Origin of the sequence: Mesorhizobium abyssinicae, assembly GCF_049887195.1 — a bacterium.
GTDB classification, from domain to species: Bacteria; Pseudomonadota; Alphaproteobacteria; order Rhizobiales; family Rhizobiaceae; genus Mesorhizobium; species Mesorhizobium abyssinicae.
Genome location: NZ_JARAKC010000033.1, coordinates 1 through 42,944, shown reverse-complemented (window position 1 = coordinate 42,944; position 42,944 = coordinate 1). Strand labels below are relative to the sequence as shown.

Here is a 42,944-nt window from a genome sequence, read left to right as displayed (position 1 = left end):
CGCATCGCCAGAAACGTCCTCCAGGCAGCCGATGCCGACAAAGTCCCCATCAGCCACCGCATCAAGAAATGCGCGTGGAACGACGACTATCTCATCCAGGCGCTAACCCATATGCGATAGCCCTGCCGTGAACGGGGAGAAGGCAGATGAGCGCGACGTCGGCGCGCGATTGGCGACACCGTCGAGGAGAGCGCTTCCTCTCCCCGTCACTATACGGGGAGAGGATGCCGGCAGGCAGGTGAGGGGCAGCGCCGACCTACGCTTTGCTGCCGCCGCCGCAATCGTCATCATCCCGGGGGATTTCGTGATAGCCTCACCGCTCACCTGGTGGCAGAGAGAGCGGAGCGGGCGCTTCGGCGTCCTGGCAACGGAGGCACGGCGATGTTTGCGGCAAAAGCGATCGAGAGCACGGACAAGCCGGCCTTCTACAGCGAACTCGCCACGCAGCTGAAGGCGCTGCTCGAAGGCGAGCGCGACTCGATCGCCAACGCCGCCAACACCGCGGCGTTGATCTACCAGATGGTGCCCGACCTCAACTGGGCCGGTTTTTACTTCCTGCAATCGGACGAAGAGCTGGTGCTCGGCCCCTTCCAGGGCAAGCCGGCCTGCGTGCGCATCGCCGTCGGCAAGGGCGTCTGCGGCACTGCCGTCGATCTGGGCATGTCGATGCTGGTCAAGGACGTCCACGAGTTCGAGGGCCACATCGCTTGCGACGCGGATTCGCGTTCGGAGCTGGTGGTGCTGCTCAGGGACAATGACGGCATCTTCGGCGTTCTCGACCTCGACAGCCCGCTGCCCGGCCGCTTCGACAAGGAGGACCAGGCCGGTATCGAGAAGCTGGCCGCGATCTATGTCGCGGCGAGTGCGTTCGAGCCCGACTGATGGCGGTGCAGCGCGTCTGGCGAGTGCCATTGTCGATGTCGGCGCCGCCCCTCATCGCCCTGCCGGGCACTTCTCCCCGTAAACGGGGCGAAGGACGCTGTGCGGACGGCTTCGCCAATCGCCAGCGTTGCAGGACAAAGCGCCGAGGCTGCGGCCAGCCACTTTCTCCCCGTTCACGGGGGCCGGCAGGACAATGAGGGGCAGCGCCAGCGCTGAAAGCCAGGCTGTATGGCGCGATGCCTCAGGGTGAAAGCGGTCAACCTCTGGCTCAACGACCCGGTCTTGCGTTTGACCTAATTGCATCGTTATCACTGGCGGAATACGACGCCCCACAATCGAGAACCACGGCCGACCGAGGAGGAACCCATGTCCCATAATCTGCAGTTCTACATCGACGGCGCCTGGGTCGATCCGGTCGTGCCGAACAATTTCGACGTCATCGATCCGTCCACCGAGGACGCCTTCGCGCAGATCTCGCTCGGCACCAAGCCCGATGTCGACAAGGCGGTGGCGGCGGCCAAGCGCGCCTTCAACAGCTTCGGCTTCACCTCGGTTGAAGAGCGCCTCGACATCCTCAACCGCGTCGTCGAAATCTACAAGAAGCGCAGCAAGGACCTGGCGCTGGCCGTCTCGCGCGAGATGGGCGCGCCGCGCCAGATGGCGCTGGACAGCCAGGTCGGCGTCGGCCAGGCGCATCTGGAGAAGATGGCCGAGGTGCTGAAAAGTTTTCAGTTCCGCCATGTCAAAGGTTCGTCGCTGATCGTCAAGGAACCGATCGGCGTCGTCGGCCTGATCACGCCGTGGAACTGGCCGCTGAACCAGATCACCTGCAAGGTCGGCCCGGCGCTCGCCGCCGGCTGCACCATGGTGCTGAAGCCGTCGGAGATCGCGCCGCTCGACGCCATCGTCTTCGCCGAGATCATCGACGAGGCCGGCGTGCCGAAGGGCGTCTTCAACCTCGTCAACGGCGACGGCCCGACCGTCGGCCAGGCGCTGGCCAGCCATCCCGATGTCGATATGATGTCCTTCACCGGCTCGACCCGCGCCGGCATTCTCGTCGCCAAGGCCGCCGCCGACACGGTCAAGCGCGTGCACCAGGAACTCGGCGGCAAGTCGGCCAACATCCTGTTCCCCGATGTCGACCTCGAAAGGGCTGTCACCAAGGGCGTCGCCGGCTGCTTCGGCAACAGCGGCCAGTCCTGCAACGCGCCGACCCGGATGTTCGTGCCACGCGACCGTCATGACGAGGCGGCCGGTTATGCCAAGGCTGCAGCCGAAAAATTCACCGTGGGTCCGGCCGACGCGCCGGGCTCGAAGCTCGGCCCGGTGGTCAGCCAGCTCCAGTTCGACAAGATCCAGAGCCTGATCCAGAGCGGCATCGACGAAGGCGCCACGCTGGTCGCCGGCGGCCCCGGCCGCCCGGCCGAGCTCAACCGCGGCTACTTTGTCCGCCCGACCGTCTTCGCCGACGTCACCCACGACATGCGCATCGCGCGCGAAGAAATCTTCGGGCCGGTGCTGGCGATCATGCCTTACGACACCGTCGAGCAGGCGGTCGAGCAGGCCAACGACACCGTCTTCGGCCTTGCCTCCTACATCCAGGCCAAGGACATCGAGAAGGCGCGCCAGGCGGCCGCCCGGATGCGCTCCGGCAACGTCTACATCAACTACCCGACCTGGGACGCCGGCCTGCCCTTCGGCGGCTACAAGCAATCCGGCAACGGCCGCGAGTATGCCGAGTACGGTCTGGAGGATTTTCTGGAGATCAAGGGCATCGCGGGGTACGAGGCGGCGGAGTAGGGCAATAGCGCCAAGCATGGACCGGCTTGCCGGAGGTCGGTCCCTGATCAAAGTGCGGGGTGGCCGACGCGCGGCCTGCTTGATAACTGGCGCTTGTCTACTCCTCCATCGTCAATTGCCACCACATTTCATTTACCTGGGTAATTGCCGGTCCGAAATCTGTTAGCTGCCCGTCGCGGTGGCGGATCACAATTCTGGATCCGGTTTCGTCGGACCACTCGGTGTCGAATATCTCACCTGATGCCGTAACTCTATGAACCGATCCACCTGAGGCCACATCGCATGAAGCCTTTGTATAGAGATGCTTATAGGCATTCGCCATGTCACGAATGACCTTGAAGGGTGGGCAAGCGGTTTTTAGATGCTCAAGGAAGTGATTGAATGTTGGAAAAGATGCAACCTTGTGCGGGTTCATTCTGGCGTGAAATCGGTAATAGTGGTCCGCAAGGTGCGAAGCTGAAATAGCTGCGTGAAATGCAGCGCGCAATGAACCCTTGGACTGCTCCCATTCCCAATAGTCCTCTTGGGCGAAGCCTTCGAGAAATTCGGAAGGCGTCATGCCAGCCATCGTTTCACATCCTCAGAGACTTGGTTTGAAGGTAGAAATAGTTGAGCCAAGCTGAGATCACAACTATCTACTTCCAAAGCTCGCCATCGTGGGGCCGGGCAAGGCATTGCGAGCAAAGCACCCCCCATCCCGCATTGCACAATTCCCCCGCTTCGACATATTGGAGCGCATGGTCCGTTCCTCGCTCGCCGTCCTTGTGATCGACGAAAACCGCATCCGTGCCTCGATCATTGAGGCGGGATTGCGGGAGGCCGGGCATGAGCGGGTGACGGTCATCCATGATGTCGCCGGCATCGCGCGCCGCATTGCCGAGATCGAGCCGGACGTCATCGTCATCGATCTCGAAAACCCCAACCGCGACATGCTCGAAAACATGTTCCAGCTGTCGCGCGCGGTGAAGCGGCCGATCGCCATGTTCGTCGACCGCTCCGACCAGGCCTCGATCGAGGCGGCGGTCGATGCCGGGGTGTCGGCCTACGTCGTTGACGGGCTGAGGCAAGAGCGGGTCAAGCCGATCCTCGACATGGCGGTGAGCCGCTTCAACGCCTTCTCGCGCATGGCGCGCGAACTGGAGGAGGCGCGCAGCGAGCTGGAGAGCCGCAAGGTCATCGACCGCGCCAAGGGCATTTTGATGAAGTCGCGCGGCTTGAGCGAGGAAGCGGCCTACACGCTGCTGCGCAAGACGGCGATGAACCAGAACCGCAAGATCAGCGACATCGCCCAGAGCCTGGTGACCGCCGCCGGACTGCTCGGGCCGCTGGAGGACGAATAGCATGACGGCAGCGCACCAGATCACCGCCGGCTTCATGCCGCTGTTCGACAGCGCCGTGCTGGTGGCGGCCGGCGAACTGGGCTTTGCCGCACGCGAAGGCATCGAGCTCACGCTGCATCGCGAGACCTCCTGGGCCAACATCCGCGACCGCATCGCCATCGGCCATTTCCATCTGGCGCACATGCTGGGGCCGATGCCGCTGGCCTGCAGCCTCGGCCTCACGCCGATCGCCTCCGAGACCATTGTTCCGTTCTCGCTCAGCCTCGGCGGTAATTGCGTCACAGTCTCCAATGTCGTCTGGGACGGCATGGCGGCGCATGGCGCGGAACCCGATCTCGATCCCGCGCGGGCAGGGGCCGCTCTTGGCGCGCTGATCCGCGGGCGGGCCACCACGGGGAGCGAGCCGCTGCGCTTCGCCGTCGTGCATCCGCATTCCGGGCACAATTACGAGCTGCGCTACTGGCTCGCTGCTTGCGGCATCGATCCCGAGCGCGACATCGAGATCGTCATCGTGCCGCCGCCCTTCATGGCCGATGCTCTGGCCGCCGGCCGCATCGATGGCTACTGCGTCGGCGAGCCCTGGAACAGTGCAGCGGTTGCCGCCGGCATCGGCCATATCGTCACCGTCAAGGCGCTGCTCTGGCGCAACAGCCCGGAGAAGGTGGTCGGCGTGCGCAAGGCCTGGGCGGAAGAGAATCCGGAGGCGCTGGCGGCGCTGCTCAGAGCGCTGCATCATTCGGCGCGCTGGTGCCAGGACCCGGCGAACCATGCCGAACTGGCGGCGCTGATGGCCGGGCCGGGCTTCCTCGGTCTGCCGGCTGCGGTGCAGATGCCGATCCTGACCGGACGGCTGAAGCTCGGTGGCGGCGCCGAGCGGGCGATCCCGGATTTCTTCGTGCCCTTCGACAAGGCGGCGAATTTTCCCTGGAAGAGCCATGCGCTGTGGTTCTACACGCAGATGGTGCGCTGGGGGCAGTTGGCGCACACGCCGGCAAATCTCGCCATTGCCTGGAACTGCTACCGGCCCGACCTCTACCGCTCGGCGCTGAAGCCGCTCGGTGTGGCGCTGCCCGGCGCCAATGCCAAGGTCGAAGGCGCCCTGAAGGCCGGGACCCCTGTCGGTTCGGCAGGCGCAAGCCTGGTGCTCGGACCCGACGGTTTCTTCGACGGCCAGATCTTCGATCCCGATGAGATCGAAGCCTATATCGCCGGGCAGAAACACGCTGATTCCCTGGCGCAGTAGTAGGTGCCGGGGTTGGCGGGTCGTCTACCGCGCAAGTAGATAAGTCAAAGGCCGCCTTGGTGTGTTATATACGCTGCGTTCTCGGGCGGATACGAGATCGATGGATCAGGAAAGACTTCTGGCCGCCGTCCTTTTGGCTGATGTCGTGGGCAGCACGCCCCTCTATGAGCGCATCGGCGACGATGCCGCTCTGCAGCAGGTTTCGGATTGCCTGGACGCGATGCGCGAGATCGTCGCCCAGCACGGCGGTGATTTCATTTACTCGAAAGGCGATGACGTACTCAGCCTGTTCGAGAGCCCGGAGATGGCGCTCAGGGCCGTCTGCCAAATCAGCCGCCAATTGACTAAAGGGCCGTTGAGCGCCCGTATAGGATTGCATTTCGGGGCGGTCATTCGCGCGCGGGGCGCGATATTCGGCGATGTTGTCAATGTCACCGCCAGGTTGTCCAGCACGGCCAACCCCGGCGAGGTGCTGATCAGCCAGAGCTTCTTCGAAGGCCTTACAGCGGGCAGCCGCAGTGCCTTGCGGCTCCTCGACAAAATGGCTTTCAAGGGCAAGCAGGAACTCTTCGATGTCTATACTCTGAGGAGCGACGATGGGACCCTCAGTCCGCAGATCGCCAGCCGGGGCACCATTATCGAACGGCGCTCCGTCCCGCCGCCGCAGATCAATCTTCTCATCGGCTATGGAGATCAGTCGCGATCCTGCCGAAACAACGAATTCGTGACGTTCGGCCGATCTCCGGAATGCAATATCGTCATCCAGTGGCCCTGGGTCTCAAGGCACCACGCCACCTTCACCATTTCGAATGGCAAGGCCCGCCTTATCGAGCGAAGCTCGTCGGGCACATTTGTGTCGATGGGGCCCGACCATGAAGTATTCGTGCGCCGCGAAGATATTCTTCTCTTCGGCTCCGGCGTCATCTCGCCTGGACGGAGATCGTCGCCCGGCGACACCGAGGTTCTTCACTTCGAGATTGTCTCAGCCTGACCCGGACGGATTTGTTAGCCGCGAGGGGCTCGGGCGGCGGCGCCGAGATCAGCCAAACGCCCGTGCTGTCGATCCATCTGCACGAAGGCTGAAACCTTGGCCGGCAACAGGTCCCCAACCGGTCAAGACCACCGTCTCGAGAGCTGATTTTACGGGCCTGATTATTTTCGCGCCACTCTTGTGCATTGCACAATAATTATGCGTGCGCTTGCGCTAATGAACAATCTTTGGCCTGCGCGCCTCGTGACCAAGCCCGTGCGTTGCCGGCGTGGATCATTGATTTAATTGAAGTTTTTCTCCTCGTTCAAAACTGGCACGGTTTCTGCATTGCAATAACCAAGCTCCTCGCGGAGCCACGGAACAGGCGTCCAATGGCGGGCGCCACAGGCAAAGCTGCCGCTCAGGTCGACACGCGATCCCGGATGTACGGACGCGAGCGATCTGGCCGGCAGCTTTTTGTTTTGACTGAACACGAGAATCGACGGCGCCGGTCCCAAGCGGCGTCCAACCGGGAGATGACGATGACGAAACGGATCGGAACTGCAACGACCCTCAAGGGCATGTCGCGTCGCGACTTCCTTGCCAGAAGCGCGCTGACGGCGGGGCTGCTCGTGGCGGCGCGCAACCTTCTGCCTTCGGGCGCCTATGCGGCGACCGCAGCACCCGAAGTGACCGGCGCCAAGCTCGGCTTTATCGCGCTCACCGACGCGGCACCGCTGATGATCGCCAAGGAGAAGGGACTGTTCGCCAAATATGGCATGCCCGATGTCGAGGTGCTGAAGCAGGCCTCCTGGGGCGCGACGCGCGACAATCTGGTGCTGGGCAGCGAGGCCAATGGCATCGACGGCGCCCACATCCTGACGCCGATGCCCTACCTCATGCACACCGGCAAGGTTACGCAGAACAAGCAGCCGCTGCCGATGGCGATCGTGGCGCGGCTGAACTACGACTGCCAGGGCATTTCCGTCGCCCAGGAATACGCCGCCACCGGCGTCGGCCTCGACGCTTCCAAGCTGAAGGAGGCCTTCGCCGCCAAGAAGGCCGCCGGCAAGGAGGTCAAGGCCGCCATGACCTTCCCGGGCGGCACGCATGACCTGTGGATACGCTACTGGTTGGCCGCCGGCGGCATCGACCCCGACAAGGACGTCTCGACCATCGTCGTGCCGCCGCCGCAGATGGTGGCCAACATGAAGGTCGGCAACATGGACGTCTTCTGCGTCGGCGAGCCGTGGAACGAGCAACTCGTCCACCAGGGTATCGGCTTCACCGCCGCCACCACGGGTGAATTGTGGAAGGGCCATCCGGAAAAGGCGCTCGGCCTGCGCGCCGCCTTCATCGAGAAATATCCCAACGCCACCAAGGCGATCCTGATGGCCGTCATGGAAGCCCAGCAATGGTGCGAGGCGATGGAGAACAAGGACGAGATGGCCTCCATCATCGGCAAGCGGCAATGGATGAACGTTCCGAGCGCCGACATCATCGGCCGCCTCAAGGGCGACATCAACTATGGCAACGACCGCGTCGCCAAGGGCACCGACCTCTACATGAAGTTCTGGAAGGGTGGCGTCTCCTATCCCTTCAAGAGCCATGATGCCTGGTTCCTGGCCGAGAACATCCGCTGGGGCAAGTTCGCGCCGACCACCGACATCAAGGCGCTGGTCGACCAGGTCAACCGCGAGGATCTCTGGCGCGAGGCGGCGAAGGAGTTGGGCGTCGCGGCAAGCGACATCCCTGCATCGTCGTCGCGCGGCGTCGAGACCTTCTTCGACGGCAAGACCTTCGATCCGGCCAATCCGTCGGCCTATCTCGACAGCCTGAAGATCAAGGCATCAGCCTAGGCGCAAACGGCGCCAAAGGCGCCGTTGTCGCAGCGCGACCAAGGCGCAACGGCGCTCGCGCCGTTGTCGCCCAACGACCAGGAGCTTCGCGAACACATGTCCATCCAAACCGTCGAGGACACCAAGGTGAAGGCGTTTCCCGTAAAGCCCGCCGAGGTGATCGCCTTCACCGCCAAGGCGAGGCGCCGCATCGATCCGCTCGCCATTGCCGGCAAGCTGGCGACGGCGCTGGTGCCGCCGGCCGTCGTCATCCTCGTCCTGCTCGTCGTCTGGCAGGTCGCCTGCTCGTCGCCGACGGCCAGCCTGCCGCCGCCGAGCCAGGTGTGGAACGAGGCCTATGACCTGATCGCGCATCCGTTCTTCGACAACGGCCCGCAGGATATCGGCCTTGCCTGGCGAGTGCTGATCTCGCTGCAGCGCGTCGCCATCGGCTTCGGCATGGCTGCGGTGGTCGGCGTGGCGCTGGGCGCGCTGGTCGGCCAGTCGGTGTGGGCGATGCGCGGCCTCGACCCGGTGTTCCAGATCCTGCGGACCGTGCCGCCGCTCGCCTGGCTGCCGCTGTCGCTCGCCGCCTTCCGCGATTCCAATCCGTCGGCGCTGTTCGTGATCTTCATCACCTCGATCTGGCCGGTGATCATCAATACAGCCGTCGGCGTCCGCAACATCCCCGAGGACTACCGCAACGTCGCCCGCATCCTGCGGCTCAACCAGCTCGAGTTCTTCGTCAAGATCATGGTGCCGGCGGCCGCCCCCTACATCTTCACCGGCCTGAGGATCGGCATCGGGCTCTCCTGGCTTGCCATCGTCGCCGCCGAGATGCTGACCGGCGGCGTCGGCATCGGCTTCTTCATCTGGGACGCGTGGAACTCCTCGCGGCTGCCCGACATCATCGTCGCGCTGGCCTATATCGGCGTCACCGGCTTCTGCCTCGATCGGCTGGTCGCGGCGGTCGGCGCCTTCGTCACCCGCGGCACAACGGCAAAGTGAGGAGGGCGCCATGACCGCCTATCTGAAGCTCGACCATATCGACAAATCCTTCGCCCGCGGCGGCCAGGTCAGCGAGGTGCTGAAGGATATCAGGCTCACCATCGACAGGGGCGAGTTCGTCTCCATCATCGGCCATTCCGGCTGCGGCAAGTCGACCTTGCTCAACCTCATTGCCGGGCTGACCAGGGTCTCCTCGGGTGCCGTGCTGCTCGAGGACAAGGAGGTCGACAGCCCGGGACCTGAGCGCGCCGTGGTGTTCCAGAACCATTCGCTGCTGCCGTGGCTCACCGTCTACGAGAACATCAACCTTGCCGTCTCCAAGGTCTTCGGCCGCACCAAAAGCCGGGCCGAGCGGCATGAGTGGATCATGCGCAACCTCGATCTCGTGCAGATGGCGCATGCCAGGGACAAGCGCCCGGCCGAGATATCCGGTGGCATGAAGCAGCGCGTCGGCATTGCCCGCGCGCTCGCCATGCAGCCGAAGATCCTGCTGCTCGACGAGCCGTTCGGCGCGCTCGACGCGCTGACCCGCGCCCACCTCCAGGAGGCGGTGATGGACATCCACGCCCGGCTCGGCACGACCATGATCATGATTACCCACGATGTCGACGAGGCGGTGCTTCTGTCGGACCGCATCGTGATGATGACCAACGGCCCGGCGGCAACCATCGGCGAGGTGCTTTCGGTGCCGCTGGCCCGGCCGCGCCGACGCATCGAGCTTGCCTCGGACCGCACCTTCCTGCGCTGCCGCGAGGCGGTGCTGAAGTTCCTCTATGAACGCCACCGCTTCGTTGAAGCCGCGGAGTAGCGTCATGACCCGAAGAAACGCCTCTTCAACGCCAAAGGTCGATCTGCATCGGCAATGGGCAACCTGCCGCACTGCACAAATATTATGCTGCCGTGCAAGGCGATCTGACTAATCTTTGATCCGCCGCCGGGCTCGTCAAAAGTCGCGCGGCTGCGGTTTCGCATTGATATTATTTGAAAATTCAGCGCGCTGTCGAACTGGCACGCTTCCTGCTTTTAGAAATGTAGGTCCCTCGGGGCCAAGAGACACGGCGTCCAATGGCGGGCGCCACAGGCAAAGCTGCCGATCAGGTCAACACGCGATCCCGGATGGACGGACGCGAGCGACCTGGCCGGCAGCTTTTTTGTTTTGACCGAACACGCAATCGACGGCGCCGATCCCAGGCGGTGCCCAACCGGAGACGACGATGACGAAACGGATCGGAACTGGCGCGGCCCTCGAGGACTTCACCCGCCGCGATGTCCTGGCCAGCAGCGCATTGACCGCCGCGCTGTTCACCGCCGCACTGCTGCTCTTTCCCGTCGGCGCCAAGACGGACGGCAAGGGGCCGGCAGTGACCGCGCACAGCGAGGTTTCGACCGGCACGCCGATGGCGCGTCGCTGACAATCGCCAACGAACAGACAAGAGCGGCGCCTCCCACGCCGCAAACCGGAGCCGACATGACTGCAATTCTCCCAGCCGCGCCCAGCCAGGAACCCAGGCAGGCGCTCGTGATGTCCACCATCGCCTTCACCGTCTGCTTCGCGGTGTGGACGATCTTCTCCATCATCGGCGTGCGCATAAAGCAGGAGCTTGGGCTGAGCGAGACGGAGTTCGGCCTGCTCATCGGCACGCCGATCCTCACCGGTTCGCTCGTGCGCATGCTGCTCGGCGTCTGGACCGATCGCTATGGCGGGCGGCTGGTCTACACCGCCGTCATGCTTTCGGCGGCGGTCGCGACCCTACTGCTCTCTTTTGCGCATACTTATGAGCAGATGCTGATCGCCGCCCTTGGCGTCGGTCTCGCCGGCGGCTCCTTCGCCGTCGGCGTCGCCTACGTCTCGCGCTTCTTTCCCGCCGGCAGGCAGGGCACGGCGCTCGGCATCTTCGGTGTCGGCAATGTCGGCGCCGCGGTCACCAAATTCCTGGCCCCGCTGGTGCTGCTCGCCTGGGGCTGGCAGACGGTGGCGCAGATCTGGGCGGCGGCGCTCGTCGTCATGGCCGTCGTCTTCTGGTTCACCACCGGCGACGACCCCGTCATCCGCGAGCGCCGCGCCGGCAAAGCGGCAGCGCCGAGAAGCTTCTGGCAGGAATTCGCGCCGCTGAAGAACCTGCAGGTCTGGCGCTTCGCCTTCTACTACTTCTTCGCCTTCGGCGCGTTCGTGGCGCTGTCGCTGTGGCTGCCGCGCTACCTGATCGGCGTCTACGGCTTCAACATCGCCACCGCCGGCATGATCGGCGCCGCCTATTCAATTCCGGCAAGCGTCTTCCGCGCCTATGGCGGCGTGCTGTCCGACCGTATCGGCGCCCGCACCGTACTCTACTGGACCTTCACGGTCTGTGCCGTCGCGACCCTGGTTCTGTCTCTCCCCTCGGCAGACTACGTCGTGCGCGGCATCAGCGGGCCGATCGCCTTCCACTTCGAGATCGGCCCGCTCGCCTTCATCGCCGTCGCCTGCGTGCTCGGCTTCTTCATGAGCCTCGGCAAGGCCGCCGTCTACAAACACATCCCCGTCTACTATCCGAAGAACGTCGGCGCCGTCGGCGGTGTGGTCGGCATGATCGGCGGGCTCGGCGGTTTCGTCCTGCCGATCGCCTTCGGCGCCCTCAACGACCTCACCGGCGTCTGGTCGAGCTGCTTCATGCTGCTCTTCGTCATCGTCGTCGGCTGCCTTGCCTGGATGCACTTCTCCATCCGCCGCATGGAACGTGCCGCCGCCGAAACGCCAGCGCTCTACGCGGCCGAGTGAAACCGGAACGGATCAGCAATATGACCGAGAAACTCGTCATCATCGGCAACGGCATGGCCCCCGGGCGCATGCTGGAGCATCTCCTGGATAAGGCGCCGGATCGCTACCAGGTCACCATCTTCAATGCCGAGCCGCGCGTGAACTACGACCGCATCATGCTGTCGCCGGTTTTGTCGGGCGAGAAGGCATACGAAGAGATCATCATTCACGGCGACGGCTGGTACATCAAGCACGGCATCACCCTCTACAAGGGCCATAAGATCGTCGCCATCGACCGCGCGGCCAAGACCGTCACCTCTGACCATGGCGTGACGGAACCCTATGACAAGCTGGTGATTGCCACCGGCTCGGTGCCGTTCATCATCCCGGTGCCCGGCAACAACCTGCCGGGCGTGCTGACCTATCGCGATCTCGACGACGTCCGCGCCATGATGCTTGCAGCCCAGTCGCGGGCCAAGGCCGTGGTCATCGGCGGCGGCCTGCTCGGGCTGGAGGCCGCGGCCGGCCTGCAGGCGCAAGGCATGGACGTCACCGTGCTGCATGTCATGCCGACGCTGATGGAGCGCCAGCTCGATCCCGCCGCCGGCTACCTCTTGCAGCGCGCCGTGGAGGAACGCGGCATCAAGGTCATCACCAAGGCCAACACGCAAGCCATCACCGGCAGCGGCAAGGTCGAGCAGGTCGAGCTTGCCGACGGCACGATCATCCCGGCGACCCTGGTGGTGATGGCGGTCGGCATCCGGCCGAACGCGGCGCTGGCCAAGGACGCGGGCGTCGCCGTCAACCGAGGCATCGTCGTCGATGCCGGCATGCGCAGCAACGACCCCGACATCTTCGCGCTCGGCGAATGCGCCGAGGTCAACGGCATGGTCTACGGCCTGGTGGCGCCGCTCTACGAGATGGCGCGCGTCGCCGCCAGCCAGCTTGCCGGCGACGAGGCTGCCGCCTTCGTCCATTCCGACACGCCGACCAAGCTCAAGGTCACCGGCATCGAACTGTTCTCGCTCGGCGACTTCGCCGATGGCGACGACCGCCAGGAGATCGTGCTGCGCGATGCCTCGGCTGGCGTCTACAAGCGCCTGGTGCTGAAGGACGACCGCATCATCGGCACCGTGCTCTATGGCGAAACGGCCGACGGCGCCTGGTTCAACGACCTCAAGAAGAAGCAGACCGATATTTCGGAGATGCGCGACACGCTTATCTTCGGCCAGTCATACCAGGGGGGTGCCCCCCTGGACCCTATGGCGGCCGTTGCAGCCTTGCCGGATGATGCGGAAATCTGCGGCTGCAACGGCGTCTGCAAGGGCAAGATCACCGGTGCGATCACCGGCAAGGGCCTGACCTCGCTCGACGATGTCAGGGCGCACACCAAGGCGTCTGCCTCCTGCGGCTCGTGCACTGGGCTGGTCGAGAAGCTGATGGTGCTGACCCTCGGCGATACCTACAACCCGGCAGCCGTGCAGCCGATGTGCTCCTGCACCACGCTCGGCCATGACGAGGTGCGCCGGCTGATCAAGGCCAAGGGGCTGAAGACCATTCCGGCAGTGATGCAGGAGCTGGAGTGGAAGACCTCCTGCGGCTGCGCCAAATGCCGGCCGGCGCTCAATTACTACCTCGTCTGCGATTGGCCGGACGAATATGCCGACGATTACCAGTCGCGTTTCATCAACGAGCGGGTGCACGCCAACATCCAGAAGGACGGCACCTATTCGGTGGTGCCGCGCATGTGGGGCGGGGTGACCAGCGCCTCCGAACTGCGCGCCATCGCCGACGTCGTCGACAAGTTCGAGATCCCGATGGTCAAGGTCACCGGTGGCCAGCGCATCGATATGCTGGGCATCCGCAAGGAGGACCTGCCGGCGGTGTGGGCCGATCTCGGCCAGGCCGGCTTCGTCTCCGGCCATGCCTATGCCAAGGGCCTGCGCACCGTGAAGACCTGCGTCGGCTCCGACTGGTGCCGCTTCGGCACGCAGGATTCGACCGGCTTGGGCATCCGCATCGAGAAGTTCATGTGGGGCTCGTGGACCCCGGCCAAGGTCAAGATGGCGGTGTCGGGCTGTCCGCGAAACTGCGCCGAGGCCACCTGCAAGGATGTCGGCGTCATCTGCGTCGACAGTGGCTACGAGATCCATTTCGCGGGTGCGGCCGGCCTCGACATCAAGGGCACCGAGGTGCTCGGCCTGGTCAAGACCGAAGACGAGGCGCTGGAGCACATCGTGGCGCTGACGCAGATGTACCGCGAGCAGGCCCGCTATCTCGAGCGCATCTACAAATGGGCCAAGCGCGTCGGCATCGCCGAGATCAAGCGCCAGATCATGGACGATGGCGAGAAGCGCAAGGCCTATTACGAGCGCTTCGTATTTTCCCAAAAGTTCGCCCAGGTCGACCCTTGGTCCGAGCGCGTCTCCGGCAAGGACAAGCACGAGTTCCGGGCGATGGCCTCGGTCGGGTTTGCCGAGGCGGCGGAGTGACAATCATGACCTGGATCGCTATCGGCACCATCGCCGACATCCCTCGCCGTGGCGCGCGCTGCGTCGCCACCCCGCAAGGCAAGATCGCCGTCTTCCGCACCGCGGACGACGAGGTCTTCGCCATCGAGGACCATTGCCCGCACAAGGGCGGACCGCTGAGCCAGGGCATCGTCCATGGCGCCGCGGTGACGTGCCCGCTGCACAATTGGGTGATTTCGCTCGAGACCGGCAAGGCGCTCGGCGCCGACGAGGGCGCGGTGCGCACCATCCCGGTCAAGCGGGAAGGCGAGCGCCTGTTCCTGGCGCTGGAAGCGCTGGCGAGCCGCGCGGCCTGACCCCATGGAGATCGACGAAGCACGCGAGGTGAGGACCACCTGCCCCTATTGCGGGGTGGGCTGCGGCGTGCTGGCGAAGGTCGCCGCGGACGGTGAAGTCACCGTCCGCGGCGATCCTGATCATCCGGCGAATTTCGGCCGGCTGTGCTCGAAAGGCTCGGCGCTGGCGGAGACCATCGACCTCGATGGCCGGCTGCTTCATCCCGAAATCGGCGGCCGCCTTGCCGGCTGGGACGAGGCGCTCGACCTCGTCGCCTCGACCTTCTCGCGCACCATCGCCGAGCATGGGCCGGACGCGGTCGCCTTCTATGTCTCCGGCCAACTGCTGACGGAGGACTATTACGTCGCCAACAAGCTGATGAAAGGGTTTGTCGGCTCGGCCAATATCGACACCAATTCGCGGCTCTGCATGGCCTCCTCGGTCGCCGGGCATCGCCGCGCCTTCGGCGCCGACACGGTGCCGGGTTGCTATGAGGATCTGGAGCTTGCCGATCTCATCGTGCTCGTCGGCTCAAATCTCGCCTGGTGTCATCCCGTGCTCTACCAGCGCATCGCCGCGGCCCGCGAGAAGCGGCCCGGGATGAAGATCGTCCTGGTCGATCCGCGCCGCACCATGACATCAGATATCGCCGACCTGCATCTGGCGATCGCGCCGGACGGCGACACCGCGCTGTTTTCCGGCCTGCTTGCGCATTTGGCGAAGAACCAGGCGCTGGATCGCGATTATATCGCCGCGCATACGACAGGCTTCGAGGAGACACTGGCAGCCGCCGCATCGCTCGATCTCGCCGGCATTGCCGCCGCCACGGGTTTGGGCGAGGACGAGCTTTCACGCTTCTACGCGCTGTTCGCGGCGACCGAGAAAACAGTCACCGTCTACAGCCAGGGCGTCAACCAGTCTTCGCAAGGCAGCGACAAGGTCAATGCCATCATCAACTGCCATCTGGCGACCGGCCGCATCGGCAAGCCGGGGGCAGGGCCGTTCTCGGTGACAGGCCAGCCCAATGCCATGGGCGGCCGCGAGGTCGGCGGCCTGGCCAACATGCTGGCCGCGCATATGGAGATCGAGAACCCAGCGCATCGCGCCCGCGTGCGCCGCTTCTGGAACGCGCCGACCCTGGCTGAAAAGCCGGGCCTGAAGGCGGTCGACATGTTCAACGCGGTGGCCGACGGGCGCATCAAGGCGCTGTGGATCATGGCCACCAACCCGGTCGATTCGATGCCGGACGCCGATGCGGTGGAAGCCGCGATCAAGGCCTGCCCGTTTGTCGTGGTGTCCGACGTTCTGGCCGGCACCGACACCGTGCGCCACGCCCATGTGTCACTGCCCGCCACTGCCTGGGGCGAGAAGGACGGCACCGTCACCAATTCCGAACGCCGCATCTCGCGCCAGCGGCCGTTTCTGGCGGCGCCCGGCGAGGCGAGGCCGGACTGGTGGATCGTTGCCGAGGTGGCGAAGCGGATGGGATTTGCCGAGGCGTTTGCGCATGCCGCGCCGGCCGAGATCTTCGCCGAGCACGCCGCGCTGTCGGGTTATGAAAATGATGGCGCGCGGGATTTCGACATCGGCGCTCATGCCGGGATCAATGCTGAGGGCTATGAGGATTTGGCGCCATTCCAATGGCCAGCACCGGCCTTATCCTCTCCCTTGAGGGAAGGGTCGGAGAGCGCGTTGAGCGGAGCGAGACAAGCGAGCCGGAGAGGGGTCGGAGGTGAAGTCTCAGTCTCTGCCAACGAGGCCGAGACTGTCGCAGGCGACCCCCTCTGGCCTGCCGGCCATCTCCCCCTCAAGGAGGGAGATCAGTCCGCACCTCGACCTTCGCCAATCTCCAAAGTCGGAGAGTGGGCGCAGTCCGCAGTGCCGCTAGTCTCCCCCCTTGAGGGGGAGATGGCCGGCAGGCCAGAGGGGGTCGGTACGACCGGGCGCCAGCCCATTCGCTTCTTCGCCAACGGCAATTTCTACACCCCCGACCGCAAGGCGCGCTTCATCCCCGTCCGACCTGTGACGGAAACTCGCACGGGCGAAAATTTCCCGCTGATTCTGAACACCGGCCGCATCCGCGACCACTGGCACACGATGACGCGCACCGGCAAAAGCCCGCGCCTGTCCCAGCACATCGCCGAGCCCTTCGTCGAAATCCATCCGGCCGATGCACAGCACCACGGCATCGGCGACGCCGATATCGTGCGCATATCCAGCCCGCGCGGCGCGGTGCTGGTGCGCGCGTTGATCACGACCCGCCAGCGCCCGGGCAGCGTCTTCGCCCCGATGCACTGGACCGACCAGTTCGCGGCCAGGGGACGGCTCGACGCGCTGACCGCGCCGCTCACCGACCCGATCTCCGGCCAGCCGGCGCTGAAGCATGTCGCGGTGCAGATCGAGAAATTCGCCGCGGCGGCCTTTGGTTTCGCCGTGATGCGGGATCGCCCCGAGGCGATCGCCGCCGACTATTGGGCGGTGGCGCGCTGCAAGGGCGGCTGGCGGGTGGAGCTTGCCTTCGCCGACGAGAACATCGACTGGGCCGGCTTTGCCCAGTCGCTGTTCGGCGCGTCACCCGAGGCCGAGATGCTCGCCTATCACGACCGCGAGGCCGGCCAGCATCGCATCGCCGCCTTCGCCGGCGAACGCCTTGCCGGCGCACTGTTCGTCGCGCCGGGACCGGTCGCCGTATCGCGCGGCTGGGCCGCCGAGCAGCTCGACGCAACCCACGCCGGCCAGCGCCAGCGCTTCCGCATCGTCGCCGGTCGTGCCGGCGCCGATCGGCCCGATATCGGCGCCATCGTCTGCTCCTGCCTCGGCATCGGCGCCAACCAGATCGCGGCGGCGGTGGGGGCCGGCTGCGGAACCGTCGAGGCCATCGGCGAGGCGACTAGGGCCGGCACCAACTGCGGCTCCTGTCGCGCCGAAATCCGCGCCATCATCGCAACCGGCAGGGTGCAGGCGGCGGAGTAGCGTGCAAGGTTGCTTGCCCGCCGATCGGTCTCGAAAAGCTATCGATATGTGATGGTTAGCCCGTATCGATGGCCAGCAACGACGGGCATCTGAAACCAAAAGCTAACTGAAAAATAAACATTCGATGGAAGGATGGCAGCTCCGCCGACAGTATCGGCGAGCCGGCAACGGTTGGTACTGGCCATGGAAATGGAAGGACTGCGTTGTGTCGATCCTCAAGAGGCGTTTGTCTGCACTTCATCGGGCCTTGATCATTCTGTTCGTTTCGGCAATCGGCGTGCTGCCGGCATTCGCCATGGAGCCCGCCAAATATCCGGAACCGCCCGACACCGTCGCATTCAAGGTCGAGAAGAACGGCGAGTCGATCCCGGTCACGCTGCGCCAGTTGGAAAAGCTCGGCCTCTACAGCGTTTCCACGCCAAGTCCCTTCGAAAAGGGGCAACTGGCGTTTCAGGGTGTGCTGTTTAGGGATGTGGTCAAGCTGGTCGGACTGGAGGGTGAATCGTCGGTCGTCCTGCGGGCGGCGGACGACTATGTGCAGGTAATCCCGAAGGAGGACTGGACGGACGGTCCGCTGCTTCTTGCCACGCGCCAGGACGGCGAGCTGCTGACCCGGCGGACGCAGGGTCCGACGCGGCTGATCTATCCTCTCGACGACTATCCGGCCTTCGATACGCCAGTTCGCAAACCGCGATGGATCTGGTTGATCAAGACGATCGCGCCGGGCAATTGAACCCCTTCGTGACTTTCGGCCATGTGGTCTAGAAGCAAAGCCTGGCGGGTTCCCATAACCTACGTCGCCGCTGCGGCGTCGGCGGCCATCTGCTCGGCGATCTTGATCGCGGTGCTCTTCACGAGCGTCAGCAAGGTGGAGAGCGCGATGCCGCGTTTCGGCTTCTTCGCCATTCGCGAGTTCCACATTGCCATACGCGACGTGACGCATCTGCGAGATATGGTTTCGCTTGCGCAACTGGCCGACGGTTCGCCGGAAAGCCTGGAACAGCTGTCGGCCGCAAACGATCTGGTCTACATCCGCTTCGAGCGGATCGACGGCGGCGACACCATCAGCGAAATCCCCGCCTACGCGGGTATCGTGCCGCAGGTCAAGGACGCTGTGAAGCGGATCGATGTCATCATCCAGGCAGGTCTGCCTCTGGATGAAAAGGGCCTCAGGCAACTGGGAATTGAGCTCGACCAGATCGTCGCGCGGATGAACGACGAGTACTACAAATATGGCGAGGAGGTTAACGTCGATCTTTATGCCGCGGAGACGAACCTGAACAGGTTCAACTACCAGATCGCCTTTGCCTTGACGGTGTTGTCGGCGCTGGCGATCGGAACCGCCGTGCTTCTCATCGGCCGTCGGGAAACCATCAGCAAGCTCGAATTTCTCGCCTGGCGGGACGCGACGACCGAGTTGAAGAACCGGGCCTGGATGTCGGCCAACAGGGACGGGCTGCTGGAGCGGGCAAGGCTGTCCGGCCAGCAGCTCCGGCTGTTCCTGATCGACCTCGACCACTTCAAGAGCGTCAATGACACCTTCGGTCATCACATCGGCGACATGCTCTTGAAGACCGTTGCCGAAACCCTGCAGTCGGTCGAGCGGCCGGACGAAGTGGCCGCCGTCCGCCTGGGCGGAGACGAGTTCGCCATCATGGCGATCGGGCCTTCGGACGATCTGGGACACCGGCTGCGCGAGCAATTGAACCGGTTTGCCGATCTGGACGGGCATCAGGTGCGCATCGGCGCAAGCATCGGCATGGCCTCCTTCCCGGATCATGGCGCGGACATCTCCACACTGTTGCGCAATGCCGACAGCGCGCTTTATGCCGCGAAAGCAGAAGGGCGGTCCGGCTTTGTGACCTTCTCGCCCGCGATCCTCAGCCAGATCGACCTGCAACTCGGCGAGGAGGCGGCGATCAAGCAAGCGCTCGACGATGATGAGTTGTTCCTGGTCTGGCAGCCGCAGTTCGAACTGGCGAGCGGGCGCATGATCGGCGCCGAAGCCCTGGTCCGCTGGCGCGACCGCGTTTCGGGAACGGTCCGTTTGCCGGACTCGTTCATTCCGACCGCCGAGCGCAGCGATCTGATCCTGGAAATCGACAAGGTCGTGCTGAGCAAGGCCTGCGCGCAGGCCGTTCGGTGGGTGCCGGTTTCGGCCGGCGATTTCATCTGCGCCGTCAATGTTTCGGGCAAAACCCTGCAGGCCGACGCATTCTTCGTGCACCTCGTCGAAGTGCTGCAGCAAACGCGGTTGCCGCCGGCGCGCCTGCAACTGGAAATAACCGAAGGGGTCTTCATCCAAAGCAAGGATGCGCTGAACACGCTCGCGAAAATTCGCAAACTAGGGGTCAGCCTGGCACTCGACGATTTCGGATCGGGATATTCGAGCTTCGGCTATCTTGCCGATCTCGACCTCAATCAGCTGAAGATCGATCGATCCTTCCTCAATGATCTGGAATCGTCCAGGAAGAAGCAGGACGTTGTCGGCGGCATCATCGCGCTGGCCAACTCTCTCGGCATGACGGTCATGGCCGAAGGCGTGGAAACCGAAGGACAGCTGGCCTTCCTGATCGCCGAACAATGCCACGGCGCCCAGGGGTTTTTCATGTCGGAACCAATCGAAGAGAAACTGCTGACAAATCACCTGATTGCGCGGCGGGGCAACCTCAAGGCCAGGGCCGGATCAAAGCTGAACCTCTCGGCCTGATCATCTGGCGGCTTTTCGTCGTCAGGAAATGAGTTGGCTGGGGTTCTTGGAAGCTTTTAGAACTTTCTGGATCGCGCCTCAGCCCCAATTGCGGGTGCTTTTGGATGGTGCTCGCCCCGACATCCTGTTCGGTGTCAGCTGACGTGAGCGGCCCAGCACTGGGCGTTTCACCTCGACGAGACGGCGGGCTCTCTGCTTAAAGGCAGGTAAGGCCAAGGACCTCCAACGAGTGCAGTCTGGGCGCAGAAGCTCGGCAAAACTCAATTCACTGGACCATTTCCCGAACGCTACGTCGCGACCGACCCTGTTCCGACGAAGCGTGTCGGTAGGTCGACTCTGAGGCATGTCCGGCTACTTGAAGCCGGCATCGAAGCAGCCGCTCACATTGGTGAGCCACGCCCTACGTGAGTTTCGCCAAAAGGGGCGGATGAACCGCCCCGTTCTTGCCAGACAGCCACCAGGGCTCGCTACCAATCTTCAGGCGCGCTTCCGGGCGGGTTCCAAGCCTACGGCGGCGGCTAGTCCGCCGATATCTTTGATCTCGGTGTATTCATAGAAAGGATTGGCGGGTTCGTGACCGCGGTTGACCCAGACCTTGTTTTTGATCCCCAGATCATAGGCTGGCATCAGGTCGTAGCGGAAGGAGGAGGAAACATGAGTGATGTCTTCGGGACCGCAGCCGAGCTTATCGAGCATGTATTCAAAGCCCTTCATCAGCGGCTTGTAGGCGCCAACCTCTTCAGCGGTGATGACAGTGTGAATTGGCGCGCCGAGCTTTTCCACATTCGACATGATCAGGTCGTTCATCGAGTTCGACAGGATCACCAGTGGGATTTCCTTGGCCACCTTAGTGAGTCCTGCCGGGACGTCGGGGTGCGGACCCCACGTTGGCACTTCGTCATAGATGCGTTGCGCGTCTTCGGGTTTGAACTGGATACCGATGCGCTTGCAAGTGCGTTCAACGGCATTGTGCACCACCTCGCGGAAAGGCTTCCATGCCCCCAGCACCTCGTCCAGGCGGTAGCCTCTGAAAGCCTCGACGAAGCTGGGCATAGCCTCAACGGTGAGACGCTCGGCGTACACACGCCGCGCTGCACCAGCCATATCGAAATTAGTCAGCGTACCGTAGCAGTCGAAGGTTACATATTTCGGTATAAAGGTGGTCATAGTGTGTGTTCCCTTTAGTCGACAACGCAAAATTACTGTTCAAGGCGCGCCAGAGTCGTATGAATTACAGAATATCATCTGCCAATTTTTCGCCACTTGAAGCGGATTGTTTTGAATTTGGTGATTATTCGGCAGATTATCTTCTGAATCTACATCTCTAGTGAGTAGCGATCGTGTCAATCGGCAGGTGCGTTTTAACGATCGGCGATTTCAGCACCACGAAGCTGAAATATTTGTCGATCCCGATATTGAGCTCGAGCAAGCGCTCCATGATCGCCTGATACTCGCTGATCCCCCGCGTGACGAACTTCGCCAGATAATCGTAGCCGCCAGACACAAGGTGACACTCGATCGCGCTATCGATCTTCTCGACCGTCGCGAGGAACCGCGAATAATCTGTGGGGCGATGGTTCTTGAGCGTGATCTCGGTAAAGACCGTCACTGTCTGACCCAGCTTGGCCAGGTCGACCCGGGCGGAATAGCCTACGATGAAGCCCTCCTCCTGCAGCTTCTTCACCCGCATCAAGCACGGGCTTGCCGAGAGGCTGACTAGGTCCGCAAGCTCGACATTCGAGATTCGCCCGCTCTTCTGCAGCTCAGACAGGATCTTGATGTCGATTTTGTCGAGCTTCATGTGGAAACTCCGTCCCATACTGGTGCCGCGGGTGGCCTGGCTCCTCGCATTGGTGACGCTGCCTGGTTGTGGGCGGACCGTCTTGCTTGAACTCGCCCAGCTAGGCCCCTGATCAACGCTGTTTGCTTAAGAAGGTCGAGCGTGCCGACGGACCGCGATGCCGTAGCGGCGCGGGTACCTTCAAGACATCTGACCAGTTTCATTTCATTCCCCATTTTCACATCGGCCACCCCACCCAGGCCGAGCGCCGCGCCGGCTGCCGCATTCCGGCTCCACCGGACCATAAAAGCATAGCGAAGCAGTTATTGCAATAGATTGTCCAACAATCAATAGGGGCATCAAACGTCCAGCCGGTTTTCGTCAGCGTTGGTATATCGCGAACCATGCCCGGGCAACGGCTTGCTATGTCGGTGATAATCCTCAACATTATTGCTCCTTCCGGTCATAGTGCATCCAAGCTGCCCGCATGATCCAGTCGAAAATTTGGTCGAAATTGGGCTGCGACCTTCGATCCCAAAACGGCGATCATGTCGATTGACAAACAAATTGTTGTACAAAAATGGAAATGTGAGGTAGTCAAGCCTGCGGCGCTGCGCGCTCTTGAGGCAGGATATGAATTGAGTGGAAGATGGGTCACAATCATCAGGTTCAGCCGGCCCGCGCCTCGGAGCTTTCCGAGGCGTGCCATCCTGTGGGTGCGGCGGAAGCAGAAGAAATCGCCAAACTTCTATATGGCGTGCGTGGCTCGGCCAGACGCTTTGAAACCGAGAAGGACGACACGTTCCTCCTCGACTGCGCCGGCCGAGGGAAGTTCGTCCTGAAGATCGCTCATCCTTCCGAGCGGGTGGAGGAACTCGATTTCCAGGTCGCGCTGTTGCGCCATCTCGAGCAGCGGGCTCCTGACCTACCCATCCCCCGTGCACATCGCGGCGTCGACGGCGCGGATTTGCCCATCGTCACGACCAGTGCCGGCGAGCGGAGAGTGGTGCGGCTCATCACCTTCCTCTGCGGTGCGCCGCTCGACCGGACGACTTCCACCGCTCCACAGCGCGAACGGATTGGCGAGGTCTTGGCGAAGCTACGTCATTCAATGGCCGATTTTTCCCATCCCGCGGACGATCGGACGCTGGCATGGGACGTCACCCATCTGCTCGATCTCTCCGATCTGTTGGGCTTCATTCCAGAGGGCTGCAAGCGGGAGTGGACGGTCCGCGCGCTTGAGCGGTTTGCCGAGATCAAGCCGCGGCTCGACCTGTGCCGGCGGCAAGTGCTCCACAACGACTTCAATACGTCGAACCTGGTCGTTGACCACGCCAGCCCGCAGTTCCTGACTGGGGTCATCGATTTTGGCGATGCCGTCCGCACCGCCATCGCGGTCGACGTGTCCACTGCGTTGATGAATCAGATGCCAAAGACCATCGACCATGCGAACCGGCGTGACCTGTTCGATGAACCGCGCGATGTTCTGCGCGGCTATCTTCGCTACGCCGAACTGACGGACGAAGAACTCCGCCTTATCCCTTTCCTGGCGATGGGCCGACTTGCGGTCCGCGCGCTTCTGACCTGCTGGCGCGCCGAGATATTCCCTGAGAACAGCCGCTACATCATGCGCCACACCGAAGCCGGGTGGGCTCATCTCGAGTGGTTCAACTCGGTGTCGACCGCACAAATATCCGATCTTCTGACCCGAGAGGAACCGTAATGCCCAAACAAGCGACTACCCTGCCCAAGGGCTACCGTGGCGACATGGCCAATGGCTTCAACCCTCAGGACGCGTCTCATCTCCCAGGTGAAGACATTCTGCATGTGGCCAGGCGGCAAAGGCTGCTTGGCCCCGCGTATCGACTATTCTACAGATCGCCGGTGGAGATTTCTCGCGCCAAGGGCGTCTTCCTCTATGACAAGCACGGCAACGAATATCTCGACGCCTATAATAACGTCGTATCGCTAGGTCACTCTCATTCACGCGTCGTCGAGGCTATCCAGAAGCAGCTCGAAGTCCTCTGCACCCACACGCGCTACATGCAGGAACCTCTGCTGGACTATGCCGAAGCCCTGATCAATACATTCGGTGGCGAACTCGGCCGCACCGGATGTGCGATGTTCACCTGCACTGGCTCCGAGGCCAACGATCTCGCCTTGCGCATCGCGCGGTACCACACGGGCAAGACTGGCGTCATTGTCACGGCCGAGGCCTATCATGGCAACAGCGGTGCGGTGGCGGCAATCTCGCCGTCCCTTGGGAAGAAGTCGGCCCTCGATCCCCTTCTCCGCACGGTCGCTGCGCCCGACTCCTATCGCCTGCCCGTCGAGGAAATCGGGCGGCGGATGGCGGAAGATGTTGCGCGACAGATTGCCGACCTCGAAGGGCATGGCGGGGGCCTCGCTGCCTTCGTCGCCGACTCCGTCTTCTCCTCCGATGGTCTCTATGTCGACCCCACGGACGCGTTGGGGCCGGTGGCGGAAGTAGTACGCAAGGCTGGAGGCCTGTTTATAGCCGACGAAGTACAATCCGGCTTCGGGCGGACCGGTACCCACCTTTGGGGGCACGCCCGTCACGAGGTCGATCCGGATATCGTCACGCTTGGAAAACCTATGGGCAACGGTTATCCCGTTGCGGGCTTGGTGGTGCGGTCCAAACTCGTGGCCGAATTCGGGTCCAGCATGCGCTACTTCAACACGTTCGGTGGCAACTCCGTCGCCATCGCCGCTGCGCAGGCCGTGCTCGACACGATCGTCGAAGAGGGTTTGATGGACAACGCTACCAAGGTCGGCGGCGAAATCCTCGACGGCCTCCGCGACCTGCAAAACAAGTACGAATTCGTCGGCGATGTTCGGGGGACGGGCCTCTATTTCGCCGTCGAACTCGTCAAGGATCGCGACCGGAAGATTCCGGACATGGACCGTGCGCTAGCGGCCGTCAACGCCTTGCGCGATCGGCGCATCCTCATTTCCGCGACGGGAGCAGATGCCAATATCCTCAAGATTAGGCCTCCGCTTGTCTTCACATCGTCCAACGCAGGACGTCTGCTCGAGGGCCTCGACGAGGCGCTTCGGTCCGTGCAGAAGTAGGGTGCGATACAGCATGATCTTCCTTGCCCTACATCGCCGCATATGGCGTAGCTGCACGCGCAACATCGACGACCAAGGCCATGAAGCAAGTCCAAGACATAGAAACCAACGCTGAGCCTTTCCCCGTTAGCGCGGTAGAAGCCCTGACGCACGACTTGCGAGGGCGCATCTTGTCGGGAGATTTCCAGCCTGGCGAATTTCTCCGCGACGCCAGAATGTGCGAGGAGCATTCGACCTCACGGCACACATTCCGTACCGCGGCCCAGGTACTCGTCACCCAGGGCTTGCTGCGTCAAATACCGAACCGAGGGTTCGTGCTGCCCGAATTCGGACCTGACGACATTGTCGACATCACACGTGTGCGGGGCGCCATAGAGGGCGAAGCCATTCGTTTGATCGTGCTGACCGGGGTCATTCCGCCCTTGGCGCTCAAGGCGGTCGCGGTCATGCACGCCTCGACCCTGTCCTCTGACAGGTCCGCGCTGGTTACCGCGGACCGCGACTTCCATCGCGCCATTGTCGCGGCGAGTGGGAGCGCCCGACTGGAGCGAACCTATTCGGGCCTGGAAGGCGAGATTGAGCTTCTCCTCGTCCAGCGGCAGGATTTCTATGGGACGGCTGAGGAAATGGCGTTAGAGCACGAGCGGCTCATCAACGGCCTGAGAAGCCGCCACTACGACACCGCCCGAGAAGCTTTCAAGGAGCACTGGGAAGATCTCCAGATCAAATTGCTTGATCAACGCTGAGGCAGCCCGCTCTGCGGATTTGACAGCTAGAAACGAAAGCTACCAGGCGGCTCTAAGCCGCCGGTTCGACGCCGAGCAAGCGCAAACGCGAGTTTTTCAACGCCACCTGCCGAAAGCGGAGCAGGCCCACAAGTGCGATAACGAGCACGCGCGCATGTTGTGCCGCTCGACGCCGAACTGGAACTCGGTCGGCGCTTGAGCAGCTCTTGTCGATCAAGCGGTCAAAAACCCAAACATCTTGCGAAGTCCTCGATGATTTCGGCAAATTCTATCGAGCGCACGATGCGATGAAGGGCTGATCGGAACTTTGCTTCCGCATTCTTGGCAGCCGAGGTTGGTTTGAACATGTCGCCCCGCGTAGAACGCATTCACAGCGATGAGCGTCTCCCGGCCGAGGCCGACGTCGTCATCGTCGGCGGGGGCATCCTTGGGTCTACGGCCGCCTATTACCTGGCGAAGCGTGGCCTCTCTGTGGCGCTCCTCGATAAGGGCCACGTCGCCTGTGAACAATCGAGCCGAAACTGGGGTTGGTGCCGCCAGCAGAACCGCGACCGGCGCGAACTGCCGCTCTCGGTGATGTCCATGCGACTGTGGGACGAACTCACACGCGATATCAATCGGGACCTCGGATTCCGACGCTGCGGTCTCGTCTATGCGACCCACGACGAGGCTGTGCTCGCCGGCTGGGAAAGGTGGCGCGAGGTCGCCAGGGAGTACGAGGTCGACACCCGAGTACTGAGCCGGGCGGAGGTGGCCGAGCGTGTCCCCGAAGCGCGCGATAAATGGGCCGGCGGAACCTATTCGGAGCGGGACGGCAAGGCCGAACCTGCGCTCGCGGCGCCGGCTATCGCCGAAGGGGCCAGAGCTCTGGGCGCCACGATCCACCAGGGATGCGCCGCGCGGGCGCTCGACTTGACCAATGGCAAGATTGCGGGCGTGCACACCGAGAAGGGCTACATCAGAACCAGCGCGGTGCTGTGCGCCGCCGGCGCCTGGTCCTCGCGCTTTCTTCGGCCGCTCGGGATCAGTTTCCCCCAAGCGAGCATTCGGCAGACCGCACTGCGTTCCACCCCGACAATCAACATAGGCGAGGCGGTCTCGACCCCCTACTGCACGATCACACGCCGACTGGACGGCAGCTATACGCTTGCCATCAGCGGCAAGGCAAACCTCGAGATTACGCCCCAGGCTATCCGATACGGCCGGGAATTCATGCCGCAGTTCTTGCGCCGCCTGAAGAACGTCAGGCTCGGCGTCGGTCATTCGTTCGTTTCGGGTCCGGATTCAATGCAGGCGCTGCTGACCAACGATGATCGGATATTCGAACAGAATCGCGTGCTGGATCCACCGCCCTTGAAATGGCTGGTGGGCCAAGTGGTGGAGAGTGTCCGGAAAACGTTTCCCCAACTTCGCGAAATAGAGATCGATAGCGCCTGGGGTGGCTTCGTCGATTGCACGCCGGACGCGGTGCCTGTGGTCTCGCAGATCGACGGGGTGGAAGGTCTCGTCCTCGCGGCGGGCTGCTCGGGTCACGGCTTCGGTTTGGGCCCGGGGCTCGGCTATCTGGCTGCAGAGCTTGTCGTGAACGACACACCTTCCGTCGATCCCACACCGTTCCGGCTGTCGCGTCTGGTCGACGGTTCGAAGCTGGACATCGCTGCCATCTGAAGAGCCGGAAATCAGGCACGCCAAGCAAGGTCAATGTGTCGGCAGACAAGTGAGCGGGCCCCCCACGTTCCCAAGCCTGTCGGGAATGAAGCAAACCGGTACGAGTCGCATCAGAATGCGCTTGGGAGGGGCACCTCGCTCGGTCAGCCTTACCGGTGCTCATCGGGACCGGTGTCCAGGGATACTGCCATCGCCACTCGCGGCCACGCCGAAGGCAGGGGCTGGATCGGTCATTTCTATTGATGGGGCAGGATATGCCGGCCTGACAATGTCTTCGGAAATATTCACGATCATTAGGATCGCGGTAGTGGAGGCGGAAGTCGTATTCAGCTGAATGCGTGGCTGGCCAGCCCGTAAACCCAGGGTTCGTTGTGTTCTCGGTTGAGGAAACGGCGCCCTTTGGACATGGTCGTAACAGACTCCGCAATATAAAGGCCGCTCTGCTGGAGGAACTCGGCAAACGCGCCGTCCTTCTCGCGCGTGTCGACGCGGACGAACCGCCCGATCAGATTTTTCAGATGCACAGCGGTAAGATGGATTGCGTCAAGTTCGTCGCGCGCGACGATCGGGCCGATGACAAAACCACCCCCGAATTCGCGACACATGGAATACCCGACGATCTCGCCGCTACGGCTCAAAGTGCAAATTGAGGCATCCGCGGCGAGCAACGCGAGCAGCCTCTCGCGGTTTGTCCCAAACGCGCGGGTATCCAGCGCCGCGATCTCCTGTAGCCTATCGCTCGACAAGGCCTTCAATTCGCCGTCCAAGTTCGGAACTGGGAGCGTCTGTAAGACCTCGCCTTGGCGCATGTATACCGTCGCCTCGGCGGTGAAGCCGAGTGAGACATAGAGAGGATAAGCAGCGTGGGTGGCGTTGAGCGTCAAGCTGCGATCGCCACACTCTCCCAGAACTAAGTCCATGAGCCATCGACCGCCTCCTTGCGCTTGCGTGCGGGGGGTTGTGATGACCAAACCGATGGTGGCGAAATCGTCCCCATGGGGAAACCACATCGCACTGCCGAAAACCCGTCCGATCCCGTCCACAGCAACGATGCCGCGGCCGGCACGGCGCAGCAGTTCCCAATCCTTTGGCCGATGCGGCCACCGGACCGAAATCGAGAGCGCATGCAGCAGCTTTACGTCGACATCATCAATGTCGCGCGCAACCAGTTCGAAAGATTTCAGGCGCACTGATCTTTGCATTTAGGTCGACCCGCTCCTTTATCGAATTGCCAAGCTCGCGAGCACGTCTTGATCGGGTGCCTGTTGCACGGTTTTGCAGCCCTCTTTTGCCCCAAAGTTGCACTCGAAGGCCAGCAAGTTTCGCTGGTTCTGACCTAATATTCAAAATCTTCAGCCAAAGCGCAGCGCCGTTCGGCAGGGAATGCTCCCGCGGGCTGCGACATTATCTGCATCCGATGAATAGCGCTGGCGAGCGGTACTCGTGAATGTCGAAGAAGTTTTCGCGAAGCTGATCGCATTTTCCGCAGTCCCAGCATGCATACGGCTGCGCGATCGCTGGTGGAGATACCCGGCGTCACCGCGCCTGGGAGAACTGATCGGCATCGCCGATCGGAAACTTGGCTACTAACAGGAACCTCACATGTCACTTCTGATCTCGATCGACACGAATCCCGCCTTCACGCCGAAGCAGTCATTGCCGTTGCCGGAGCGACTCATCTCCGGCGCTCCATCATTCAAGACTTGGGCGCAGGACGCTTCGAAAAGTGAGAAGGTTCTGGCTGGCGTCTGGGAGGCGACACCCGGCGTTACGCATTCGGTGAAAGGCAGCACCTACGAGTTCTGTCACATCATTTCGGGTGTGATTGAAATCGAGGAGAAGGACGGCGAGACCAAGACTTATCGCGCCGGCGACAGTTTCGTGATGAAACCTGGCTTTGTCGGCGTGTGGCGCACGATCGAGACCGTGCGCAAGATCTACGTAGTGGTGAATGACTGATTTCAATGCACAAGATCCCGCCGAATAGAACGCGCCGCGATTGCAGCACGATCGGCTTTCGAAGTCCTGGCTGACGCAATGTGATCACGGTCAGAGGGCGCAATCTCAATGAAAAATGCGGTGTGCTCTCCACTATCATCAGATACCGCGACGTAGAGCTTCGATCCGTCAAAGGAACCTGCGTTCATCGGCAATAAACGGGCGTGGAGGTACGCAGCGCTGGAAATGCACGATCCGTCCGTTAGCAGCTGGGCGCGCTTGGGCGACCCTTCCCAGCGGCGGCTACAACGGGTCCAGCAGCAGCAGGATATCGGGCGGGAAACCTGTTTCGCCCGGCAATTTCAAGAGCATGCCCATCGATCTAGGATTCGCGAAAGATACGGTTGCGGCGACACGCGGACGAATTTCCATCGTGCAAGCCGCGCCGGCGACATCGGCTGAAAGGACAATGACGACCATGAATGCAATCACGAAGATCAGTTTCCTGAAGGATGCGGACCTGTTTCGCCAACGGGCGCTCATCGGAGATGTTTGGCAGCATGCGCACAGCAATGAGACGGTCGATGTGACCGATCCAGCGAGTCTGGAAGTGCTTGGAACGGTGCCCGATATGGGCATTGATGAAACAAGGGCAGCAATAGACGCGGCGCAGGCGGCGCTTTACGACTGGAAGGCCAGGACTCACGCCGAACGCGCAGCATTTCTGGAAAGCTGGCATAGTCTGATACTGGAAAATGAGGCTGACCTGGCATTGCTGCTGACGCTGGAACAGGGCAAGCCTTTGGCGGAGGCGCGCGCCGAAATCCGCTATGGCGCCTCCTTCGTCAAATGGTTCGCCGAAGAAGCACGCCGGATCGGTGGCTCGACAATTCCGTCGCCCACGCCCGATCGCCGCATTCTGGTGCTGAAGGAGGCCGTCGGCGTCTGCGCCATCATCACGCCGTGGAATTTCCCCAACGCGATGGTCACGCGCAAGGTGGCGCCGGCGCTGGCTGCGGGTTGTACGGTTGTCATCAAGCCGTCGGAATTCACACCATTCTCGGCGCTGGCGCTCGGCGTTCTGGCGGAACGGGCAGGTATTCCGCCCGGGGTGATCAACATTGTCACCGGCATGCCCACCGAAATCGGCAACGAACTGATGGCGAACGGGACGGTGCGCAAGATCTCGTTCACCGGCTCGACGCGCGTCGGTGCGCTGCTCATGCGTGGCGCTGCCGATAGCATCAAGCGGCTGAGCCTCGAGCTCGGCGGCAACGCGCCCTTTATCGTGTTCGATGACGCCGATTTGGACAAGGCAGTTGAAGGGTTGATCGCATCCAAGTTCCGCAATGGCGGTCAAACCTGCGTCTGCGCGAACCGGATTCTCGTGCAGGAAGGCGTTTACGACGCTTTCGCCGAAAAGCTGAGCCAGCGCGTCGCGCGGATGAAGGTTGGCGCAGGGACCGACGAGGGTACTGAGATCGGCCCAATGATCAACGCGGCCGCGCTCGACAAGATCGAGCGTCACATCGCGGATGCGAAAGAGAAAGGCGCGCGGATCATCGCCCAAAGCGAGGCAGTGCCCGACGGCAAGCAATATACACGGCCCGTCGTGCTGGGAGAGGCCACTACGGAGATGCTCCTTGCGTCGGAAGAGACGTTCGGTCCGGTGGCGCCCCTTTTTCGCTTCGAGACGGAGGACGAGGCCATCGCCATTGCGAACAATACGCCGTTCGGCCTTGCTGCTTACTTCTATACAGACAATCTCAAACGGTCATGGCGTATTGCCGAGGCGTTGGAGTTCGGTATGATCGGGCTCAACACAGGCATGATCTCGACCGAGGTTGCGCCTTTCGGCGGTGTCAAGCAGTCAGGAGTTGGCCGCGAAGGATCGCAGCTCGGCATCGAGGAATATCTTGAGATCAAGACCTTTCATGTTGGCGGCCTTGGTTAGCTTCTGCAGAGACTGAAACGCGTATGGGCGCGCTGGAACAACAGAAAGGGGTGGTGGAGACCGCCCCTTTCTCTATTTCGACCAGGTGTCACTCACGTCGCTCGAGAGGACTTCGGTTTGAAGGGAGCGGCGGCATGCTGCTCTCTGGGCCGAAGACCGGGAGCTGCCTTCTCATCTGTCGAAAATGGTATCGAGTGGCAAATGGGACTTCGCGATCGGTGACTTCAGCACGACGAAGCTGAAATATTTGTCGATTCCAATATCCAATTCGATCAAACGCTCCATGATCGTCTGATATTCAGTTATCCCAGCTGTGACAAACTTCACAAGATAGTCGTAACCCCCTGAAACTAGATGGCATTCTATGACCGAATCTACCTTCTGAATAGCGATGAGAAATCTCGCGAAGTCGTTATGCTGATGATGCTTGAGTGTCACTTCAGTGAAAACCGTCAAAGTCTGCCCCAGCTTCGCGACGTCGATCTGGGCAGAATAACCGGTGATGAAACCTTCTGCCTGAAGTTTTTTCACCCGCATCAGGCAAGGGCTCTGTGAAAGGTTGACCAAGTCGGCAAGCTCGACATTCGTGAGCCGACCGTTCTTTTGCAGTTGTGCTAAGATTTTGATGTCGATTCTGTCGAGCTTCATCGTAAACCTGTCACGCGTTCGAACCGCGGGTCGTCCGGCAGACGTCATCGATCGCTTCGTGCGGGGTCGCTGTCCTTCGCACATCCGGCGTCAGCACGCCTTCGCTCGAGACCGTTTCCACGGCCCTCATCAGCCGTATGGCCGCTGGGCTCTCACCCCGATGTTCACGCATCCGGGCGGCGGTACAGAAGGTGGCGATGGAGTTGGCGATACCTTTGCCAGCAACGTCGAAAGCCGAGTCGTGAATTGGCTCGAACATCAAGAGACCGATCGGGCTCAACGTTTGCGGTGGCGTCCCCCCCAGGCCCCCCGCCAGCGCCCCTGCAATGTCGGACAATATATCGCCATGAAGGGCGGTGGCGACAATCGTGTCGAGGCTGCGAGGTTTGAGCGTCATACGCACCGTCATAGCATTACCAGTATCTTGTCCCACCCGGCGTCACTCCCGCGACACCTCGGCCGCGATCTCATCCCACATTACCACGCCGTGGCGCTATGCGTTGGATTCCGTGACCACCGTCAGAAACTTTCAGGAAGGCGACTGCAACAGCCGAATGTAGACGTCCACCGAACCCGCTCGCGTGGCTCGATTGCCGGAATAGGCGCAGAGTGAAATACCAATTTGGGCTCCCTCTGCGGAAGTTCCTGCTGCCTGCCTGCTAAGTTTCGGCGATTTTATCGGCCAGGAAGAGTCACACTCATCGGTGACTAAGGTCCGTTACTCCCCGGACAGTCGCCAAGAGCCACGTAGGCGGCAGGCTTCAGAAGGGGAGGCTTGGAAAGTGAGCCTGAGAGTTCACGATAGGGAACGGTTTGGCCGATTGATCGCCTCGAGGCGGAGATCGAAAACGCAATCCGCAGCGGGCTGAAGAGAGCGGCTGAAAAGGGAGAGGTCTTGATGATCGCCAGCATCCAAGCTGTAGCTCCTCATGAAGTGGCGCTTTCGGTGCGCGATCTGACCGTAAGCCTGCCGGCCGGCATGGAGCGGGTCCATGCGGTCGAGAATATCTCGTTTGATCTGAAAGGCGGCCAGATCCTCTGCATCATAGGGGAGTCCGGATCGGGCAAGTCGGTCACTGCGAACGCGATCATGGGCCTTCTGCCAAAGGTGATCCGCCTGTCGTCGGGTTTCATCCAGCTGGAGGGAATGAACATCATCGGCATGTCGCCCGACAAGCTGCGCAACCTGCGAGGCCGGGTCGTGTCGATGATCTTTCAGGACCCGCTCTCGGCGCTCAACCCCCTGATGACCGTAGGCGCGCAGATTGACGAGGTTATGGCAGCGCATGGCTACGGCACGCCAGAAACCTGCCGCGACCGCGCCATTGAGCTGCTCACTGAAGTGGGGCTGCCCGACCCCGAACTCATGTATCACCAGTATCCGTTCCGGCTTTCTGGCGGGCAGCGGCAGCGCGTCATGATCGCCATGGCCCTGGCGCTCGAGCCAACGGTGCTGATCGCCGATGAGCCGACCACCGCGCTCGATGTCACCACCCAGGCACAGATCCTGGAACTGATCCGCGACATTCAGCGCCGCAAGGGCATGAGCGTCATGTTCATCACCCACGATTTCGGCGTGGTGGCCGAAATCGCCGACAGCGTCGTGGTGATGGAGAAGGGCCAGATAGTTGAACAGGGCAGCGCCAAGCAGGTGTTGGGCTCTCCGAAGCACCCTTATACCCAGCGCCTGATTGCCGCCGTACCACATCTGACTGGCGAAGATCGCCCCCGTGCCGAGCCCGCCAGCAAGGAGCCGATCCTGAAGGTCGAGGGGCTGGTGAAGACCTATCGTGACGGCAGCGCGCTGTTCGGAGCGCAGCGGATTGTGAAAGCGGTGGACGAGGTTTCGTTCGAACTGGCGCCCGGCCGCACGCTGGGGGTCGTAGGCGAGAGCGGTTCGGGAAAATCGTCACTGGGCCGGCTGCTGATCAAGCTCCTGGACAGCGACGGCGGCGGGATTTTGTTCGAAGGATCCGACATAGCCAAGCTTTCCGAAGCGGAGTTCCGCCCGCTTAGACCGCGGATCCAGATGATCTTCCAGGATCCCTTCGCGTCTCTCAACCCGCGCTCGACCGTCGGCCACATCTTGACCGTGGGTCCGGTGGCCCACGGGACGCCTTATGCCCAGGCGCGCGAGGAAGCACGTGCGCTTCTGGCCCATGTCGGTCTCGATGCCGGCGCTTTTGGCCGCTATCCGCACGAATTCTCGGGTGGGCAACGCCAGCGCATCGGCATCGCTCGCGCGCTGATGTTCAAGCCGAAGCTGTTGATTGCAGACGAGGCGGTTTCCGCGCTCGACGTGTCAATCCAGGCGCAGATCCTGCAACTTCTCGACCAGATACAGCGCGAGACCGGCGTGTCGATGGTCTTCATCACCCACGACCTGCGCGTCGCCAGCCAGATCTGCGATGAAATCGCGGTGATGCAGAAGGGCCGGATCGTCGAGCACGGACCGCCCTCGCAGATATTCCTAAACCCGCAAGCCGCCTACACGCGCCAACTCGTGGCGGCAATTCCAGGGGAGAGGTCGGGCAATGCCCGTCCCATTGCAGCGAACGCATGAAAAATAACAAGAGAGGAACTACCATGACCAAAAATTCACAGACTACGTCCAACTACTCCAGGCGCGAAGCGCTGCGACTGATGGCGCTTGGCGGGGCTGCAGGCCTCATCGCGCCCAATCTGCTGGGCAAGCCCGCCTTCGCCAAGACCCCTTCTGGGGGTCCGACCGGTCGCGTTGTCGTCGGCCTTTCGCAGGAGCCGACCGTGTTCAATCCGTTGATGGCGCATATCGAAGTCGATGACGCGGTCCATTTTTCTGTTTTCGACGCGCTGGTCCGGATGGATCCACAAGGTGTGCTTCAGCCGAATCTTGCAGCCGAGGTGCCAAGCCAGAAGAACGGCGGCATTTCGGAGGACGGTCTCAACTGGCGGGTCAGGTTGCGCGACAATGCCCGCTGGCACGACGGCCAACCCTTCACGGCCGAGGACGTGAAATTCACCCTTGAGCTCATCACGAACCCGAAGTTTCGGGCCTGGCGTACGAGCGGCCATTCGCTCGTGCAGGACATCACAGTGGTTTCGCCTACTGAGATCACATGGCGGATGAAGGAGGCTTTCGCGCCCTATCTTTCGTTCCTGGCCGAAACCTTCATGGTCCCCAAGCACATTCTGGAGAAAGAGGCCGATCCCAATACAGCTGCGTTCAACCAGGCGCCGATCGGCACCGGCGCATTCAAATGGAGCCAGCGCGTCGCAGGCGACCATATCGAGCTCGTCGCCAATCCCGACTATGCCGGCGAAGGCCCTTATGTGGAGCAGCTCGTCTTCAAATATATTCCCGATATGACCGTGCTCTACACGCAGTTCAAGAGCGGCGACGTAGACCTGGTCGATCAGTCGTACATCACTGCCGACCATTACTCTGAAGCCCGCGAACTGCCAGACCGCGTGGTGACACTGGAGACCGGGGCATCCTTGGAGTCGATCTATCTCAATTTGGGCCGTCCGCAGTTCAAGGACTTGGCCGTGCGCCAGGCGCTCTACGCGGCGATGGACAGGAAAGCCATCGTCGACACGATCTACTACGGCGTGGGCACGCTCACTGAGACCTTCATGCCGAAGGAGTCCTATTACTACAATCCGAACCTTCCCGTGCAGGAGTTCAATCTGGACCGCGCGCGTCAGATTCTGGATGAGGCCGGCTGGACTCCGGGACCGGATGGAATCCGAGCCAAAGACGGAGTGCGACTGTCGTTCTCCAACTCAACAACGTCTGGCAACAACCTCCGCGAGCAGACGCAGCAGTTCCTGCAGCAGACGTTTGCCGAGATCGGCGTAGAGATGAAGATCTCAAATCTGCCGGCCGCGGTCATGTGGGGCGAATTCTGGCTGAAGTCACAATTCGACACAGCCATGGTTGGCGTTACCTATCTGATTGCCGCGGACCCCGATGCCACAAATCGCCTTCATACGAAGGCAATCGCCGCTCAGGGGGGACACGGCTCGAACACCGGGCAATATTCCAATCCTGAGGTCGATGCCCTTCTCGAAAAGGGTGCTCGCATCTTCGATCCTGAGGAGCGGCGCGGAGTCTATAACCGCGTGCAGGAAATAGTGCGTCATGATCTGCCCTTCCTGCCGCTGTCGGCGCTTACTAACGTGCTCGGACGCAAGAAAGGACTGGACGGTTTCGAGCCCAACGCCAACACGCGCACTGCCTCGTGGCATGCCGCAGGCTGGCAGTGGAAGGCTTGATTACGCCGTTGCCGCCGCCCGGTCTCACCGCGGCGGCGGCAATAGAATAGAACCGTCAACCCGAACGGAGGACTCAGAATGCGTGGCTTCCTGCTCAATCGCCTCTCGCAGAGCCTGGTATTGCTTGTGATCGTTTCGATCATCGGCTTCGGCATTCTGAATCTTCTGCCCGGCGGCCCGATGGCCCAATTCGGGCTCGATCCCGGGATGACCCAGCAGGACATCGAGCGCCTCAAGGGGCTGCTGGGCCTCGATCGCCCCATATGGATCCAATATCTGGACTGGGCGTGGCGGCTGGTGCGGGGCGACTGGGGACACTCCTTCCGCGACGGAGCGCCGGTATTGCAGATCATTGGCAGCCATCTCTTTGCCACGCTACTGCTGATGGGATCTTCAACGGTGATTGCTATCTCCATTGGCGCCTGGATCGGAATTCGGGGTGCCACGCGCCGCTACTCGCTATTCGACTATCTAGCGACTGTCGGTGCCATGATCGCATTGTCGGTCCCTACTTTCTGGTTCGGACTCATCGGCATTTACATCTTTTCCCTGAAGCTGGGCTGGCTGCCGGCGGGCAATATATCCGAGATCGGCGATAGCTCGATCCTCGGCTATCTCCACCATCTGATCCTGCCAAGCATCGTGCTGTCCCTGGTCCATGTCGCGATCTGGAGCCGCTACATGCGAACGGCGACCCTCGACGCCATCAGCCAGGATTTCGTCAAGACGGCTCGGGCCAAGGGATTGAGTGAACGCCGGATTCTGATGAAGCATGTCGTCGGTAACGCGCTTTTGCCGATGATTACCTTGGCCGGAATGCAGCTTCCCAGTGTGCTCACCGGCGCGCTGGTGACCGAAACTGTCTTTACCTGGCCAGGAATGGGACGTTTGTTTCTCGATAGCCTTGGTTACAGCGACTATCCCGTTGTGATGGGGCTTTTGATGTTCTCGGCTATCCTCGTTCTGCTTGGAAACCTGATCGCCGATGTCGTCGTCGCTATTGTCGATCCGCGCATTCGTCTGGCTTGAACGCGCAACTTTCCCGACAGGAGACAGCCGATATGACCGCTCTCACCGCAAATGCAGCTCCAGGCCGATGGAGCAACAACCGCGCGGCACGTCGCTTCATGCGGCATCGCTTGGCGCTGCTCGGCTTGACGATGATCGTCTTCCTGTGCCTCGCTTGCGTCCTTGGCCCGCATCTCCTGCCTTATGACTCGCTGTATATCGACCTGCGGGCTCGCTTTGCTCCGCCGCTCACGGGCCACCACTTCCTAGGCACTGATCCGCTCGGCCGCGACCTGGCGGCAAGACTTTTGATGGCGGGACGTATCTCGCTGCTGGTGGGTTTCTTCGCCATGGTGTTGTCGACACTCGTCGGCACTATGGTCGGCGTGATCGCGGGCTATCGCGGTGGCTGGATTGGGGCCACGCTGATGCGCACGGTCGATGGCTTCCTATCGTTCCCATCGATCTTTCTGCTGCTTGCGCTGGCTGCGGCACTCAAGCCCAGTCCCGTGATGATCACCGTCATCATCGCGCTCACAAGTTGGATGGAGGTTGCCCGTATCGTTGAAGCGGAAGTGCGCTCGTTGCGCGAACGCGAGTTCGTCCTGGCCGGACGCATGCTGGGATTGAGCGGCACCCATATTATGTTCCGCGAGATACTGCCAAACGCCATGGGACCGATCATCGTTGCCTCCACCTTGACGGTCGCGCGAGCCATTCTCATGGAAGCCTACATCAGCTTTCTCGGCTACGGCATCCAGCCGCCAATGCCAAGCTGGGGCAACATGCTCAACGGCGCCCAGCAATATCTGGGCAGCGCACCTTGGCTTGCCATCATTCCCGGAGCTGCGATCACCGTCGCGGTGACCAGTTTCAACTTCATTGGTGACGGACTGCGCGACGCGCTGGACGTTCGGGATGACCACATTTGAACGTTGGGCAAATAGCCCGCTCTCTCATCAGCAAACGCAACGAGAAGTCAGTCACGTGGACGAGCTAAAAGTCGCCGACAAGAATACGCCCTACTGGTGGGAAGCGGCGCCGGTGAGGCCGCTGCCGCCACAGCCTTTCGCCAGGAGGCTGGACGTGGCGATCGTGGGCGCCGGCTATGCCGGTCTCTCGGCCGGGCTCGTGCTGGCTCGAGAAGGGCGTTCGGTTGCAGCTTTCGATGCCATTAACCCTGGCGAAGGAGCCTCGTCGCGCAACGGAGGGATCACCAGTGGATCAATCCGACCGGACTATGCCACGATCACCAGGCGTTTTGGCGAGGATAAAGCCAAGGCGGTTGAGGTTGAAGGCAAGCTCGCGCGCGAGTTCCTCTATGACTTGATTAAGACCGAGGGACTCGACTGCGATTTCAAGCTGGTCGGTCGGTTCATGGGTGCTATCGGATACGACCAGTACGAGAAGATGGCCCGCGGCGCCGAGGCGCTGGCGAAGAGGCTAGGGATCGAATCGTACGCTGTTCCGCATGCCGAGCAGGGCAACTACATCGGCACCGACTTCTACCGAGGCGGCACGGTTCGGATGGACATTGGCGGTTTGCACCCGGCTAAGTTCCACGCCGAGCTCCTGCGCGTGGCCTTGGCTTCCGGGCTGACGGTCCACTCACGAACGCCCGTGATTTCCATCGAAAAAGATGTGTCCGGGTTCCGTGTAGCGACATCGGCCGGGACTGTGCAGGCACGGCAGGTGCTGGTCTGCACCAACGGCTATACTGATGCCGCCGCTCCATTCCTGCGCCGACGGCTGGTGCCGGTTCGCAGCCGAATTATCGCCACCGAGGAACTTCCGCCTGAATTGATGACGCGGCTGATGCCCAAGCTGATGATGATGGGTGAGAATCGGGAGCTAGGCTTCTATTATCGTCCTTCGCCCGACGGCACGCGCATTCTGCTCGGTGGGCGAGACAGTTCCCGGGGCAACAGCGATCCGACAGCCCCGACGCTCCGCCTTCGCAACGGTCTGGTAGAGCTTTTCCCGGAGCTGGAGAAGGTTCGCTTTTCGCACAGCTGGTTCGGCAACGTGGCCATGAACCGCGACATGCTGCCCCGCATCTTCGAGAAGGATGGCATCGTCTATGCCACCGGCTTTTGCGGTTCGGGTGTGGTCTGGGCACCGTGGGTCGGTACGCGTGCCGCCTACAAGCTGATGGGCCGCGCGCCGGAAGCAAGCACGGCTTTCGACTTCCGACCGCCGGCTTCCATTCCCTTCTATAGGGGCGATCCCTGGTTCTTGCCGGCGATCATCAAAGGCTATGGCCTGCAGGACAAGATCGCCTGGTGGCGGGCCCGCCGCTGAGAAGCCGAGGGGGCAGTCTCTCGACCCCGGCCCGACGAGCGTGGCCATGAGGAAAAGCATCACATGCACTACATCTCCACGCGTGGCCAACACCAACGCAGGTCGTTCTGCGATATCCTCCTTGAAGGTCTGGCGCCGGATGGTGGGCTCTATGTGCCCGAGACTTACCCGATTGTGGACGATGCCATGCTGGATCGGTGGCGGGGCTTGTCGTATTCCGAGCTCGCTTTCGAAATCCTATCGCTCTACATCGACGATATTCCACCTGGCGATCTGAAGGCCATCTGCGCGAAGACCTATACGCTCGAGCTGTTCAGGAGCGATCGGATCACGCCGGTGCGCGCGCTCGGGATGGGCCTTCACGTCGCGGAACTGTCGAACGGCCCAACCCTAGCGTTCAAGGACGTGGCCATGCAGTTACTTGGTAACCTCCTTGAATATGAACTGGCCCGTCGGCGCGAGGAACTGAACATCCTCGGGGCGACCAGCGGCGACACGGGAAGCGCGGCGGAATATGCCATGCGCGGCAAGACGGGCATCCGTGTCTTCATGATGTCGCCGCACGGACGCATGAGCGCCTTCCAGCAAGCCCAGATGTTCAGCCTGCAGGACGAAAACATCCAGAACATCGCCATTGAGGGGGTATTCGACGATTGCCAGGACATCGTGAAAGCCGTGTCCGGCGATGCCGACTTCAAGAGGCGCCACAGGATCGGCGCCGTCAATTCGATCAACTGGGCCCGGCTGGTGGCTCAGGTGGTGTATTACTTCGCTGCCTATTTTCAGGTAACCGAAGAGAACGCATCAGAGGTCGACTTCACGGTTCCTTCCGGCAATTTCGGCAACATCTGCGCCGGTCATGTCGCGCGCATGATGGGCCTTCCTATATCCCGTCTCGTCGTTGCGACCAACGAAAACGACGTGCTCGATGAGTTCTTCCGCACCGGTGTGTGTCGCGTGCGTAGCCAAGCCGATACCTATGAAACCTCAAGCCCTTCCATGGACATTTCAAAGGCATCGAATCTCGAACGTTTCGTGTTCGACCTGCTCGGTCGCGATGCGCGCCGGACGAAATCCATGTTTGACGGTCAACTAACGGATCGAGGATCGTTCGATGTCAGCGGTGATCCCGCCTTCACGCAGATTGCGGGTCGTTTTGGCTTTCGCAGCGGCAAGAGCACCCACGCCGACCGGTTGGCGACGATCCGCGACACGTGGCAGCGTTCCAACACGCTTATTGATCCGCATACGGCCGATGGCGTGAAGGTCGCGCGCGAGCACTGCGTTCCGGAGAGGCCGATGATCGTGCTCGAGACCGCACTGCCGATCAAATTTGCTGGGACGATCATGGAGGCTCTGGGCCGGGAGCCCGATCGTCCGGAACGATTCAATGGCATAGAATACTTGCCGAAACGGTACAAAGTCCTTCCAGTCGATGCGCAAGCTGTAAAGAACTACATCTCAGAGATCGTGCAAGGCGCGGGCTAGAGGAAGGTCGCTTCGCGGACTGAGGACTGTTTCATCCATGGCCGTATACACCGAGCTCTCGGTCGACGAGGTCGCAGCATTCTTTTGGGCGTTAGGTCTGGGCAAGCCGCACACTGTTCGCGGGATCACGACCGGAATTGAGAACACGAACTACTTCGTCGACACCGAAACCGGCGAGTACGTGCTCACATTGTTTGAGCGGCTTACGTTCAAGCAATTGCCGTTCTACCTCCACCTCATGAAGCACCTTGCGACGCGAGGGATGCCGGTCCCGAACCCGGTCGCCAGCGGCAGCTGCCAAATCCTTCACGCACTGAGGGGCCGGCCCGCTGTTGTCGTCAACAGGCTTGCCGGCGAGAGCGTGACAGCAGCGACAGAGGTACATTGTCGCTCAGTCGGGGAGGTTTTGGCGCTAATGCACGTGGCTGGAAGCGATTACCCACGACATCAGGTCAATCCACGAGGGTTTGAATGGTGGGACAAGGTGGCGCCAGTGGTCAGCCGCTGCATCTCCGATGGACAGCGCTCGCTGCTCTCGAGCGAGTTGGCCTTCCAGAAGCAGATCGCAGCGTCTCCTTCCTATAAGCAGCTACCAAAGGGTCCGGTGCACGCCGATCTCTTTCGCGACAACGTCTTGTTTGACGGTGAGTGCCTGACCGGCGTCCTCGATTTCTACTTCGCCGGATGTGACGCGTTTCTGTTCGACATTGCAGTGTGCCTCAATGACTGGTGCGTCGAAGGCTGCACCGGCCGCCAACACGATAAGCTAGCCGCGGCTTTCCTCGGCAGGTATGAGTCCGTTCGCGCGCTTACTCCAGCCGAACGCTCATTGCTTCCTGCAATGCAGCGAGCAGGAGCTTTTCGCTTTTGGCTGTCGCGTCTCTGGGATCTGCATCTGCCTCGCGAAGCTGCGCTCCTCAACGCACACGATCCCAGTCACTTCGAGCGCCTCTTGCGGGTGCTTCGTGGAGAGATTGCATGAACAAGGCCCGACCATGAGCCAAGCATTCCTTTCCCACATCAACAGCGAGCTCCAAGGCCTGAAATCGGCCGGCCTCTACAAGTCGGAGCGGGTCATCACCTCGATGCAGTCGGCTGAGATCGAGGTTGGCGGCGACACGGTGCTCAATTTCTGCGCCAACAACTATCTCGGTCTCGCCGATAGCGAGGATCTGCGGGAGGCGGCCAAACAGGCGCTCGACCGCTATGGCTATGGCATGGCCTCGGTGCGCTTCATCTGCGGCACGCAGGAGGAGCACAAGCAGCTCGAATCCACGATCTCGTCCTTCCTCGGCATGGACGACACCATCCTCTACGGCTCCTGCTTCGACGCCAATGGCGGCCTGTTCGAGACGCTGCTCGGCGAGGAGGACGCCATCATCTCCGACGCGCTGAACCATGCCTCGATCATCGACGGGGTCAGGCTGTCGAAGGCCAGGCGCTTCCGCTACGCCAACAACGACATGGCCGATCTCGAGGCCCAGCTGAAGGAGGCGAAGGACTGCCGCTTTCGGCTGATCGCCACCGACGGCGTGTTCTCGATGGATGGCATCATCGCCAATCTGAAAGGGGTCTGCGATCTCGCCGAGAAATACGACGCCATGGTCATGGTCGACGACAGCCACGCCGTCGGCTTCGTCGGCAAGAACGGCCGCGGCTCGGCCGAGCATTGTGGCGTCGAGGGCAGGGTGGATATCATCACCGGCACGCTCGGCAAGGCGCTGGGCGGCGCGTCCGGCGGCTACACCTCAGGCA

Annotated in this window: 35 protein-coding genes and 1 pseudogene; 29 read left to right on the top strand and 7 right to left on the bottom strand. The window is 61.8% G+C overall.

Features of this window, described 5'->3' with window-relative positions:
* Positions 1-381 precede the first annotated feature (381 nt).
* Together PU724_RS31660 and PU724_RS31655 are read left to right on the top strand one after the other, a co-directional pair.
* The gene (locus tag PU724_RS31660; protein ID WP_292173501.1) at positions 382-882 is read left to right on the top strand and encodes a GAF domain-containing protein; all 501 of its coding nucleotides are present in this window, start codon (positions 382-384) and stop codon (positions 880-882) included.
* 366 nt (positions 883-1,248) lie between these two features.
* The gene (locus PU724_RS31655) at positions 1,249-2,682 is read left to right on the top strand and encodes an aldehyde dehydrogenase family protein (protein WP_354425536.1); all 1,434 of its coding nucleotides are present in this window, start codon (positions 1,249-1,251) and stop codon (positions 2,680-2,682) included.
* Positions 2,683-2,779: 97 nt separating this feature from the next.
* On the opposite strand, the gene PU724_RS31650 is transcribed toward PU724_RS31655, so the two are convergent.
* Entirely contained in the window at positions 2,780-3,250 is a 471-nt protein-coding gene (locus tag PU724_RS31650) for a hypothetical protein (protein WP_354425534.1), read from the bottom strand.
* A gap of 169 nt (positions 3,251-3,419) precedes the next feature.
* Between PU724_RS31650 and PU724_RS31645 the strand changes: the two genes are divergently transcribed.
* The 13 genes from PU724_RS31645 to PU724_RS31585 all read left to right on the top strand — a co-directional run bounded on the left by PU724_RS31645 (position 3,420) and on the right by PU724_RS31585 (position 20,308).
* Positions 3,420-4,022 (top strand): ANTAR domain-containing response regulator, encoded by a 603-nt coding sequence (locus PU724_RS31645; protein WP_006325302.1) that lies wholly within the window; start codon positions 3,420-3,422, stop codon positions 4,020-4,022.
* A 1-nt stretch (position 4,023) separates the two neighbouring features.
* Positions 4,024-5,265 (top strand): CmpA/NrtA family ABC transporter substrate-binding protein, encoded by a 1,242-nt coding sequence (locus PU724_RS31640; RefSeq protein ID WP_354425532.1) that lies wholly within the window; start codon positions 4,024-4,026, stop codon positions 5,263-5,265.
* A 100-nt stretch (positions 5,266-5,365) separates the two neighbouring features.
* Positions 5,366-6,256: an adenylate/guanylate cyclase domain-containing protein gene (locus tag PU724_RS31635; RefSeq protein ID WP_354425530.1), complete on the top strand. Its 891-nt coding sequence runs from the start codon at positions 5,366-5,368 to the stop codon at positions 6,254-6,256.
* Between the two features lie 521 nt (positions 6,257-6,777).
* Complete coding sequence (locus PU724_RS31630) at positions 6,778-8,094, top strand: CmpA/NrtA family ABC transporter substrate-binding protein (RefSeq protein WP_128272596.1); 1,317 nt, start codon at positions 6,778-6,780, stop codon at positions 8,092-8,094.
* A 96-nt stretch (positions 8,095-8,190) separates the two neighbouring features.
* On the top strand, positions 8,191-9,081 hold the full coding sequence (gene ntrB, locus PU724_RS31625) for a nitrate ABC transporter permease (RefSeq protein ID WP_127311968.1): 891 nt from the start codon (positions 8,191-8,193) through the stop codon (positions 9,079-9,081).
* 10 nt (positions 9,082-9,091) lie between these two features.
* On the top strand, positions 9,092-9,889 hold the full coding sequence (locus tag PU724_RS31620) for an ABC transporter ATP-binding protein (RefSeq protein WP_127287032.1): 798 nt from the start codon (positions 9,092-9,094) through the stop codon (positions 9,887-9,889).
* A gap of 406 nt (positions 9,890-10,295) precedes the next feature.
* Positions 10,296-10,493 (top strand): hypothetical protein, encoded by a 198-nt coding sequence (locus PU724_RS31615; RefSeq protein ID WP_127287031.1) that lies wholly within the window; start codon positions 10,296-10,298, stop codon positions 10,491-10,493.
* 56 nt (positions 10,494-10,549) lie between these two features.
* On the top strand, positions 10,550-11,839 hold the full coding sequence (locus PU724_RS31610) for an MFS transporter (protein ID WP_292171034.1): 1,290 nt from the start codon (positions 10,550-10,552) through the stop codon (positions 11,837-11,839).
* A 20-nt stretch (positions 11,840-11,859) separates the two neighbouring features.
* Positions 11,860-14,310 carry a nitrite reductase large subunit NirB gene (gene nirB / locus PU724_RS31605; RefSeq protein WP_354425526.1) on the top strand — a complete coding sequence of 817 codons (2,451 nt, stop codon included), beginning with the start codon at positions 11,860-11,862 and terminating at the stop codon, positions 14,308-14,310.
* A 5-nt stretch (positions 14,311-14,315) separates the two neighbouring features.
* The gene (gene nirD, locus PU724_RS31600) at positions 14,316-14,645 is read left to right on the top strand and encodes a nitrite reductase small subunit NirD (protein ID WP_127284163.1); all 330 of its coding nucleotides are present in this window, start codon (positions 14,316-14,318) and stop codon (positions 14,643-14,645) included.
* Between the two features lie 4 nt (positions 14,646-14,649).
* Positions 14,650-17,598, top strand: coding sequence for a nitrate reductase (locus PU724_RS31595; RefSeq protein WP_292349604.1), 2,949 nt, complete (start codon positions 14,650-14,652; stop codon positions 17,596-17,598).
* A 247-nt stretch (positions 17,599-17,845) separates the two neighbouring features.
* Positions 17,846-18,331 (top strand): putative pterin-binding protein, encoded by a 486-nt coding sequence (locus tag PU724_RS31590; protein WP_189340548.1) that lies wholly within the window; start codon positions 17,846-17,848, stop codon positions 18,329-18,331.
* A 147-nt stretch (positions 18,332-18,478) separates the two neighbouring features.
* Positions 18,479-20,308, top strand: a complete 1,830-nt coding sequence (locus PU724_RS31585; RefSeq protein WP_189340551.1) for a putative bifunctional diguanylate cyclase/phosphodiesterase — start codon at positions 18,479-18,481, stop codon at positions 20,306-20,308.
* Between the two features lie 477 nt (positions 20,309-20,785).
* Here the strand turns inward: PU724_RS31585 and PU724_RS31580 are convergent, their stop codons facing one another.
* Together PU724_RS31580 and PU724_RS31575 are read right to left on the bottom strand one after the other, a co-directional pair.
* Positions 20,786-21,475, bottom strand: a complete 690-nt coding sequence (locus PU724_RS31580) for a haloacid dehalogenase type II (RefSeq protein ID WP_127285365.1) — start codon at positions 21,473-21,475, stop codon at positions 20,786-20,788.
* Positions 21,476-21,632: 157 nt separating this feature from the next.
* Positions 21,633-22,109 carry an Lrp/AsnC family transcriptional regulator gene (locus tag PU724_RS31575; protein ID WP_127285366.1) on the bottom strand — a complete coding sequence of 159 codons (477 nt, stop codon included), beginning with the start codon at positions 22,107-22,109 and terminating at the stop codon, positions 21,633-21,635.
* 691 nt (positions 22,110-22,800) lie between these two features.
* Between PU724_RS31575 and PU724_RS31570 the strand changes: the two genes are divergently transcribed.
* From PU724_RS31570 to PU724_RS31555, 4 genes are all read left to right on the top strand, one after another.
* Positions 22,801-23,811 carry a phosphotransferase gene (locus PU724_RS31570; RefSeq protein WP_127286290.1) on the top strand — a complete coding sequence of 337 codons (1,011 nt, stop codon included), beginning with the start codon at positions 22,801-22,803 and terminating at the stop codon, positions 23,809-23,811.
* A complete protein-coding gene (locus tag PU724_RS31565) occupies positions 23,811-25,181 on the top strand; it encodes an aspartate aminotransferase family protein (protein ID WP_354425523.1) in 1,371 nt (456 codons plus the stop codon). Before PU724_RS31570 ends, PU724_RS31565 begins: the two co-directional genes overlap by 1 nt.
* Before the next feature lie 80 nt (positions 25,182-25,261).
* Entirely contained in the window at positions 25,262-25,927 is a 666-nt protein-coding gene (locus PU724_RS31560) for a GntR family transcriptional regulator (RefSeq protein WP_189605989.1), read from the top strand.
* A gap of 345 nt (positions 25,928-26,272) precedes the next feature.
* A complete protein-coding gene (locus PU724_RS31555; RefSeq protein WP_354425539.1) occupies positions 26,273-27,595 on the top strand; it encodes an NAD(P)/FAD-dependent oxidoreductase in 1,323 nt (440 codons plus the stop codon).
* Between the two features lie 326 nt (positions 27,596-27,921).
* Here PU724_RS31555 and PU724_RS31550 read toward each other — a convergent pair whose 3' ends face one another.
* The gene (locus PU724_RS31550; protein ID WP_127286286.1) at positions 27,922-28,797 is read right to left on the bottom strand and encodes a GNAT family N-acetyltransferase; all 876 of its coding nucleotides are present in this window, start codon (positions 28,795-28,797) and stop codon (positions 27,922-27,924) included.
* Between the two features lie 400 nt (positions 28,798-29,197).
* On the opposite strand from PU724_RS31550, the gene PU724_RS31545 reads away from it, so the two are divergent.
* Positions 29,198-29,554: a cupin domain-containing protein gene (locus PU724_RS31545; RefSeq protein ID WP_127286285.1), complete on the top strand. Its 357-nt coding sequence runs from the start codon at positions 29,198-29,200 to the stop codon at positions 29,552-29,554.
* Positions 29,555-29,836: 282 nt separating this feature from the next.
* Here PU724_RS31545 and PU724_RS31540 read toward each other — a convergent pair whose 3' ends face one another.
* Positions 29,837-30,013: a hypothetical protein gene (locus PU724_RS31540; protein ID WP_189605987.1), complete on the bottom strand. Its 177-nt coding sequence runs from the start codon at positions 30,011-30,013 to the stop codon at positions 29,837-29,839.
* Between PU724_RS31540 and PU724_RS31535 the strand changes: the two genes are divergently transcribed.
* Positions 30,012-31,487, top strand: coding sequence for an NAD-dependent succinate-semialdehyde dehydrogenase (locus PU724_RS31535; protein WP_354425537.1), 1,476 nt, complete (start codon positions 30,012-30,014; stop codon positions 31,485-31,487). The two genes, PU724_RS31540 and PU724_RS31535, sit on opposite strands and share 2 nt — an antisense overlap.
* Before the next feature lie 171 nt (positions 31,488-31,658).
* Here the strand turns inward: PU724_RS31535 and PU724_RS31530 are convergent, their stop codons facing one another.
* Complete coding sequence (locus PU724_RS31530) at positions 31,659-32,135, bottom strand: Lrp/AsnC family transcriptional regulator (protein ID WP_127285063.1); 477 nt, start codon at positions 32,133-32,135, stop codon at positions 31,659-31,661.
* 10 nt (positions 32,136-32,145) lie between these two features.
* Positions 32,146-32,664 (bottom strand): annotated as a pseudogene (locus PU724_RS31525) (isocitrate/isopropylmalate family dehydrogenase); the annotation flags it as partial.
* Positions 32,665-33,033: 369 nt separating this feature from the next.
* Here PU724_RS31525 and PU724_RS31520 point away from each other — a divergent pair.
* From PU724_RS31520 to PU724_RS31485, 8 genes are all read left to right on the top strand, one after another.
* Positions 33,034-34,698, top strand: a complete 1,665-nt coding sequence (locus PU724_RS31520; protein WP_354425520.1) for an ABC transporter ATP-binding protein — start codon at positions 33,034-33,036, stop codon at positions 34,696-34,698.
* Positions 34,699-34,721: 23 nt separating this feature from the next.
* Positions 34,722-36,392, top strand: a complete 1,671-nt coding sequence (locus PU724_RS31515; RefSeq protein ID WP_127285065.1) for a peptide ABC transporter substrate-binding protein — start codon at positions 34,722-34,724, stop codon at positions 36,390-36,392.
* A 78-nt stretch (positions 36,393-36,470) separates the two neighbouring features.
* Entirely contained in the window at positions 36,471-37,421 is a 951-nt protein-coding gene (locus tag PU724_RS31510; RefSeq protein WP_127285066.1) for an ABC transporter permease, read from the top strand.
* Between the two features lie 32 nt (positions 37,422-37,453).
* Positions 37,454-38,332 carry an ABC transporter permease gene (locus tag PU724_RS31505; protein WP_354425518.1) on the top strand — a complete coding sequence of 293 codons (879 nt, stop codon included), beginning with the start codon at positions 37,454-37,456 and terminating at the stop codon, positions 38,330-38,332.
* Positions 38,319-39,701, top strand: coding sequence for an NAD(P)/FAD-dependent oxidoreductase (locus PU724_RS31500; protein WP_426213759.1), 1,383 nt, complete (start codon positions 38,319-38,321; stop codon positions 39,699-39,701). The genes PU724_RS31505 and PU724_RS31500 overlap by 14 nt, the downstream gene beginning before the upstream one ends.
* 63 nt (positions 39,702-39,764) lie before the next feature.
* Positions 39,765-41,189: a threonine synthase gene (gene thrC / locus PU724_RS31495; protein ID WP_127285068.1), complete on the top strand. Its 1,425-nt coding sequence runs from the start codon at positions 39,765-39,767 to the stop codon at positions 41,187-41,189.
* Positions 41,190-41,226: 37 nt separating this feature from the next.
* Complete coding sequence (locus PU724_RS31490) at positions 41,227-42,171, top strand: homoserine kinase (RefSeq protein ID WP_127285069.1); 945 nt, start codon at positions 41,227-41,229, stop codon at positions 42,169-42,171.
* Between the two features lie 13 nt (positions 42,172-42,184).
* On the top strand, positions 42,185-42,944 hold a 760-nt coding region (locus tag PU724_RS31485), incomplete at its 3' end, for an aminotransferase class I/II-fold pyridoxal phosphate-dependent enzyme (protein WP_426213758.1).

What these genes read in the sequence shown, in the direction of transcription:
- PU724_RS31565 (WP_354425523.1), top strand. Translation starts at nt 23,811, where the DNA reads ATGCCCAAACAAGCGACTACCCTGCCCAAGGGCTACCGTGGCGACATG.
- PU724_RS31580 (WP_127285365.1), bottom strand. Translation starts at nt 21,475, where the DNA reads ATGACCACCTTTATACCGAAATATGTAACCTTCGACTGCTACGGTACG.
- PU724_RS31550 (WP_127286286.1), bottom strand. Translation starts at nt 28,797, where the DNA reads ATGCAAAGATCAGTGCGCCTGAAATCTTTCGAACTGGTTGCGCGCGAC.
- PU724_RS31500 (WP_426213759.1), top strand. Translation starts at nt 38,319, where the DNA reads ATGACCACATTTGAACGTTGGGCAAATAGCCCGCTCTCTCATCAGCAA.
- PU724_RS31510 (WP_127285066.1), top strand. Translation starts at nt 36,471, where the DNA reads ATGCGTGGCTTCCTGCTCAATCGCCTCTCGCAGAGCCTGGTATTGCTT.
- PU724_RS31650 (WP_354425534.1), bottom strand. Translation starts at nt 3,250, where the DNA reads ATGGCTGGCATGACGCCTTCCGAATTTCTCGAAGGCTTCGCCCAAGAG.
- ntrB (WP_127311968.1), top strand. Translation starts at nt 8,191, where the DNA reads ATGTCCATCCAAACCGTCGAGGACACCAAGGTGAAGGCGTTTCCCGTA.
- PU724_RS31655 (WP_354425536.1), top strand. Translation starts at nt 1,249, where the DNA reads ATGTCCCATAATCTGCAGTTCTACATCGACGGCGCCTGGGTCGATCCG.
- PU724_RS31555 (WP_354425539.1), top strand. Translation starts at nt 26,273, where the DNA reads ATGTCGCCCCGCGTAGAACGCATTCACAGCGATGAGCGTCTCCCGGCC.
- PU724_RS31540 (WP_189605987.1), bottom strand. Translation starts at nt 30,013, where the DNA reads ATGGTCGTCATTGTCCTTTCAGCCGATGTCGCCGGCGCGGCTTGCACG.
- PU724_RS31575 (WP_127285366.1), bottom strand. Translation starts at nt 22,109, where the DNA reads ATGAAGCTCGACAAAATCGACATCAAGATCCTGTCTGAGCTGCAGAAG.
- nirD (WP_127284163.1), top strand. Translation starts at nt 14,316, where the DNA reads ATGACCTGGATCGCTATCGGCACCATCGCCGACATCCCTCGCCGTGGC.
- PU724_RS31615 (WP_127287031.1), top strand. Translation starts at nt 10,296, where the DNA reads ATGACGAAACGGATCGGAACTGGCGCGGCCCTCGAGGACTTCACCCGC.
- PU724_RS31535 (WP_354425537.1), top strand. Translation starts at nt 30,012, where the DNA reads ATGAATGCAATCACGAAGATCAGTTTCCTGAAGGATGCGGACCTGTTT.
- PU724_RS31595 (WP_292349604.1), top strand. Translation starts at nt 14,650, where the DNA reads ATGGAGATCGACGAAGCACGCGAGGTGAGGACCACCTGCCCCTATTGC.
- PU724_RS31640 (WP_354425532.1), top strand. Translation starts at nt 4,024, where the DNA reads ATGACGGCAGCGCACCAGATCACCGCCGGCTTCATGCCGCTGTTCGAC.
- PU724_RS31545 (WP_127286285.1), top strand. Translation starts at nt 29,198, where the DNA reads ATGTCACTTCTGATCTCGATCGACACGAATCCCGCCTTCACGCCGAAG.
- nirB (WP_354425526.1), top strand. Translation starts at nt 11,860, where the DNA reads ATGACCGAGAAACTCGTCATCATCGGCAACGGCATGGCCCCCGGGCGC.
- PU724_RS31530 (WP_127285063.1), bottom strand. Translation starts at nt 32,135, where the DNA reads ATGAAGCTCGACAGAATCGACATCAAAATCTTAGCACAACTGCAAAAG.
- PU724_RS31505 (WP_354425518.1), top strand. Translation starts at nt 37,454, where the DNA reads ATGACCGCTCTCACCGCAAATGCAGCTCCAGGCCGATGGAGCAACAAC.
- PU724_RS31630 (WP_128272596.1), top strand. Translation starts at nt 6,778, where the DNA reads ATGACGAAACGGATCGGAACTGCAACGACCCTCAAGGGCATGTCGCGT.
- PU724_RS31490 (WP_127285069.1), top strand. Translation starts at nt 41,227, where the DNA reads ATGGCCGTATACACCGAGCTCTCGGTCGACGAGGTCGCAGCATTCTTT.
- PU724_RS31660 (WP_292173501.1), top strand. Translation starts at nt 382, where the DNA reads ATGTTTGCGGCAAAAGCGATCGAGAGCACGGACAAGCCGGCCTTCTAC.
- PU724_RS31585 (WP_189340551.1), top strand. Translation starts at nt 18,479, where the DNA reads ATGCCGCGTTTCGGCTTCTTCGCCATTCGCGAGTTCCACATTGCCATA.
- PU724_RS31610 (WP_292171034.1), top strand. Translation starts at nt 10,550, where the DNA reads ATGACTGCAATTCTCCCAGCCGCGCCCAGCCAGGAACCCAGGCAGGCG.
- thrC (WP_127285068.1), top strand. Translation starts at nt 39,765, where the DNA reads ATGCACTACATCTCCACGCGTGGCCAACACCAACGCAGGTCGTTCTGC.
- PU724_RS31620 (WP_127287032.1), top strand. Translation starts at nt 9,092, where the DNA reads ATGACCGCCTATCTGAAGCTCGACCATATCGACAAATCCTTCGCCCGC.
- PU724_RS31635 (WP_354425530.1), top strand. Translation starts at nt 5,366, where the DNA reads ATGGATCAGGAAAGACTTCTGGCCGCCGTCCTTTTGGCTGATGTCGTG.
- PU724_RS31515 (WP_127285065.1), top strand. Translation starts at nt 34,722, where the DNA reads ATGACCAAAAATTCACAGACTACGTCCAACTACTCCAGGCGCGAAGCG.
- PU724_RS31560 (WP_189605989.1), top strand. Translation starts at nt 25,262, where the DNA reads ATGAAGCAAGTCCAAGACATAGAAACCAACGCTGAGCCTTTCCCCGTT.
- PU724_RS31520 (WP_354425520.1), top strand. Translation starts at nt 33,034, where the DNA reads ATGATCGCCAGCATCCAAGCTGTAGCTCCTCATGAAGTGGCGCTTTCG.
- PU724_RS31645 (WP_006325302.1), top strand. Translation starts at nt 3,420, where the DNA reads ATGGTCCGTTCCTCGCTCGCCGTCCTTGTGATCGACGAAAACCGCATC.